Consider the following 57671-nt stretch of genomic DNA (forward strand, 5'->3'; position numbering starts at 1 on the left):
CACCAAAACAAACCAAACACACCACAACCATCGACAACCTATGTGGACCATCTGTTTTTTGGGGACAGACGAGCCCAATATGATGACCCACAAACGGAGTCTTCGCGACGCGAGCCCCCACCCAAGGCTTCAGTGGGCGTGGGGCGGGGGGTTATTGCAAAAATCTCAAGTGATCCAAAAGTCAAAAAATGCAAACACTCCTAGCTAAAATGCGGTTGCTTTACAAGATTTCAGAATCTAGATTTTGTCCAACTTTTATTTTTATGCTAATATTTTTAGATTTTTTACTAAAAGGTTATTTTACTATGGATTTTGCCAGTCTTTTTGTAGCGGTTGCGCCATTTGCCACGCTGTTTTTGGTGGGCTTCATAGGCGCGATAACGCCCGGCCCCGATGTTTTGCTGGTTTTGCGAAACACTTTGCGATTTGGCGTGGCGCGCGGATTTATCGTGTTTGCCGGCATCGCTAGCGGCTGGGTGGTGTATTTGGCGCTCGTGTATTTTGGGCTCGCGCACTTTGCCAGCCATTTTGTCGCGCAAGTGGCGCTTAGCGTGGTAGGGAGCGCGTATCTGTGGTATATAAGCTACAAAATTTTCACAGCGCCCCAAGTGGTGCAAAATATAGCAGAAAAACTAGTGCAGAATCCAGCCAGTAATATATCAAAAAGCGATGCGCTAGAAAATAATATATCAGAAAATAGCGCGCAAGATACGCAACGCATAGAATCCGCCAATATCGCAGAGTCGATAGAGTCCGCCGGCATCATAAAATCCGCAGAATCCACAGACCCAGCCAGCCTCGCAGAATCCGCTAAATCCACCAGTGCCACAAAACTAGCAAAATCCGCTCGCGCCAGCGTCGCCAGCACTACCAGCGCATCAGATTCTACAAAATCCGCCAACGCCACAGACTCCGCTTCCAAAAGCTTCATAGATTCTGCCAAACCAGATTCTTATTGGCGCGCACTTTTTATAAACCTCTCCAACCCCAAAGCCATCCTATTTTTCGCCGTCATCGCCACGCGCTTCATAGGCAGCGGCTTTGGGCTTAGCATAGTCGTGCTTTTCTGCTCGCTCGCAAGCGCGTTTGTCTGCGTGATATTGGTGGGCGCGTTTTTGCGCCAGATGATAAGTGATCGCCTGTTTTGGTGGATAGATCGCGTAAGTGGCTCACTTTTTGCGATATTTGGCTGCCTGCTTCTCTACAATGCCTTCACCACACTAAATGAGAATCTATAGCGCGTTTTGTGTGGTTTTTGATTTAAGATTCGTGGCATGTGGTAGCTAGCGTTGTTTGTTTAAAATCTTTTTGCAATTAGCAATGTAAGAGGGAGGATTCTCACAAGTCATAAGGGATGAGCGCATGCAGATGCCATCAAAAAGCTTTGAGGCGGGATTTGCCAAAGAGTGTGTTTGTGGCGCGTTTGTAGCGGGCAAAATCGGCGGTGTTTGCGCTTGCAATGGCGCTTGAGTTTGTGCTTGCATGTGCGCGTTTGTGGAATCTTGCTTTGGCACAGTTTGCACTAGTGGTGCTTGATGTATTGTTTGTGAGGATTGCGCTTTTTTTGTTGGCCGCGCTTCTTGCGTGCGTTGCGCTTCTTTTGTGTTTGGCTGATTTTGGCTTAGCGCATTGGGATTTGCTAAATTTTGACTAGGCAAAATCCCAGTCGCATCGCATAGCATCGCTAGATTCTGCGCGTTTATGCCGCCGATAGCATAGATATTTGCGCTGGTTTTTTGGCGGATTTGCGCGAGCAGATTTAGCCCTTTTGGCGGGATTCCGGGCTTGCAAGTGCTATCAAAAATATGCCCCGCTATCACATAATCTAGGCTAGAATCTTGCGCGTGATTTGACATAAAACATGATTTAGATTCTACAAAATCCCGCGTGCGCAGTGCAGAATCTGATTTGGCATCTGGTGTGGCGCGTGTGGATTCTAGCGCGCTAGATTCTGCAAAGCCTCCGCCACAATCAGCGCTAGTAGAATCCAAGATTCCACCATCTAATTTTTCTCCCTCCAATTTTTCGCCGCGCAAATATCTCTGCGCCGCCGCCAGCTCCTCTATGCTGTGCACCGATGCGCCAAGCACCTCAAAGCGCGCGCGCAGCTCGCCAAGCTTATGCACCAAGCCAAAAGGGCAGTGAAACGCCTTGCCCCCAAGACTTAGCGCCGCTTCATAAAAATGATGCAGCACGCAAAGCACGCCATGCTTTTGGCAGATTTTCATCACCTCTTTGGCAAGCACCTTGTATTCCGCCTCGCTTAGGTGCTTTTCGCGCAAGATTATCGCATCGACTTTAGCGCGCGCTAGCAAATCTACCCGCGCCAAAAAATCGCCCTCGCACGCGCGCATATCAGTGATTGCTATCAGCTTTTTTTGCAAAGTTTGTCCTTCTTAAAAATTAATTTGCAAATTAGCTTGCATTTCGCGCCAAAATCTGCGCCAAAATCTAAAAATTGCCAGAATCCAAATTTGCCAAAAATCCGCGCAAGAAATCGCATTGCCAAAAATCCAAAAATCACCAAGAATCCACACCGCCAGAATCTAAAAATAAAAGTCAAAAAAGCACCAAAATCCTACACAAAAATAAAAAATATTCACCTACCCCACATACACGCTATCGCTCATCACAGGCTGGAGATGCTGGCTTTTTAGCATGGCTATCATCTCGCCAACCCCCCTAGAATCCGATATTTCAAACTGATCATCGCCCTTTTTATCCTTTTGCTTCTCTTTGGCGCTGCGCTCGCCTATCCCCACCGACACGCCAGCGCTCACCTTCGTCGCGCCAAGTTGCAGCACATGATCGCGAAAGCCCGCCCTCTCGCGACTCGAAATCGTGATATTGGCAAATGGTAAAAACATCCGATACGCACAAAGCACCTGCAGAAGCCTAGATTCGCTCACATCTTTCGGACCTATTTGGCGGTTGTTGATGATGGGGCGCAGGCGCGGGATAGAGATAGAGATCTCGGCATGCGGGTAGCGCTGCTGCAAAAAATGCGCGTGAAGTGCCGTCGCCAGCGCATCTTTGCGAAAATCATCAATGCCAAGCAGCGCGCCAAATCCCACCCCGCGCATGCCCGCCATCAGTGCGCGCTCCTGCCCATCAAAGCGATATGGCATGATGCGCTTTTCGCCCTCGATGTGGATTCTGGCGTATTTTTTGGGCGCATAAGTCTCTTGAAAAATCGTCACAAAATCACAGCCACTCTCATGCAAAACCGCGTATTCATCGACATTCATCGGATATATTTCTACGCCAACGACTTTGAAATATTCTTTAGCGATAGCGCACGCGCGCGCGATATACTCCACGCTCGCATATTCTCTGCCCTCACCTGTAAGCATGATAATCTCTTGCAAACCACTTTTTGCGATAATTTGCATCTCTTCATGAATTTCTTTTTCATCTAGCTTTGCCCTAGCGATTTTATTGCCCTTTTGAAACCCGCAATACACGCATTTACTCTCGCAAAAATTACTAAGATAAAGGGGCGTAAAAATAGAAATACTATTTCCAAAATATCGCTTCGTGATAGCACTAGAAATGCGCGCCATAGATTCTAGATGAGATTCTGCGATTGGGGAGAGCAAGGCTTTTAGATGAGTGATGCTAAGCCTATTTTGCGAAGCTTGTTTTAAAGCTTGTGCCACATCAGCGCTTGTATAGCGCGATTCATCATAGCTATTTGTATGCTCTAGCACACGCGAGAAAATATCAGAATCTATCTTTTGCATATGTGGATAATAATCAAAAATATCTCGATTTTTCATAATTTTTCCTTTTTTATTTTATTTGGCTATATTTTAAATGACTTTTGCTAATTTATCGGCTTATTTTATCGACTAATTTTTAACACTTTTGGCGGCGATTTTTCAAAGTTAGATTCTAGCGCGCCAAACTCACAAAGCACACCAAACACGCGCCAACGCAAACGCGCCAAGCCCCAGAATCTAATCGCGCAAAAACCCAGTCAGCGGCGATGACGCGCTAGCCTGTAGATTTTCACCAAAAGCGCCACTTCTACCAAGCAAGCCCCCTTCGCCAAACGCATTTTCGCAAAACACACTTTCGCCAATTCCCGCCAAAAACGCCGCTCTCCCCGCCTCTATCGCCAAGCCAAACGCGCGCGCCATTTTGGCGATGTCTCTAGCATTGGCGATGGCGGTGTTTGCCATGATGGCGCTCGCGCCCATTTGCATCGCTTCGCAAGCCTGCGCTGGCGAGCCGATGCCCGCATCCACGATGATAGGCAGGTCTATCTCATCGATGAGAATCTGGATGAAATCCCTAGTCCTTAGTCCCCTGTTGCTGCCAATAGGCGCGCCAAGTGGCATGATAGCCGCCGCGCCGGCGTTTCGCATATCGCGCGCGGCGTAGAGATCTGGATACATATAAGGCAGCGGCGTGAAGCCCTCATTTGCCAGCATCTCGACTGCTTTTGCTGTCTCGTAGTTGTCCGGCAGCAGGTATTTGCTATCCCTTATCACCTCGATTTTTATCATATCACTTTTGCAGATTTCGCGCGCTAGGCGTGCTATCCGAAGCGCCTCGGTGGCGTTTCTCGCACCTGAAGTGTTTGGCAAAAGCGTGATATTTGGCGGGATGAAATCTAAGATATTTTCGAGTCTGCCAGAATCCGCGCGCCTAAGTGCAAGCGTGATGATCTGCGCCCCTGCGCCCTGCAAGGCGGCTTGTATAAGCTCTAGGGAGTATTTGCCAGAGCCTAGGATGAATCGAGAATCAAAGGTGTATTTGCCGATTTTTAGCGGGTCTTTGGATTGTGGCGCGGTTTTTAGATTCTGCGCGCTTTGCGTATTCTGCGTATTTGGCGAGATTTTTTTATCCATTTTTTTCCTTTGTGTTGCGCTTGACTTATTGCATAAGCGTTGTTTGCGGCGCAAATATTTATCGAGTCGCTTATTTTATCGTTTTGTTATGAATTTTGCATTAGCAATTCTAGCACAAGGTTTGCCTGATGCGCCGCGCAGATGCTGACTCTTGGCGCCATAAGCCCCATGCCGACTTTTGCGCCGCTTTTCATATCGCCACAGACATAAAAATTTGGGGCGATTTTTTTGGTGATGATGTCATTTGAGTCGCCAAATCCCGCGAGCCCAGAAGCGCAGATTAGCGGCGTGTCTGGGAAAATCGCGTGAAAATGCTGCGCCAGCATCGCTTTGGTAGCCGCCACATCAAACGCCTCGCACACGATATTCGCGCCCGCTAGCGCCTCTGCTAAGTTGTCTTTGGTGATTTTTAGGATAAGCGGCTCGGTGGCGATAAATGGATTTATCCTAGCGATTTGCGCGCTTAGCGCGTCTGCCTTGAAAGCGCCCAAATCATCGATGCTGTAGGCTTGGCGGTTTAGGTTGCTAGGCTCGATGATGTCAAAATCTATGAGCCGAAGCCTTCCCACGCCCACGCGCGCGAGCATGATAGCGATATGCGAGCCAAGCCCGCCAAGCCCGCAAATAGCGACACTCGCGCGCTTCAGCCGCTCATGCACTTTTGGCGTGTGGCGCGCGCTCATCATGGATTCTAGCGCGTCTTGTGGCGGCATCTCGCCTTTTTTGATGAGGAACAGCTCATCGCCCTCTTTCAGCACCACAGCTTCTTTGGTGGCAAAGCCATTGATGATATAGACGAGATTATCGGTGTTTTGGGCGCTGGTGGCGTTTGTGGCGTTTGTCGCGCTGTTTTTGTCGGGGGCGTTTGTCGCGTCGTTGCGACTAGAATCTTTTATCAAAATCTCCAAAAACTCCAAGCTATCTTTCGCGCTTGTTTGCATAGGCTTGCCATTTAGAAAAATATTTATTTGTGGCGCGGATTTAGATTCTGCTTTGGATTTGTTTTTGGATTCTGCGCGAGATTTTACACCAGAATCCACTTCAGAATCCACCCCAAAATCTAGATTAGAATCCACTCTGGAATCCGCCGCGCCACTTTTTAGATTCTGCTTTTTTTGCATCATCCGCCTCCGACAAAGCACACGATTTCCGCACTATCGCCCTCTTTCAATACCAGCCCTTCAAAGCGCTCGCGCGGGATTATCCTGCCATTTAGCTCTAGCGCGATGAGATCTATTAAGTAGCCTCTCTGCGCGATGAGATCAAGCAGTGCGATTTCTTTTATATCCATTTTTTCGCCATTTATGGTAATCATTTTTCTCCTTTATTTTATGTCGCGCCAGCCAAAAGACAGCGCCAAAGCACCAGAATCCACCTATAAAAACCAGCGCCAATACAGCATCGAAAACACCAAAAGAAGCCCCACGCCAATCATACTCAAAAGCGCGCCAAAGCGAAACATATCCCAGATTTTCACCCCGCCTTTGCTAAAGACTATTGCATTTGGCGGCGTGGAGATAGGAAACATAAACGAGAATCCCACGCAAATCGTCGCCACAAGCATCACGAGGCTTTGCATTTGCGGGTCGAGGAAGGATTTCGTCGAGGCGTAAATGATGCTTAGCAAAATCGCTATAAGCGCGGTCGAGCTGATAAACATCGTCAAAAATAGCACCAAAAAGCAAACACAGATGATAAACACCAGCAGCGGCAGCGTCCCAAAATACTCAAAAATCGGCTTAAACGCATCGCCAAGCTGTAGCTCTAAAACAGCCATCGCGATGCAAAATCCAGCGCCAAACAAAAAATTTATCTCATAAGGGATTTCTTTGGAATCCTCCCATTTCAAAAAGCCGATTTTTGGCACAAACATAAGCAAGCCAAATGCTAGCAAAACGACATTTTCATTTAGCCCAAGCCCGCTGTATATGGGCTTTATCGGTGAGTTTAGCAGCAAAAGCACAAGCAGCGCGCCTACCATCACAAGCAGCCTTTTGTGCTCGCTAGATACGCTTATGTCTTTGAAAACTTCTATCTCTAGCGCGCTAGATTCTAGCCCGCGCGAGAGAAGCCACACCATCGCATAAAGCATGCTAAGCGTGAGGGGCAGCATCATCAAAATCCAAGTCACAAAGCCTATGCTTTCAAATCCCGCTGTCTCTAGGAATCCGATGAATATGAGGTTTGGCGGCGTGCCGATAGGCGTGGTGATGCCGCTGATACTCGCGCCAAACGCCACGGCTAGCAAAAAGCGTGTTTTTAGCGTAGAATCTTGCGAGATAGAGAGCGCTACGGGGATGAGGAGCAGGGCTACCGTGGAGTTTGACAGCGCGCTGCCAAGTGCCACGCTGACGACGCCAAGGGCGGTGATGACGCCTTTTGGCGTGGGTGGAAAAAGGCTCAAAAAGCGTTTGGCAATGATTCTGTGAAGTCCGATTTTCTCCACTGCTGTGGCTAGCATAAATCCGCCTAGAAAGAGGAAAATGATGGGATTTGCGTAGTTGCTAGTCGCGCTTTTGACATCGAGAATCCCAAACGCTGGGAAAAGCACGATAGGCAAAAGTGAGACGATGCCAAGCGGCAGGGCTTGGTTGGTCCAAAGCACGATGAGTAAAAACAGCGTGCCCACAAACCCGCCCACCTGCAAGCTCGCATCAAAATAATACATACTCACCGCGCCCGCGATAATCGCGATGATGATAGCAGCGATGAGGCCTAGCAGAAGCTGGAGGCGGCCTTTTAGGCGGATTTTGGCTTGTAGCTCGCCGCGCACGCCTCGCGCGCTCCTATCTGCGGCTCTATCCACGATGCGCTTGCGTCCGAAAAATCGTTTGTGTGGTTTGGCGGGGGCGGATTCTGGTTTAGCTGAAGCGGATTCTGGTTTGGTTGTGGGGTCTGGGGTGGTGGATTCTTGTTTGGATTCTGGGGCAACATCTGGCGCAGAATCTGGTTTGGCTGGGTTTGCAGATTGCGCGGTGGATTCTTGGGATTTTGCGTCGCTGGATTCTATGGATTCTATGGATTCTATGGATTCTAGTTTGGATTCTGATTTGGTGGATTCTTGCGCGATAGATTCTTGCTCGGGTTTGGCGGGCTCGATTGGTTTGATAGGCTTAGCGGATTCTATTTTTGCTAGATTTTTTGGCGATGCACTTTCTTCTTGTGATACATTTTCTTCTTGCGGCGCATTTTCTGGCAAATCTTTCGATAGGGGATTCACTATCTACTCCTAAAGATTTTTGGTTGGTTTTGTTTGGTGGTTTGGCAAATGTAGCGCGTATTATAGCAGGTTTCATAGATTCTGTGGCGATTTATGCTATCATTATGATTTTGGCGCGCTTTTTGCCTAAATCGCGTCAGGCCCCAAATACCAGAATCCAAAAGGAAAAAAGTGACCGCACAAAAATCAGATGCGCTAAGTCCAAGCGCGCCAAGCGCGCCAAACACGCCAAACACGCCAAAACTTTTTATCATCATACCCATTTATAATGTCGAAAAATATCTAGCCGAATGCCTAGATTCTGTAAAGATGCAGACTTATCCAAACTTTGAAGCGGTTTTGGTCGATGATGGCAGCAAAGATAATAGCGCGCAAATCGCGCAAAAATATGTCGATGCTAACCCAAACTTCACGCTACTGCGCCAAGAAAACAAAGGGCTTGGCGGGGCGAGAAACACCGCGCTTGATTATATTTTTTCCAAACACCCCTCGCCCACTGACTGCATAGGCAGCGTAGATTCCGATGATTTGGTGGCTAGAGATTATTTTGCAAATCTCATCTATTGCCTAGAATCTCAAGGCACGCTAGTGGCAAAAGCGCGCGATATGAAGCTTTTTTATGATGATGACTATGACAAAAAAATGTTTGATGTCACTTTGCCAAAACGCAAAGGCATCAAGCGGCGCACAAATGAAAAAAATCTATCTAGCAAAATAGAGTTTTGGCGTAGCGTGTATAGGGCATCACTGCTGGAGCATCTGCGATTTCCGCCGGTGCGCTTTGCTGAAGATGTAGCGCTTGGGATTTGCATAAATGCGCTGGCAAAAGATATTGCCCTTACCAAAAGTGCGCGCTATTTCTATCGCCAGCGAGCAGGTTCGCTTACCAAAACCACCCAGCAACCGCAAGAGTTTTTCAATGTTTTTGGCTTTATCTATAAATTTTTTTTAGAAAATGATCTTTTATATACCTATAAATTGCCTATTGATACTTTAAACCCCAGAGGCACACATTCATATCTAGCCGAGAATGAGGATTATCTGCCAGCTTTGCAAAACTTCATCCGTTCGCTTGATATAGCCCCTGATGTGCTAGAAAAAAAATGTATTTTTAAAACAAGCGCTAGAATCTAGCGATATGCAGGATTTTCTGCGTCGCACAGAGGATTCTAAAAAGCATTTCAAAGATTATTTCAACATAAGAATGGGCAAAAATAAAAAACTAATCCGACTTTTTGGTAAAACTATTTTTGATAATAGTAGAAAAAGTTTGCCTATAGAATCCAGCGCAGAATCTAAAAGCGCAGAATCTGCAAACGAGGATTCCAAAAATATGGATTCTGAAAAAGCAGAATCTAGCAAAATAGATTCTATAAAAGCAAATTCTAGCGCGCACGCGACAAACACAGCCAAAAGCGCTAGCAAAAATAAAAGCCAGATATTTTACATACTGCGCGACATCACCGAAAGTGGCGGGGGCGAGCGCGTCTGTGCCAATCTAGCAAACGCACTCATCGAGCGCGGCAAAAGCGTGCATATCATAAGCCTTTTTTGCCTAAATGAGAAGCCCTGCTATGCGCTTGACCCTCGCATACCTATTACTTATCTGTCCCATACCTCGCCATCTTGCACCTCGCCAAACGCCGCCAAATCGCTAAAAAAGCTTTGGATAAAGCTCGTGTATCGCTGGATTTTATGCCTAAAAGCATGCGGCATCATAAACGCCTACGCGCGCCAAGCACTTGCAGGCACAAGCGCGCACGCAGACACGATAACAGCGCTTGGAAATGATGGCTGGTTCATCCCGCTACGCAAACTCAAAATAAAAGGCAAAAATGCCATAAAATACGCACGCATCTGGCATATACAAGCGCCCAAAAAAGCGCGCAAAGCACTTTCATTTTTTGACTTTATCATCATCCTTTCGCCCCGCCAAATCGCCACTTGGCGCACATTTCACAAACATATAAAAGTCATCCCAAACTTCCTGCCAAACCTTCCTAGCAAGACAACCAATCACGCGCAGCGTAGAATCTTAGCAGTTGGCAGGCTAACAGAGCAGAAGGCGTTTTTGCGATTGCTTGATATATGGGCGATGGTGAGGGCGCGGATAGCGGGCGATGGCGTAGAAAAACTGCGCGCCAAAGCAGAATCTAGCGCAGATTCTAGCGCAAAATCTAGCACAGATTTCAAAGCAGATTCTAGTGCGCTGGATTTGTCATTGCGAGCGCAAAGCGCGAAGCAATCCATAAAATCTTCAGACTCTATAGAATCCGCAGAGCCCACAAACACAAAATCCAGCCAAAACAGCCTAACATATTTGCGCGATTGGCAGCTAGTCATCGTGGGCGATGGCGTGCAAAAAGCGCAGCTAGAGCAAAAAATAATCGATAAGCATTTGCAAGATTCTGTGATGATGAAGCCATTTACCAGCGACATAGAATCCGAGTATTTGAGTGCTAGCATTTATGCGCTAAGCAGCCGCAATGAGGGCTTTCCTATGGTGCTAGTGGAGGCTAGCAGCTATGCGCTTCCTAGCGTGGCGTTTGATGTGGATTCTGGACCTAGCGATATTATCGATGATGGCGTGAATGGCTATTTGGTGAAAGATGGTGATTTGAGCGTGTTTGCGGAGCGGCTTTTGGTGCTTATGAGCAATGAAGCCAAGCGCGAATCTATGGGAAACAAAGCGCGAACTATGATGCAAGAGCGCTTTGGCAAAGAAACAATCATGCGCCTATGGGATGAAGCGCTAGGGTAGTGTAGATATTTTACTTTGGGTTGTTTTATGCTCGAGGTTTATTTTAGGTTGTAATATTTAGAGATTTGGATAATGCGAGGGTGCCATGTTGCCTTTTGCTTCAAGAGGATATAATTTTGTTTTGGCTTAGATGGTTTTGCATTTTAAAATGTATTAGAATTTAAATTAATTTAATGGTTTGGATTATTTTCTGATTCTATTTTTGCGCGGATTGTTTATTTTTTGTGAGGTTTATGCATAATCTTTGGTTTGACCCTTGCATATTTTTATTAAATTTTTGTGTAAAAATATTGTGGATTTTATGAGATTATTTTAGGCTCTACAAGAATCATAGCAATTGTAGTTAGCCCAGTATTATGAGTGTCGAAGTAAAAAATAAAATATATACAAAATTCTACCAAAGCAAAATCTAAACAAAAAGCGAAAAAATTATAATGCGCAAAGTGTGCAAATCGCCTGATTGTTCTTGTAGCGTAAGAAAATAATTTTATAGTCCAAAATTACAACCCTATCACTTCATATTTTTTATCCTAGTTATCTCATCGCGTAGGCGCGCCGCTTCTTCAAACTCTAGATTTTTCGCTGCTTGCAGCATTTTTTGCTTCAGCTCTTTTATGATACTTTCGCGCTCCGCTTTTGGGATTTTGCTAGTTTTTGATTTTTTCTCATAGAGTGCGCCGCTAGATTCTAGCCTTAGCTCCTCCTCCACGCCGCGCTGCACGCTTTTTGGCGTGATATTATGCGCTTTGTTATACGCCTCTTGCCGCCCCCTGCGATAATCCGTGATTTCAAACGCACGCTGCATCGAGCCTATGATCTTTTTGGCATACAAAATCACTTTGCCCTCCACATTGCGCGCCGCGCGCCCCATCGTCTGTATGAGGCTAGTTTCTGAGCGCAAAAAGCCCTCTTTATCCGCATCAAGTATCGCTATGAGGCTGACTTCTGGCAGATCCAGCCCCTCGCGCAAAAGATTTATCCCCACAAGCACATCATACTCGCCAAGCCGCAGCTCGCGGATGAGATGGTTGCGCTCGATAGCATCGATGTCGCTGTGCATATAGCGCACTTTGATGCCAAGGTCAGTGTAGTATTTGGTAAGCTCCTCTGCCATTTTTTTGGTTAGCGTGGTGATGAGCACGCGCTCGCTTTTTGCCACGCGCGCCTTTATCTCATCATAAAGATCAAGCACCTGATTATCAGAATCCCGCACCTCATACAGCGGATCAAGAAGCCCTGTGGGGCGGATGATCTGCTCGGCTGTATGCTCTGCGCTAAGCTCTAGCTCAAGCCGCGCTGGCGTAGCAGAGACAAACAAAAAATGCGGCGGCTTTTTGATAAACTCATCAAATTTCAGCGGGCGATTATCAAGCGCGCTAGGCAAGCGGAATCCATACTCCACAAGCACCTCCTTGCGACTCCTATCACCCTCATACATCCCGCCAAACTGCGGCAAACTCACATGCGACTCATCGACTATCACCAAATAAGGCTTGCTCTTTTGCTCAAAATAATCAAGCAGACAATACGGCGTCTCGCCCGGCGCTTTGCCGGTGAGATGGCGCGCGTAGTTTTCGATGCCTTTGCAGATTCCAGATTCTCTTATCATCTCTAGGTCAAACTCCGTGCGCCCTTTTAGCCTTGAATGCTCTATCATCTTGCCTTCTTTTTCAAACTCCGCTAGCCTAGAATCTAGCTCGGATTCTATCCCGCGCAGTGCCTCTTGCAAGCGCGTCGCACCCACGATAAATTGATTTGCCGCATAAAGCACATAACTATCAAGCCGCTTTAGCTCCACGCGCTCTACCTCATTCCACACGCTTATGCGCTCTATCTCATCGCCAAAAAACTCCACGCGCACAAACTCCACTTCATTATACGCTGGGAAAATATCCACCACCTCGCCATTCACGCGAAAATCCCCGCGCTCAAAGCTCATATTATTCCTCGTATAGCCCATATCTACAAGCTTTGCCAAAAACCCGCGATAATCGCGACTCTCACCCACCTCAAGCTTTTCTATCATCGTAAGATATTCGCTCGGATTTCCTAAACCATAGTTTGCACTCACGCTTGCTACGACGATGACATCATCATATGCTAGCAGCGAAGTAGTCGCCGCTAGTCGCAAGCGCTCAAGCTCATCATTGATACTAGAATCCTTCTCGATAAACAAATCCCTGCGCGGAATGTAAGCCTCTGGCTGATAATAATCAAAGTGGCTGATGAAATACTCCACATGATTTTTGGGGAAAAATCCTTTAAACTCGCTGTAAAGCTGCGCGGCTAGCGTTTTGTTGTGCGTCATTATGAGCGTTGGGATATTTAGCGTGGCGATGATATTTGCCATGGTGAAAGTTTTGCCGCTGCCTGTGACGCCAATAAGCGTGGAGTAGCGCGCGCCAGATTCTATGCTTTTGGTGATATTTGCTATCGCTTTGGGCTGGTCGCCTGCTGGTTTGTAAGAAGAGCACAAAGAAAATGAAGCCACCTAAAATCCTTGAAAATAAGTAATATATGCGCGCACGCGCGAAAATTTGGATACAATTATACTTCAATCTGCGCTTAGAAATACACAAAACACAAAAAGAAAGGCAAAAATGTCGCTTATAAAAAACCTCGAAGAAAAGATAGATTCTCTGCTAAAAGCCTATGAAGAATGCGCCAAAGAGCTAGAAAGCGCGCGCAGCGAGCTAGAATCCATGCGCCAGCAATCCCAGCAAAAAGATCTGCAAATCTCCGCACTCTATGAAGAGATAGGCAATCGCGACAGAGCCGTAGAATCACTCTATGACAAAGTCTCTGGCGCGCTAGCAAGCGCGAATGGCGCAAATAAAGAGCCTTTGGAATCCTAGAATCTAAATTTTGAAAATCTGTAAAATCCTAGAATCTGACAGAATCCAAAATCGCAAAAAGTAAATCACAAAAAGGCGCGCTATGAATGAGCAACTAGAAATAAAAATATGTGGCAGGGAGTTTGGCATATCGCTAAAAGGCTACAACGCGCAAGCTAGCCAAGAAATACGCGATATGTTTGAGCGAAAAAATGTCGATTTGCTCGATATCGTGCGCGCGTATCTGGATGTCGTGCATCAAAAATGCGAGCTAGAATCCAGCCTGCAAAATATCGCTATGAAGCTGGATAATGTCGCGATAAAGCCAAGTGGCGAGGCTTGTGAGGTGGATTCTGATTTGGATTCTGGTGTAGTGAAAGCGGGCGAGGCAGAATCTATGGAGGAGGCGGGCGCGGTGGAATCTAATTTGGATTCTGGCGCGGAGGCGGATTTGGCTAGCGCGGGCTTTGGTGCGGTGAAAGCAGGCAAGGCAGAATCCGCTTTGGAATCAAGTTTAGATTCTGGCGCAGAATCTATTTTAGCAACAAGTGCTGATTTGGAAGCAGAATCTAAAAAGATGGATTCTAGCCTGATAGCAAATACCAGCCAAACAAAATCCGCGCCAGCAGTAGAATCTAAAACGCCAGCAGCTGATTTGCCAAGCCCAAATCTATTAGATTCTGCCCTATTAGATTCTGGCGCGCTAGATTCTGCTTTACTAGATTCTACCTCGCTAGATTCTACCTCGCTAAATTCTTCTTGGCCAAAAGCCGATTTGATAAAAGCTGATTTAGCAAAAACTACTTTGCCAAAACTAGATTCTGCAAAATCTAGCCAAAAAGGCATTATCAAGCCCGCCTCACAAAGCCCAAACCCCATTCCACAAAGCCTTTTTGAGACAGATTTTAGGCTCGCTAGCAACACGCTTTTATAATGCCCTTTTACCACATCGCCCCGCTAGGCATCAAATCGCCGATCCTCACATACCACCACGCAAACGCGCTAAAAAAGGGCGTGCTGGTGCGTATCGAAGTGCGGCGCAAATCGCATTATGGCGTGATTTGTGGCGAGGTTGGCAAGCCTGATTTTGAGTGCAAAGACATCTTAGAGGTTTGTGGTATCTTTGGCGACAAGCAGCGGCTTTTGGCGGATTTTATCGCGAAATACTACCGCGCAAGTTTGCAAGAATCTTATAATCTTTTCACTAGCTTTAAAATACGCTATCAAAACGCCATTTTTGCGCCCAATTTTGCAGAATCTAAAATCATAGCAGAATCTAAAAATCGCGCAGAATCCGCAGAATCCAAAACACAAGCGGAATCTGCAACCCCCACAGAATCTACAGCCCCAAACAACACACTCGCGCATTTTAGATTCTACAGCGAGCCTATCGCGCCTCTAAGCCAAAGCGAGATTATATCCATAGAGTCGCGCCTAAACGCCCTAAACACCGAGCAGCAAAAAGCAAACGCTTTCATAGAATCTAAAAACATCACGCTGCTTTTTGGCGACACGGGAAGCGGCAAAAGCGAGATATATTTCCACCAAATCGCGCGCGCATTAGCGAGAAACCAAACTGCCTTACTGCTAATGCCAGAAATCGCGCTCACACCGCAGATGCACGCTCGGCTAAAGGGCGTTTTTGGCGAGTGTGTGGAGGTGTGGCATAGCAAACTCACCAGCGCGCAAAAAGCAAAAATCGTGCAAAATCTGCACCAAAATCGCATCAAAATCATCGCCGGCGCGCGTAGTGCGCTATTTTTGCCGCTGGCAAATCTTGGGATAATCATCGTCGATGAGGAGCATGATGATGCGTATAAATCGATGAGTAGCCCGCGATACAACGCGCGCGACCTTGCGATGTATCTAGCCACAAAATGCCATATCAAGCTGATTCTAGGCTCTGCCACGCCAAGCCTCACTTCCTACACGCAAGCGCGTGAAAAAGGCTATTTGTATCGGCTTAGGGGCACGCATTTTGGCGCGAGCAAAAACTTCACCCTAGAATCCAGCATCGGCGCGCTCACGCCAAAGCTGCTAGAATCCATCGCGCGCACGATAGATTCTAGCAAGCAAGCTATCATCTTCCTGCCTACGCGTGCTAATTTCAAATCGCTTATATGCATGAATTGTGGTTATGGCTTTGTCTGCCCGTTTTGCAGCGTGAATATGAGTGTGCATGTCAAAAGGCGCGCGCTTTGCTGTCATTATTGCGGCTACACGCAAGCACTGCCAAGCATTTGCCCGGAGTGTCAAAGCGACTCACTTTCTAGCAATAGACTAGGCACGCAACAGCTTGCAAGCGAGCTAGCCGCCGCCCTGCCACACGCAAATATCGGCATCTTTGACAAAGATCACGCCAGCACGCACAAAAAGCTAAAGCAGATTCTGCATGATTTCAACACGCAAAAAACGCAGATACTAATTGGCACGCAAATGCTAAGCAAGGGGCATGACTATCACAATGTCGCGCTGGCGGTGATTATGGGGATTGACTATGTGCTAAATAGCGGGGATTATCGTAGCTTTGAGCGCGGTGTGGTGCTGGTGCATCAGATAGCTGGGCGCGCGGGCAGGAAGGATGCTGGCGCGGTGTTTATCCAGAGCTTGCAGGCGGAGTGGCTGGAGGCGTTTTTGGGCGATTATGAGGCGTTTTTGCGCTATGAGCTGGATTCTCGCTCGCACAATTACCCGCCATTTGCGCGGCTTGCGATGCTGCATTTCTCACACAAAAGCAATGAGCGCGCAAAAGCGCAGATGCTAGAAATCCTGCCAAAACTCCAAGCAAGACTCGCCCAAGAGCCACAAGCCAAAATCATCGGCTATGGCGCAAACGCGATAGAAAAAATCGCTGGAAAATACCGCTACCACATCCTTATCTGCGCGCCAAAAGCCACGCAAATCCTACGCGCACTAGAAACCCTAGGCGACATAGATGTCGATATCGACGCGCTTGATACGCTGTGAATTGCACTATGTATTTAACTCTCGAATCCTTGCGTTGAAATTTTGCCTTAGAATACTGCTAATAATTATGTAAAAAAATTGATAAGATACTAAATAGTCCGCTAAATTACAAAATAAGCTTAATAATTTTATCAAAAATTATTAAGCTTGATATAAGCATTTTTATATTTTAATATTGACTTTTAATTTACCTCAAGGAGTCCCAATGAAGTTTTCTTCTTTCTGCACAAATAGTGGTCGTGCTACTACAAACGCTACTATAAAGCTCGGTGCTAGCGCACTATCCACCCTATTATTAATCGCCCCCCCCCCTACAAGCAAATAACACAAAAGCAGATTCTAACACCAAAAGTGTAAAAACAAAAACTGCAACAGCCTCTACTAAATCCCTTTTTGGCGATAATCTCACACCAGAAAAAAGCGCTTGGTTTGCTGGCGCACAAGTTGGCTACTCTCTACTTACATTAAAATCCGAATATCACAGACCAGACAACTACTATTACGACAATAATCGGACATACACCTACACATACAGCTCCATTTTATATGGTTTGCTCGGCGGTTATACGCATTGGTTCAAAGATACTCTTGGCGTGCGTGGATACATCCTTGCCAATGGCGCTAGCTGGAATGTGCTACAGCTAGGTGTGGGCTCCGATGTGATTTGGAATATCGGAAATCTAGGCGGCGGCAATATCGGCATATTTGGCGGCTTGCAACTAGGCATGGCGTATTGGGTGGCAAGCTGGAGCTATGGCAATACGGATGAGTCGCGGCTTGGTTTTGATGCTGCGTTGAATATTGGCGGGCGATATACGATTATGGATATGCATCGCGTGGAGTTGGGTCTCAAAATACCATTTACCACAACAACTACCGGCAGGTATAACTATAACAGATACTGGTATGGAGACAATTACTATGATATCTACAAATCGCGAGAAACCATGTCCCTATCAGTGCGCTATATATGGGAATTTCACTAGTTAGATTCTAGTGTGGCGCTTGGATTTTGTGGCGTAGTATCTAAATGCTAGAATCCAAACGCTTTGGAATCCGGAATATCCTAGAATCTATATGCCCCAGAATCTAAATTACTAAAATCTAAATTTTCATGATTTAAATATTTTAGCGGTGCGATGGGTTTAGATTTTGGATTTCTTGGATTCTAAGTTGAAGTGGGTTGGATGTAGTAGTTTGCGTAAAATACGCATTTTGTCAAGAGGCACAAAATATCCTAAAAGTCGTTTTTTCAAGGATTTTGTCACTTTTTTTGACACACTTAGCCAAAGCAAGCTCCAAAGCGCGAACGCAAATCTGCATCAAAAGCACCTTATCGCTTGCTTGACAATGATAAAGAAAATAACACTCTGGCGCTAAGCACTAAGCTACACGCAAAAACGCCAGCCAACGCTAGCAAGCCCAGCCGCAAGCGCCAGCCCAGCCAAAGCACTTGCAAAGCACCTACAAAGCCCAAAGCCACAAGCGCCCGCAAAGCCCAAAGGCTCGCAAACGCCAGCCACTCGCCAGCTCACCAATCTCTTGCATTTTTTGCATTTGCACTCCCGCGCATTTTTTATTTCCTGCTGCAATTTTGTCATCAAAAACGCCAAACAAATTTATTTAAAAGCTTTGTGAAATCTCGCCAAACATGCCACGCAAGCACCTCGCGAAGTGTGGGGCGGTGCAAAAATCGCCAAAGCAACGGAGTGTTTCTTAGGTGGTGGCGCACTGCTGCACCTTGTATTTTTTCATTTAGTCCGCGCAAAAATGGGATTTGAGGCATAAGCCGCACGACTTGCTCAAATAGCATTTTCACTGCTTGAAACTTCACAGCGCCCTCGATTGTAGTAGCGATGCTTGAGCCTATTTTATCAGGGCTTGCAGGGGCTAGCAGGCGCGCTAAGCGCACATCGTTTGAAAACAAAGAATCAAAGCCTTGGCATTACTAAGGAATACAAATCTGCTCCCTGTCAAATCCGTTTGTAACCTCGCAAAAAAGGGATCAAAAAACTTTGCGTCTTAAAAACTATATACTTTAGTTAAATGACATCTCCCAATGTCGTTATTTTAATCTTATGCTTTCAAAGGAGACACAAATGACACCAGCACCACAATCCGAAAATCAGACGCAAGAAGGCAATATTGAGATTCAAGAAATGCGAAATAAAATGGCGCAGTTAGAGGCAAGAGAACAAGAGGAGCTGCAGATTTCAAAGCTAGACAAAAACACAAATGCCAACAAGCAGATGCTGATGCAAAAAGACACGACAAACACCTACAAACAAATGCGAGATGCACCAAAAAATACAAAAGAGATATGTAAAATATCAATAAAAATACCAAACCGCCATAACTTTATACTTAATAAAATAAGGAATGTTCTGCTTAAAGAATTTTTGTTGAAGGAGCTAGATTGGGATTTTATACTAAACATAATCACGTTTTTTCAATAAGATGGTCGCTAGTTATACAGCGCAACGCTGTCTATGTGATTTATCTTTATAATATTTTAAACAAAATAACAAGGCCGTATTAATAAAACTTAGAGCTTCCAATAATCGCTAAGCCCGAATTATCCGCCAAAGCGTTGAATGGCGAGGGAATAAAAAAGCGCTAAGGGCAGTGAAGTTGCTGGCGCGTGTGATACTATAAAAAGGGCGGGGAAGTCTCTAAGCCCTCACACTTGCAGATTAAATACGCCGCTAACCGAGACTTCGGCATAACGCTACTGGGATTATAGCTTGCTTTGTTTGAGAAAGGTTTAATGTTTGCACGCCAAAGCCCACAAAAACTCAAAAAATAATTTAAGACAAGATTGGAGATTTGCTTTATTTTAAAGAGGTGACAATACCAAAGTATAAAGAAAGTGGCAAAGAGGAATTTGGTATAATGCCAAAAAATACACAAGGCAATGCAATGCGCGATATTTTTATAAAAGAGTTTGAAAATGGTGATTTAGAATTTTTGGATAAAAAAGGAAAACCGCATATACTTACTAAACAAACACAAAATGACTGGATAAATACTTTTGGATTAGACAATATAGAGCAAAATTATATCCCAGCGCACACCCAAGAAATAAAGCAAGCCTTAAAGGGGCGCGAAGTGCATTTAAGCATGGGTAGTTTATTAAAAATTGTGGAAAGGCAAAGAGAGGCGTATATACCAAATGTTAAACAAACTATTGACAATCCAGATTTGATTATACAAGATGCTAGGGATGGGATATTGTTTGTGAAAAAATTCAATGATAATTTGATTTTTACGAGCGTAGGAGCTGATTTTGAAACGCATATAACTATTATTAGCAATGCACCAAAAAATCAAAGAAGTATAAAATCAAAAATAGCAAATAGCGGAAAAGTATTGTATCAATCCCCAAACTTGCAAAGCCTCGTTAATCCAAGTTTTTACAGACACACGAATTGAGTATCAACAGGATCGACACGCAAATTTTATCACAAAAATACAAAGTTTTGCTAAATTTTAACAAAATCCTTTTGGGCTCTATATTTTGCTTGCTTTTAGCTTTTTTACCATATTTGCAAGACGCTAGCTTTTAACCATAAGATGACTCAACAAATTTGCCTAGTCATCCTCGTCGTCATCGTATTTGGCGGGCTTTTTGTAGGCGTATTTGGGGTCGTTGGCGAGCTCTTGCATTTCTTTTTGCGCGCGCTTGTATGCTTTGTGGATGTTTAGCATCGCAGCGCCCACGCCCCACGCGATCCCAAGCCATAAAAGCCAAACGCTTCCGCTAAGCTTTTGCATCAAAAATCCAAGCCCAAGCCCTAGCAAAATCGCCACGACGATAGAGATCCCTAGGCTTAAATCATATGCACCATGTATGATTTTTTGCGCGCGTTTTTGGCGGGCAGTGGGCTCGGAGGCGGATTTTACGACAGATTCAGAAGGGGGTTCGGAATGGGGCTTGGAGGCGGGTTTTGTGGCGGATTTTGCGGTTTTAGATTCTGCGTTTTGCGCGCTAGAATCCACTTTTGCACTCGCGCTAGATTCTGATACGCTAGAATCTATTTTTTTACTAGAATCTACTTTCACGCCAGAATCCGCCGCGCCAAAATCTAAGCTAGATTTCGCGCCAGATTCCAAAGCAGATCCCACCTCGTGCGCCACTTTAGCCATTATTTCCCTCGCATTATATAGGCAAAGCTATCTTTTGCCGCGTTTAGCGCCTCATCGATTACGCCCTCATCCATGGGCGCGCAGATAAATCCACTCTCAAACTGCGAGCACGCCAAATACACACCATGCCTAAGCATCGCTTGGTGAAAGCGCGCAAAAAGCGCGGTGTCTGCCTTTTTGGCATCATCGAAGTTTTTTACCTCATTTTCGCAGAAGAAAAACCCAAACATACTCCCGCGCACCGCTGTTTGCATCGCCACGCCATAATCTTTGGCGATAGATTCTAACCCCTTGGTAAAGCGCAGCGCTAGGCTCTCTAGCCGCTCATATATCCCGCGATCGCGCCTAAGCTTTGCAATAGCCGCAAGCCCCGCACTCGTGGCTATCGGATTCCCACTTAGCGTGCCTGCTTGATACACACTGCCCTCCGGTGAAAGCAGATTCATAATCTCCGCGCGCCCGCCAAACGCCGCCATCGGCATGCCCCCGCCAATCACCTTGCCAAAAGTCACCAAATCCGGCTCTATATGGTGGAATCTCTGCGAGCCATTCAGCCCCGCGCGGAATCCGCTCATCACCTCATCAAAAATAAGCACGATGCCATGCACCTCACAAAGCGCCTTTAGCTCGCGTAAAAACTCTTCATCGCCCGGCACAAGCCCCATATTTCCAGCAATTGGCTCGATTATCACGCAGCCTACATTTTTGCTAGTCTCAATGCATTGGCGCACAGAATCTATGTCATTATACCTAGCCACTAGCGTGTGTTTGCTGGTGTCTTTTGGCACGCCCGGCGAGCTAGGCGCGCCAAATGTCGCGCATCCGCTTCCTGCACTCACTAGCAGCGAGTCGCTATGCCCATGATAGCAGCCATCAAACTTGATGATATCATCTTTGCCGCTATACGCCCTAGCTAGGCGGATGGCGCTCATCGTGGCTTCGGTGCCAGAGCTTACGAGGCGGATTTTTTCAATACCTTCATAGCAAGAGATTATCTCTTTTGCAAGCATCGTTTCTTTCATCGTGGGCGCGCCAAAGCTTAGGCCCTCGCTTACCGCTTGCATCACGGCTTGCTGAATGTCTGCGTCGGTGTGTCCTAGGATGAGCGGCCCCCAGCTTTGCACGAAGTCGATGTATGCGTTATTATCCACATCAAAGATTCTGCACCCTTCGCCTTTGTATATGAAAAGCGGCGTGCCACCCACGCTTTTAAACGCGCGCACAGGGGAATTTACACCGCCCGGTATTACTTGCTTTGCTTCGTTGAAATCATTGATGCTATTGTAAATAGCGCGCTCGAAATCCATTTTATCCATTGTTTGCTCCTTTGGTTTGGCTTGATGAGTTTTGCAGAATCTGCTTTTAGATTCTGCTTTTTAGATTCTACTTTCGGAATCCATTTTTTAGATTCTGCCTTTTTTTGTTCGGTTTTGTCTGGCGCGGTTTTGCGCCTGCTGTTTTGCGCGGCTTTGGCGCAGCGCGCGCCTAGATATAGTCTATCTCTTGGGGTTTTTTCTGCTTCATGATGATGCGCTTCACATCGCGGATAGCGCTAGTCGTGCCAATCATCAGCAGCTTGCACTCGCTAGAAATCACCACATCATCATCAGGCATTGAAAAATATTTGCCATCTTTTTGCGTGATACCCACGATAAACACCTTCGCAAACTCGCGGAAATGCCCTTCTTTGAGCTTTTTTAGCACAAGCCAGCTGTATTTTGGCACAAGCACTTCTTCCAAATCAAGCCCGGTGTTGTTTTTGTAAGCAAAGCGCTCAAGCAGATTTTGCATATCTGGGCGCAAAGCTAGCGCGCTAATGCGCTGTGCCATGAGTTTGGGCGCGGAGATCACCATATCAGAGCCTAGTTTTTGCAGCTTTTGGACTTCTTCTTCAGAATCCGCACTTGAGATGATGTAGAGGGGCTTGCGGTTTAGCTCTTTGGCAAAAAGCTTGGCGGATACGATGAGCGCGATATTATCGGAGAGGTTTTTGGAAAATGTCACCACGCCCCGCGCGGCAGAAAGCCTAGCTTTTAGCATGCTGATGTTGGTGTGCGGGTCGCCTAGGATGTAGTAAGGGTATTTGTGTAAAATCGCCTCTTGCTCGAAGTTTGGCGCATTATCCACCACGACAAAAGGGATTTGCGCCTCGCAAAACTGCTTGCTAAGCTCGATGGTGTATTCATTGTGATAGCATATCACATAGTGGTTGCGCAGTCTTGCTATGTTGTTTATCATTTTTTTCTCCTTCAAAAGGCGCGTGAGTGTGCCGGTATTGACGATGCTAACGATAAATGCCACGCTAAAAGTGATGATACCAGCCCCGCTTAGCATCAAAAATGTGGTAAAAAGTATCGCCAATGCGCCAAACTCTTTTTCTTTGAGTGCGCCAAAGCCGGTGTTGGTAAAGGTGTAGGAAGACTGGAAGAACGCCTGCACGATAGTGTAATCTTCTAGCAGAAAATACCCAAGCGTGCCGACTAGAATAAAAACCTGAATAAGAACAAGCGGTAATCGAAAAGCCTTAAACTGCTCATAAAGCTGGGGGGATAAATCAATATCAGGCTTTGAAGAATTCCCCCAATGTAGCGTGTTTTTCAGCTTTTTGAGTAGTGGCATTTCGCATGCGTCTATGAGTTTTTCTTCATAGTCCTTAGCGTAGATGCTGCGACTTTTAGACGCACAGAAGTGCCATCTTCAAGCTTGATGCGCACGCTTCGTAGGTTTGGAAGCGAGCGGCGTTTTGTTTTGTTGTTTGCGTGGCTTACATTGTTGCCAACCATAGGACCTTTGCCGGTGAAAAAACATTTTCTTGCCATTTTATATCCTTAGCAGTTTGATTTTTTGATTTGAAGTCAAGCTGTGATTCTACAATATTTTTGATAGAATCTAGCTTAAGCGATAAAATCTAGAGTTTGGATTCTGCAAATCGTTTAGATTCTATGAAGTCGCTTAGGTTCTCTGAAAATCGCGCGGGATTCTATGAAATTACCTAGAATCTATAAGTCGTTTTAGATTCTTGTGAGATTTTAGATTCTGAAGTTTTGGCTTGGCGCCTGCAATAAAACAAGCGCCACAAAAGCCAGCCCAAAAGCTAAAACCCGCTAGCCCCCATTAAAACGAAGGCTTAGGCGTTTTGGCAGTGCTTGTAGGAAGGATTGGGTAAGTGATGTTTGGATATTTTCCAGTGAGTGCGCCGAAAAATGTCTCGATGCTCTTTGCTTCTTCATCGCTTATCTCGATGCCAAGCTGTATAGCGCCCATTTCTTTGATAGCATCTTTTACATCCCAGTATTGTCCATTGTGGAAATATGGCGCAGTATCCATTACATTACGCAAAGTGGCGGCTTTTATCATGCCATTTTCATCGCCTTTAAACCCGCCGACTTTTTCGTATTTATAAGGTCTTGTCACCGCAAATGCCTGCATAGACCCGCCTAGGTTGATTCCGCTGTGGCAAGTCGCACAGCCTTTGTCTATGAAGATGTTTAGCCCTTCTTGTTCTTGCTTGCTTAGCGCTTTTAGATTCCCATTGAGGAAGTCATCATAGCGGCTAGGCGTGTTTAGCGTCATCTCAAAAAGCGCTATCGTATCAGCCACGAGTTTGAAGTCGATTTTGACATTGTTGCCATACGCTGCTTTAAACTCATCAACATAAGCCGGGATAGAAGTGATGCGCTCAAGGACTTCTTTGGAAGTGTTTGCCATCTCGACAGGATTCTCGATAGGACCTTGTGCTTGCAAGCCTAGATCGCCCGCGCGCCCATCCCAAAACTGCACATCATTAAACATCGAGTTATACACAGTTGGCGAGTTTAGATGATTGCCATTTGGCTGCCATTTGTGCCCGATCGCTGCTGGCACGACATCTGCGCCACTTAGCCCGATATTGTGGCAAGTGTTGCAAGAGATGAGGTTTGATTTAGAAAGGCGTGGATCAAAGTATAGCTTTTTGCCAAGCTCTACTTGCGCTGGTGTCAAAAGCGGCTTGTAGCCTTGCGCGATTTTTTGGCTTTTGATTTTTTCTTGCTGATAGGCACTTAGCGCTTTGCCGCTTGGCATTGGCAATAGCCCAGAATCTTTAGCCTTTTTTAGCACTTCATCTGGCTTTGGCGCAGAATCTTTGGCATCCGCGCTTAGTGATACGCTTAGTATGCTGCTTATGGTGATTGCGCTTAGTAGTTTAAGCGAAGTTGTGGTGATGCTCATCGTCTCTCCTTGATGTTTGGGTGCGTTTAGATTCTGCGCTGGCAGAATCCTTTAGCTGTTGTGATTTGTTGCAAGTTGTTGTTGCGTGCGAATTATAGCTTATTTTTCTAAATATAAATAATATTTTTTATCAATTAGCAAAAATTTGCGCGCAAAATCCAAGCTAGAATCCAAAACAGAATCCGCGCGAGAATCCAAATGCATTTAAGCAAAAACTAAGCAGATTCTATTAGATTTTAATCATAAAAAATATAGAATCTGCTTTGTAAATTTATGAGGCAACGCCCGCCAGCGCGCCGCGAAGCATCAGCAAAGCCAAACGCAAACCAAAACACCAAAAACACTTTAAGGAAACAATATGAGCTACACACATCTACATCTTCACACCGAATACTCCTTGCTAGATGGCGCAAACAAGCTAGAAGTGCTGGCAAAAAGACTCAAAGAGCTTGGTATGACAAGCGTGGCGATGACAGATCATGGCAATATGTTTGGCGCGATAGATTTCTATACCAAAATGAAAAAAAGCGGGATAAACCCAATCATCGGCATCGAAGCGTATTTGCATAATAACGACGACTTGGGCGACAAATCCACCAAACAGCGCTACCACCTATGCCTATATGCCAAAAACGAGCAAGGCTACAAAAACCTTATGATTCTAAGCTCCAAGGCTTTTATACATGGATTCTACTATTATCCGCGTATCAACAAGCAGCTTTTGCGCGAATGCAGAGAGGGGCTTATCTGCTCATCTGCTTGCCTTGCGGGCGAGGTTAGCTGGAATCTAAACCAAAGCGAGCGCAATGTGCGCTATGGCGCGGCGGGCTATGAGGGGGCGAAAAAAGCAGCGCTTGAGTATAAAGAAATCTTTGGCGATGATTTTTATATAGAGCTTATGCGGCATGGAATCCCCGAGCAAGAAAATATAGATTCTCAAATCATCCAGCTTGCCAAAGAATGCGACATCAAGCTAATCGCCACAAATGACGCGCACTATCCCACACGAGATGATGCGGATTTTCAAGAAATAGCGATGTGTGTGGGTATGGGGCGGACTATGGGCGAGAAAAACCGCCTGCGCCATAGCGTCAAAGAGTTTTATGTAAAATCCGCTGAAGAGATGGCGATGCTATTTGCCGATGTGCCACAAGCGCTTGAGAACACGCAAGAGATAGCGCGCAAATGCGCGGATTTTTCTATCGATTTGAAAGATGAGAAAAACAACCCGCCAACACCGCCGACTTTTAAATTTACCAAAGAATACGCGCAAAAAGATGGGCTAGATATAGAAAGCGATGAAGAATACTTCAAATACAAATCGCGCGAGGGCTTGCAAAAAAGGCTAGAAAAGATTCCAGCAGAACTGCACCAAACCTATAAAGACAGGCTAGAGTATGAGATAGATGTCATCTCCAAGATGAAATTCCCCGGATATATGCTTATCGTGTGGGATTTTATAAACCATGCCAAAGAAGTAGGCATACCAGTAGGACCCGGGCGCGGAAGTGCGGCGGGAAGCCTAGTAGCGTTTTGTCTAAAAATCACTAATATCGATCCTATCAAATACGATTTGCTCTTTGAGCGGTTTTTGAATCCAGAGCGCGTATCGATGCCCGATATTGATACGGATTTTTGCCAGCGCAGGCGCGGTGAAATCATCGAATATATGATTAACAAATATGGCAAATACAATGTAGCCCAAGTCATCACCTTTGGTAAAATGCTAGCAAAAGGCGTGATACGCGATGTCGCGCGCGTGCTAGATATGCCATATAATGATGCCAATGAGTTTGCAAAGCTAATCCCAGATAAGCTAGGCATCACGCTGCAAGGCTATGAGAAAAATGGCGAGTTTATAAATGGCGCGTGGGAAACAGAGCCAAAGATACAAGAACTCGTAGCGAGCAATCCGACTGCCAAAAAGGTGTGGGAATATGCTCTGAAACTAGAAGGATTTAACCGCAATGCTGGCAAGCATGCCGCAGCACTTGTGCTAGATAGCGAAAAAGAGCTTTGGCACAAAACGCCGCTTTATGCGAGTGATAAAACTGATGGGATGATCGTCACGCAATATGGTATGAAATACCTTGAGCCGGTGGATTTGATAAAGTTTGACTTCCTCGGGCTAAAGACGCTAACCGTCATCGATGATGTGCTAAAAATCATCAAAGAGCGCTATGGCAAAGAGATAGACTTCGTCACTGAAGATGTGAATGACCCAGAAGTTTATAAAATCTTGCAAAGAGGCGATACACTTGGTGTATTCCAGGTAGAATCTGGTATGTTTCAGACGCTCAACCGCCGCTTGAAGCCTACGAACTTTGAAGACATCATCGCTATCATCGCACTTGGACGCCCCGGACCTATGGAATCTGGCATGGTAGATGAGTTTGTCAATCGCAAGCATGGCAAAGAGCCTATTGTATATATGTTTGATGCGCTAGAGCCGATACTAAAGCCCACTTATGGCACTATCGTCTATCAAGAGCAGATTATGCAAATCGTGCAAGTCATAGGCGGATTCTCGCTTGGTGAGGCGGATCTCATACGCCGCGCTATGGGTAAAAAAGATGAGCAAATCATGGCGGATAATAAAAATAAATTCGCCAAAGGCGCGGTGGCAAATGGCTTTGATGAAAACAAGGCAAGAGAGCTTTGGGAGCTTATCGTAAAGTTTGCTGGCTATGGGTTTAATAAATCTCACTCCGCCGCCTATGCGATGATAACCTTTCAAACCGCGTATCTAAAGACTTATTATGAGCATGAGTTTATGGCAGCGCTCCTCACTAGCGAATCCAACAAAATAGAAAAAGTCGCCGAGTATATCGAAGAAGCCAAAAATATGGGAATCGACACGATGCCCCCGCATGTGAATGTCTCGGATCAGTTTTTCAGCGTCGCTGATGTGGATACCAAAAAAGGCACGCAAAAGAAAATCGTCTTTGGGCTAAACGCGATAAAAGGCGCTGGTGCGGAAGCATTGCATAATATCATCGAGTGTCGCAAAAGGGATGGGAAGTTTGAAAGTCTAGAAAAATTTGTAGAGCGCGTGGATTTCTCCAAAATCTCCAAACGCGTGCTAGAGCCGCTTATCAAATCCGGAAGCCTCGATGATCTAGGCTACACGCGCGCAGCGATGCTAAAAAATATCGATGAGATTTGCGAAATCGGGCGCAGCAAGCAAAAAATGGATAACAATATCGAAAACTCACTCTTCCGCGACTCCAAAGAAGAGCTAACAAGCGTGAATTTTAACTTCCAAAATATCGAGGAGTTTGATAAAAAAACGCTGCTAGAGTATGAGTATGAATGCCTTGGAATCTACATCTCTGGGCATCCCATAGCAGAATACAGCCAAGAGATAAAATCCATAAAAGGCGTGGCGCGCATCAACGCGCTAGACACGCTAGAGGATGGCTCATATCTCTTACTAATCGTGAAAGTCATGGATTTGCAGAAAAAAGTCTCCAAAAGCGGCAAGCTTTATGGCGTCATAAATGTCATGGATTTGTCCGGAAATACGAGCATCACGATATTTGAAAGGACGATACAAGCGCTTGATATCATGGATCTAAGCAAGCCTATCGCGCTAAAAGGCAAGATAGAGCTAAAAGAGGGCAGAGTAGAGCTTCGCGTGATGGAAGTGTTTAGCATGGAGCAGGCAAAAGAGGAAAAAATCCGCCTAAAACGCAAGAAAAACGCAGAATCTGAATTTGATGTCGGGGCGGATTCTGTGGATTCTGGCGCGCAAGGTGGCTCTTATAGTGGCGGCTCTTATGCAAACTCTTATGGTGATAGCTCGCAAAGCAGCTCTTATGCTGATTCTTATGGCGGTGCGGATTCTAGCGCAGGCGCGGCGTTTGGGCGGTTTGATGATGCGATACCCGGAGGCGAGATCATCCCGCTTGATATGCGCCCTAGTGATTTGGAGCATTCTAGCTGTCCGCTGGGGCTCATCCTGCATAGAAGCGTGCGCGAAGAGGAGCTATCGCGCATCTCTGAATGCGCCAAAACGCACAGCGGCGGGCGCGAGCTTAGAATCATCATCAAAGAAAATGGGCGCGATTATGTGTTTGTGAGCCAGTTTAAAGTAAATAGCAAAATCCGCGAAGAGCTAAGCAGCTTTGAGTGGCTAGACCTCGCCGAAGCGTAAGGCGCAGGCACACAAGCGCACAGGCACATAGGCGCAACAACGCAACGATGCACAGACACGCAGACGCAACGACGCAATGATACAAGAGCACAATGACACAATGATGCGCAGGCGCAATGATGCGATGACGCAATGATACAAGAGCGCCCCAAATTTTTATTATTAATGATGCAATGATGCAAGGGCACCCCCACACCCCAAGTTTTATTATTTTCGCCCGACAATTTTTACTATTTTACCCGAACAATTTTTGCTATTCTGTCCGATTCGTGATTTTGCTTGTGATTTATTTGTGATTTTGCTTCGCGATACTTGCGCCATCACCTTTTATGCATTGCAAGCCACATTTGTGTAGCAACTCAATAATCCATAAAAATCCTTGGTTTATATTTGAAAAACTTTGCAATATATTGCTAAAATACAGAATCTAAACTAGGCGATGAGAAATATTGCCAAGGAAAACATTGCAAGAGGCAAAAACATCGCAAGAGTAGAAAACATTGCAAGAGGAAAAACGCCGCGCAAAAAAACACCGCAAGGAGGAAACATTGGAAATATATGAAAAACTGCGCCCGCTGCTTTTTAAGATTGACGCGGAGAAAGCGCACAACCTAGCGCAAAAAGTGCTTAGATACACTAGAATGCTGCCCTTTGGCGATGATATTTTGCTAAAAACGGGCGGCTTTGAAAGCGAGCGGCTGGCGCAAAAGGTGTGTGGTATGGAGTTTTATAACCCAATAGGGCTTGCCGCTGGCTTTGACAAAGACGCGCAAAATGTCAAATCGCTTTGCGCGCTTGGATTTGGCTTTTTGGAGCTTGGCACGGTTACCAAAATCCCACAAAGCGGGAATCCAAAGCCTAGACTTTTTCGCCACACAGAGGAGCAGAGCCTGCAAAACGCCATGGGGTTTAACAACCTAGGAAGTGCTGCGCTAAACGCCAAGCTAAAGCCACAATACCCATTTTGCATCCCGCTTGGCGTAAATATCGGCAAAAACAAGGAAATCACCGAGGATGACGCGCTTTTGAACTACCAAAAAACGCTGGAGGATGTGCTTGAAGTGGGCGATTATTATACTTTCAATGTCTCTTCGCCAAACACGCCAAAACTGCGCGATTTGCAAAACGAAAAATTTGTAGAGTCGCTTTGCAAAATGGCGCGCAAGCTCACCAAAAAGCCCATTTTCCTAAAAATCTCTCCAGATATGCATACTGATGATATGCTCTCTGTCTGCGAGAAGGCGATAGATTCTGGGATAAGCGGCATCATCGCGACTAATACGACGATAGATTATTCCATGATAGCGCATCCCAAAGATGGCGGTATCAGCGGTGCTGGCTTGCGAGAAAAAAGCAAAGAGGTGTTTGGCGAGCTTGCCAAAGCATTTTTCAAAAAAACCACGCTAATCTCGGTGGGCGGGATATTTGACGCCAATGACGCCTATAGCAGAATCAAAATGGGCGCTAGCCTCATCCAGCTATACACCGGGCTTGTGTATAAAGGACCCGGAATCTGCGCGCAAATCTCGCGGGAGCTAGATGCGATGCTAAAAAATGATGGCTTTGAGCATATCTCTGAAGCCATCGGCGCGGATTTGAAGAAGTAGATTCTGGAGATTCTAGCGGCTTGATTTGGGGATTTAAACTTTTTGTTTTAGATTCTGTCGCGCCACTATAATACTAGAATGCTATAATGCCAGAATCTAAAACAAGCATACACAAGCTTACAAGCTTACGCAAGTTTGCAAAGAGCTTACAAAGGATATTTGTGCGATTTTTATTGATATTAGGAGTGCTGATGAGTGCGATGTTTGCCAAAAGTGTGCTGCCAAAATACGAGCAAAAAGTGCTTGATAATGGCTTGCAAATAGTAGTCATACCGCTAAAAAACGGCAGCGGCGTGATAGAGACCAATGTATTTTACAAAGTCGGCTCGCGCGATGAGGTGATGGGCAAAAGCGGGCTGGCGCACATGCTAGAGCATTTGAGCTTCAAATCCACGCAGAATCTAAAAGCGGGCGAGTTTGATGAGGTGGTAAAAGGGCTTGGCGGCGTGGATAATGCCTCTACGAGCTTTGATTATACGCGCTATTTCATCAAGTCAAGCAGCGAGCATATCGACACTTCGTTGAAGCTTTTTGCCGAGCTTATGGGGAATCTAAAGCTACTAGATTCTGAGTTTCAAAGCGAGCGCAAAGTCGTGGCTGAAGAGCGGCGCTGGCGCACGGATAATTCGCCCATTGGCTATCTTTATTTTCGCTTTTTCAACACCGCGTATATCTATCACCCATATCACTGGACGCCTATAGGTTTCATGGAAGATATTCTAAGCTGGAAAATAGAGGATATCAGGGAGTTTTATAAGCGCTTTTATCAGCCAAGCAATGCTATAGTGCTGGTGGCTGGGGATATCGAGCCAAAGGTGGTGTTTGAAAGTGCGAAAAAACACTTCGGCAAAATCGCAGAATCTAAAGCGTCAAAAGCCCCCAAAGATTCTGGCGCAAAAGCATCAAGTACATCGATGAGCCCCGCCCCAGAGCCCGCACAAGATGGCTACCGCGAAGTCATCATCAACAAAGACACGCAAATCGAATGGCTTATGATGGGATACAAAATCCCAAATTTCGAGCACAAAGACCAAATCGCCCTAAGCGCGCTAGCAGATGTGCTAAGCGGGGGCAAATCCTCCATACTAGAATCCGAGCTAGTCGATAAAAAACAGCTCGCCAGCGAAGTGTCTGCGTATCCTATGGCGATGAAAGATAGCGGGGTGTTTGTGTTTATCGCTGGGGGCAATGAAGGCGTGCAGGCCAAAACGCTCCAAAAAGAGATAGGCGAGGTTATCGAGCGGCTGCGCGCCAAACCCATAGCCCAAAGCGAGCTAGATAAAATCAAGCTAAATATACGCGCTGGCTTCCTATCTGCGCTTGAGAAATCAAGCTCGGTGGCTGGGCTTTTTGGCTCATATCTGGTGCGTGGCAACATAGAGCCGCTGCTGCGCTATGAAGAGGAGCTTGAAAAGCTCACGCCAAAAGACATCCAAGAAGTAGCGCAAAAATATTTCAATGAAAACACCCTAAGTGTCGCGATACTAAAAGATGAGCCAAAAGCCAAAACAGCAGCCAAAACAGCAGCCAAAGTAAAATAAATAAAACAAATAAAAGTGGATTTTGTGTAGATTCTGCTAGAATTTAAAATCATAGATTCTGCGCTAGAATCTAAAATCGATAGAATCCAAAATCGCCAGAATCTAGATTCTGGATTCTACTAAGCGGCTTCCTAGCCAAAGCACAAGTCAAAATCTAAGAAGTAAAACCCAAGGAGCAAATATGCGTGGAGCGATGAGTGCGCTAATCACACCATTCAAAAACAACAAAATCGACACAGCGACATTTGATGCGCTGATACGCCGCCAGATTCGGCATGGCATGGATGCGTGCGTGCCGGTGGGGACGACTGGCGAGAGCGCGACACTCACGCACAAAGAGCACATGGAGTGCATAGAGATCGCTGTAAATGCGTGCAAAGAGATAAACAAAGAGCTAGGCGTGAGCGCCAAAGTGCTAGCGGGTGCTGGGAGCAACGCCACAGCAGAGGCTATCGAGCTAGCAAAGTTCGCGCAAAAATGCGGCGCGGATGCGATACTTTGCGTGAGCCCTTATTACAACAAACCAACCCAAGAAGGCTTGTATCAACACTACAAAGCAGTGGCAAACTCCGTAGAAATCCCGCTTATGCTTTATAATGTCCCCGGGCGCACGGGCGTAAATATCGAGCCAGCGACAGCTATACGGCTTTTTTCTGATGTCAAAAATATCAATGCTATAAAAGAAGCGAGCGGCTCGATGGAGCGCATCATCGAGCTAAATACGCAGGCTAGCGAGCTTGCGATTTTTAGCGGCGAAGATGCGATAAACTATCCAATCCTTGCAAATGGCGGGCAGGGCGTCATCTCTGTGACAGGCAACCTCCTGCCTGATAAAATCGCATCACTCACGCATCTAGCGCTTGAAGGAAAAATGCTAGAATCTAAAGCTATAAATAATGAACTTTATGATATAAATACCATTTTGTTTTGCGAGAGCAACCCGATCCCAATCAAAGCTGCGATGTATATAGCAGGGCTCATCCCAAGCCTAGAGTATCGCCTGCCGCTGGTTGCTCCAAGCGCGCAAAACCTAAAACTTATAGAGCAAACACTACAACATTATGAGGTGAGACAATGACACAGCAAGCAGACTATATGAAAGGCAAGACGCTCGTCATCAGCGGCGCTACAAGGGGGATAGGCAAGGCGATTTTGTATAAATTCGCGCAAAATGGGGTAAATGTCGCTTTCACTTACAACAAAAACGTCGAGGAAGCAGAGAAAATCGCCAAAGATGTAGAATCTACCTATGGCATCAAAGCGCGCTACTATCCGCTAAATGTGCTAGAGCCAGAGCAGTATGTCGAGCTTTTTGCAAAGATTGATGAGGATTTTGGCAGGGTGGATTTTTTCGTCTCAAATGCTATCATCTATGGCAAAAGCGTGGCGGGCGGCTTTGGGCCATTTATGCGACTTCGCCCAAAAGGGCTAAACAACATCTACACCGCGACTGTGCTTGCATTTGTCGTGGGCGCGCAGGAGGCGGCAAAGCGCATGAAAGAAGTGGGTGGGGGCTCTATCGTGTCGCTTAGCTCGACAGGAAATCTCGTGTATATGCCAAACTACGCCGGACATGGCAACTCCAAAAACGCGGTAGAAACAATGGTAAAATACGCTGCAGCAGAGCTTGGCGAGTGGGGCATACGCGTAAATGCGGTGAGTGGCGGACCTATCGACACAGACGCATTGCGCGCATTCCCAGACTACAATGAAGTGCGCGCCAAAGTCGAGGAGCAATCCCCGCTAAATCGCATGGGGACGCCGGAAGATTTGGCAGGCGCTGCGTTTTTCCTATGCGATCCAAAGCAAAGTGGCTGGCTGACAGGGCAAACTATAGTCATCGATGGCGGCACGACTTTTAAATAATTTGTGACATTGCGGTTGGTTGCATTGGGATTGGTTGTGATGAATAGCGACTAATCGTGGCGTTTTGTATTTTGGATTTTGTGTTTTAGATTCTGTGCCAAAGTAGCTTTTGGTAGCTTGCGCGCTTTTTAGATTCTGCGCCAAGTCGCATTAAATTGGTGCGCTTGGCTTTAAATTTTGCTAGGCGCGTTGCTGGGTGATTTGTAATTTTAGATTCTGCTTTGTTTTTTGGAGGCTTGCGTTTATGGCGGATTCTGCGCGCTTTTATCTGCGTCAAAATCACATTGTTTTGGATGGCGTGTGGGATTTTCGCGTGCCAAAATCCAAGCTAAAAGCACTTCAGCAAGCACTCCAAAAATCGCAAAAATCTTTCAAATGGCAAAGCCTAAGCGCGCGCAACGCGGACAATGCAGAATCTAGCACGCCAAATTTAGATTTAGATATGGATTTGGCTTTAGACACAAGCGAAACGCGCGCAAATAGCACACATAAAATAAGCGCATATGATGCAAACGACGCACGCGCAAATAACGCCAACGCGCACGCTACCGGCGACAAAAGCACCGCCGCCGCGCAAAACACAAGCCACGCCACAAGCCACCAAAACACCGCCACTCAAAACACCATAGAATACATAGAATTCACCCCAAACGCCAAAATCGACCTAGCCTTTGGCATATTTTTGAAGCAGAATCTAAACGCCAGCAAATCCCGCGCGCCGCGCATCATCGCGCATAGGCAGATAGAAGAGATCTTAGAGCGCTGTATCATCACAGAGATCCCCCCTACACCTAGGCGCAATTGGCTTGCAAGCTTTTTTGAAAGCCTAGGCAAGGGCGTTTGGAAGTTTTTTGAGAGTTTTTTGGATTTTGTAAATTTCGTGGGGATGAGCTTTTATTTTTTGTTTTTTTCTATCATTCGGCGCGATGTGAAGCTCGCCCCGCTTTTGTTTCATATCAATGAATCCGGATTCCGCGCCCTCCCGGTTAGCCTGCTAACCTCGCTCATCGTGGGCTTTGCGGTGGCATTGCAGGGGGCGGTGCAGCTAGAGCTTATGGGTGCGCCGCTGCTTAGTGTCGAGACGACAGCGAAGCTCTCACTACGCGAGATGGGGCCTTTTATCCTAGCACTTGTTATCGCGGGGCGCTCGGCTTCTAGCTTCACCGCGCAAATTGGCGTGATGCAAATCACTGATGAAATCGATGCGATGAAGACAATGAACCTGCATCCTATAAGCTTTCTTGTGATTCCTAGGCTGTTTGCGCTTATTTTGGTGATGCCACTACTTGTGTTTTTGGCGGATGCATCAAGCCTTGTTGGCGGGATGATAGCGGTTTATATCCAGCTAGGGATTGATGCTAGCACTTATGTCGAGCGGCTTTATGAGACGGTGGATTGGTCGCATTTTTGGATAGGGATTGTCAAAGCGCCGTTTTTTGGCGCGGCTATCGCGCTGGTGGGCTGTTTTCGCGGATTTTGCATCAAAGAAAACACGCAAGAGCTAGGGCGCGTCACCACCATAAGCGTGGTAAATGCGCTATTTTGGATCATCGTCATTGATGCGGTGTTTTCTTTTATCACTTCAAGGCTTGGTATATGATGAATGAGATAAATGCAGGCATTTTAGATTCTGGTGCAAATCGCGCAAATAACCAAAATAGCGCGAGTCGCGCGCCAGAATCTAAAACCTTATCAAAAATTTCAGGCAAAACCCCCACGCCCATAATCCAAGTGCGCGATTTATGCACGGCGTATGGCGATACTTTGATACATGATAATATAAGCTTTGATATCTATCAAGGCGAGATTTTTGGGATTTTGGGCGGTAGCGGCAGTGGCAAATCCACGCTTTTACGCACGATGATATTGCTAAACCGCCCCAAAAGCGGCAGCGTAAAGATATTTGGCAAAGATATTTGGCAGCTGCAAGACAAGCGCGATTTGCTTACGCGCTGTGGCGTTTTGTTTCAGTTTGGCGCGCTTTTTAGCTCGCTAAATGTGCTTGAAAATGTCGGAATCATGCTAGAAGAGTATAGCAACTATCCAAAATCCTCCATCATAGAAGTGGCAAAATATTTAATCGAGCGCGTGGGGCTCACGCCTAGCGCGTATGAGCTGTATCCACATGAGCTAAGCGGGGGGATGAAAAAGCGCGTGGGGCTAGCGCGCGCACTAGCCCTTAATCCAGAAGTGCTATTTTTGGATGAGCCAAGTAGCGGGCTAGACCCAGCCAGCGCGCAAAAGCTAGATGAACTGATATGCGAGCTGCAGGCGGATATGAATATGACGATAGTGATGATTACGCATGATTTGGATTCTATCCGCGATGCGACCAATCGCTTTTTGATGCTAAAAAATGGTAAAATAGAGTTTCTAGGCAACCTAAAAGAGCTAAAAGAGCAAATCAGCAATCTATCAAAAGACAATCTATTTTTCAGCAAACGAGGAGAGCGCTTATGGAAAGACGCGTAAATTATCTAGTCATAGGTGGGCTATTTTTCGTCATCCTTGTGGGGCTTGTGGTGTTTATCATGTGGTTTGGTAAAATCGGCGTGGATGAGGGCAAATACAGAATCTACAAAATTTTCACAAACTATGACATATCTGGTATCGCACCCAAAACGCCCATAAAATACAAAGGCATCACCATAGGAAGCGTCAAAAGCATAGGCTTTGACAAAGAGCAGCTAGGCATCGTGCAAATCACACTCTCCATCCAAAAAGCCATCCCCATCGCCAAAGGCTCAAGCGTGCTTATCGACTCTCAAGGCTTAGCAGGGCTAAACTACCTCTCACTCCGCCAAAACACAAGCGGCGAGATAATACAAGATGACAAAGACGCGATATTGACACTTGAGCAAAGCTTTCTAGGCAAGCTTAGTGACAAAGCGGATTCTGCATTAGCAGAAGTCATGGGCGTGCTAGCAAGCGCAGATAAACTGCTAAGCGAGCAAAATATCGCGCATATAAGCCACACGCTTGCAGAGCTAGAGACATTTAGCAAAACCCTGCCAGCGCTTAGCAATAACCTAAATCGCCTAGTAAATAAGCTAAACGCGCAAATCGATAGTGGCGAATACAGCGTAAAAACCATGCTAACACCTACGCTTGATCAAACCCAAAAAACCATGCAAAACCTCGATATAACACTGCAAAAAACGCAAAATCTTATAAATAAGTTTAACGAGAATCCATATAGCACACTTTTTGGAGAGCAAAAATGAAAAAGATAAATGAGGCAAAAAATATGAGGGATAAAATGCGGGATTTTGGCGCGGCGCGCGCTTGTGCGCGTGGCGGGGCGCTTGCTTTTGGCAGGCTGGATTCTGGCAAACTAGATTCTGGCGGGATTTTTAGCGTGGCGTTTGGCGGGGCGTTTTGCAGGTTGTTTAGTGTAGTGTTTGGCAGGTTGTTTGGCGCGGCGCGTGCGTTGTTTTATGTGTTGTTTTATGTTTTATTTTGTGTGCTGTTTAGCGCGATGTTTGCAGGATGTATTGATATAAACCTCAAATCCAGCGCGCCAAAAACTACCTACTACACACTACCAAATATTAGTTCTGGCGGCGCTAGTCAAAACGCCAATCAAGGCGACTCCAGCCAAAACGCTAGCCAAAGCGATTCCAGCCAAAACATCTGCGTCAAAGACATAAAAACCATAAAGCTAAACCTAGACATCACCTCCTACCTAAACACGCAAAATATCTACATCTCACACGATGACAACGCCATCCAAAGGCTCTCAAATGCGCAGTGGATAGACCTCCCCACCACCCTCATCCAAAACGCACTAGAATCTAAAATGCTTGATTCTTGTATCAAGCTTAGCACCATAGGCACGCACGCCTACACGCTCTCTATCAAAATAAAAGATATGACGATATACGCCGCGCAAAACTCTTCAAGCGCGCAGAATCTTTCAGGCGCACGCCCTTACGCGCGCGCAAGCCTAGACTACACTATCACGCAAGGCAGCAAACACCTACAAACGCGCACCATAAACAAACAAATAAACGCTAGCTCCATAGATTCTAGCGCAAGTGACAAATCCGCGCCAGAATCCACTCAAGCCACCATGATAAAAGCCCTGCAAAGCGCGCTAGATTCTGTACTAGATGAAGTGAGGGTGCAGATTTGCAATGATATACAAGGCGTGTGTCAATGATAAGCCAGCCGCTCGCAAATATAAGACTCGTTGCAAACAAGAGACTTTGCTGCAAGCCAGAATCCACCACAAAACCACACAAAAGGCACATACCATGACTAGCCTACAGACAAAGCCCCAGCTCACCGCAAACCCACACAAAAAAAGGCACGCACCATGACAAAACCCCGACTCACCGCAAATCTCCTCCGCAAAATCTTCGTCGCCGCATCCATCCGCCGCTGGAACGATCAAGCCTGCCCGGTGGAGTTTGTCGAGCTTGATAAACAAGCGCACAAAATGGTGATAACCTATCTTTTCGCCAAATACGAGGAGATGGAGGGCAAAAGCATCGATTGGGAGAAGCTGATTTTGTATTTTTGCTTTGATTTTTTCGCGCGCGTGGTGCTTACAGACATCAAGCCGCCGGTGTTTCACGAGCTACAGCGCTACCACAAAAAAGAGCTTGCCAAATTCGTCAAAACCGAGCTAGAATCCGATCTAAGCGCGTATGGATTCTACGATGATTTCGCGCATTATCTAAGCCACCCCATACACACCATAGAGACGCAGATTCTGCGCGCGGCGCATTATTACGCGTCAAAATGGGAGTTTGACATCATCTATCATTTCAACCCCTACATGTTTGATGTCGCGCATATCAAGAGCATCATCGATGATGAGGTCGAGCAGCATTATAATCTAAATGGTATGAAGCAGGTGATTTTGCGTAAAAAATTGCGCGAAATTATCACGATGTTTGGACAGCTTAGGTTTCAAAAGCGCTGGAGTCAGACGCCGCGCGTGCCGGCTACTTCGGTGCTCGGGCATACGCTTGTGGTGGCGATTTGTGGGTATCTTTTGAGTCTTGATTTTGGCGCGTGCAAGCAAATGCGGATAAACCACTTCCTAGGCGGGCTTTTCCACGATCTGCCAGAGATACTTACGCGCGATATCATCTCGCCTATCAAAAGCTCGGTAGCTGGGCTTGATGAGCAGATAAAAATCATCGAAGAGCGCGCGGTGCGAGAGAAAATCATCGCGCATCTGCCAGAATCTATCGGCGCGGATATCGTGTATTTCACGCAAAATGAGTTTGCCAATCGCTACAGAATCGAGGGCTTTACGCATTATTCCAAAAACGCCGATGAGCTGTTTGAGAAGCATAATAGCGATGAGTTTAACCCGGTGTGCGGGGAGTTTCTAAAGGTATGCGATCATCTAAGCGCGTTTTTGGAAGCCAAAATCTCTATCGCGCATGGAATCTCTAGCCAAGATTTAGTGCAAGGCGCGCAAGGCATACTCGAGCGCCGCAAAGACAGCAGCATAAATGGCATCGATCTCGGCGCGCTTTTCAGGGAGTTTGAATAGTCTTTTTGCCCGCATTTTATGTTATTGTGAGGATTTAGCCAAGATTCTAATTTGACAAAACCAGAATCTAAAATCCATAATAATGCAAAATCTCAATTCGTCATTGCGAACCGATTTATCGGTGAAGCAATCTATAAAATCTCGCAGTCAATAATCTTTTTTAGTAACCTAAAAATCCACAAGGATTTTTCCATAAATTTTAGAATAATGTGGCGCTGGCGCACCCATTCTATATAATTTTACGCTTTTTAAGGCAAGTGGCATTTTGTGTGTCAAAGTGTGTTTGCCTTAAATTCTCATAGGTGGATCGCTTCGGATTCTGCGAATCCTTGCGATGGCACAAAATACATACTTTGCGAATAATTGCAATCTCGCGAAGAGTGGGGCGAACATTACTAAAGCAAGCGGTGCCTAGCTTGGCATTATATTGTATTCATCGCTGTTTAGCCACTCTATGCGCTTCGCATCTTGCGGGTCGAAAAAGAGGCTTTTGCCTTTGTTAAGTTTGGCAATTTGCGCTTTGTCATCAGAATCTAGCGCGAAGTCAAAAATGCTGATATTTTCCACCATACGCTCTTTTTTGGTCGTTTTTGGTAGCACGATGATGTCTTGTTCTATCAGCCATCGTAGCACGATTTGCGCTATGCTTTTGTTATGCTTTTTGGCGATTTTGGCAAGCGTTGGATTATCAAGCACGCCACCAGCCAAACCAGTGCGCCCGCGCCCAAAACTCGACCAAGAAACAAGCTTTACGCCATATTCTTGCATCACTTTTTGCAAATCCGAGCGCTGATAAAGCGGGCTAAACTCGACTTGATTTATCGCTGGCTTTATTTCATTATTTAGACAAAAATCCACAAGCCTATCGGCGCTAAAATTACAAACGCCAAGCGCTCTTGTTTTGCCCTCCTTATGCAGCCTACTCATCGCGCGCCACGCACCATAAGTATCATTCACATCCCAATGCAGTAAAAACAAATCCACGAAATCACTCTGCAATCTTTTTAGAGAATCTTCGAAAGCCTTTGGCGCGTCTTTTTCATTTGCAAAGCGCGGAAGTAGCTTTGTGGTGATAAAAACCTCCTCCCTCTTTATCCCGCTAGCCTTTAAAGCCGCGCCTATGCCCTCCTCGCTCCCGTAGCGCTGTGCTGTGTCGATGTGGCGATAGCCCACTTCTAGCGCGGATTCTATCGCGCTTTGCACTTCTTTCGTGCTTCCTATGTTAAATGTGCCGATGCCTACCATTGGGATTTTTCACGCCGTTATTGAGGGTGGCAAGAGGTGTGGTGCTTGCTGGATTCTGCGCGCCTATTAGATTCTGCGTGCTTGCTAGATTCTGCGCGCCTGACAGATTCTGGGCGTTTGTCGCGCCTGCGCCAAAAAGCGGGCTTGTGCCTAGCGCATTTACTCCCAATGCTCCAAAAGTGGCTATGCCAAGCTTTGCAGAAGTTTTGAGAAACTCTCTGCGCTTAGCTAGATTCTGCTTTTGCGGCAAATTTTCTTGTGGCAAATTTTTATACTGCGAGTCCATAATTTTCCTTTGCAAAAAGTTTTTTAGAATTGCAAAAAGTTTTGCAGAATCTAATTATAAACCATTAGAGCCGCTCTCAGTCAAGGGGTAAATTTCAAAATAAATTTCAAAATCGAGCCGAGATAAAATCAAGCCAAACAAAATCAAACACGAATTACAAATCAAGCAAAGATTTAGATTCTGGTTTGGGAACTGCTTTTGCTTAAACACTCACCAAATAGCACAATCACAAAGGATACGCCCATGATGCGCTCACTCTACACCGCTACGACGGGTATGCTAGGACAGCAACTACAAATCGACACCACATCAAACAACATCGCCAATGTCAATACCACCGGCTACAAAAAGCAGCGCGCGGAGTTTAACGATCTTTTCTATCAGACGCTTCAATACGCAGGCACAGCGACAAGCGAGACGACACTTTCACCCACTGGCATAGAAGTAGGACTTGGCGTGCGCCCGGGCTCTATACAAAAGCTTTTCTCGCAAGGCAGCCCCAAAGAGACAGAAAACAACCTTGACATCGCGATTGAAGGCAAAGGATTTTTCCAGATCCAGCTGCCAGATGGCACGGTGGCTTACACGCGCGATGGCGGGTTTAAGCTAGATGACGCGGGGAATATCGTAACCTCTCAAGGCTACCTCCTCCAGCCACAAATCACCCTCCCACAAGACACCACCGAGATAAATATCGGCACAGATGGCACGGTGAGCGTCGTGCAGGCAAATAATGGCGTAAGTAATGTGATAGGGCAAATCGAGCTAGCAAACTTCATAAACCCAGCCGGGCTTCACTCACTAGGCGATAATCTTTTCCTAAACACCAACGCTTCTGGCGATGCGATCGTGGGCGTGGCTAGCACGGAGGGATTTGGCGCGCTTAGGCAGGGATTTTTGGAGCTTAGCAATGTAAAGCTTGTCGAGGAGATGACCGATCTTATCACCGGACAGCGCGCATATGAGGCCAACTCCAAAACCATACAAACCGCCGATGCGATGCTTCAGACGGTAAATTCACTCAAACGCTAGAATCTAGATTCTAGAATCTAGCAACACCCAGCCAATATAGGCTTATAAGGGCTTTTATGCAGCAATTAATCATCGTCGATACTTTTGGATTTTTTTTCCGCAGTTTTTATGCACTCCCGCCATTACACAACTCTCAAGGCTTCCCCACAGGGCTTTTGATGGGGTTTGCCAACCTCATAATGAAGCTTCACAAAAATCATCCGCATGATTTTATCGTGTTTGCGCTGGAGGGCAGAGGCGAAAACAAGCGCAAAGAAATCTACAAAGACTACAAAGCAAACCGCCAAGAAGCGCCACAAGATCTGCTCCTCCAGCTACCAATCGCAATGGAGTGGATAGAAAAAATGGGGCTAGTCAATATCTCTTATGATGGCTATGAAGCCGATGATGCGATAGCCTCGCTAGCCCATCTTGCCAAATCGCAGAATCTAAAGACAAAAATCATAAGCCATGATAAAGATTTGTATCAATTGATAGATGAGGATACATTTTTGCTAGATCCCATCAAAAACACCGAGATCCACGAGAGAGAATGCCAAGATAAATTTGGCGTGCTGCCGCAGAGTTTTGTGGATTATCAAAGCTTGGTGGGGGATTCTAGCGATAATATCCCGGGTGTGAAAGGCGTGGGTGCAAAGACGGCGTGCAAGCTTTTGGAGCATTTTGGCACGCTGGATAATATCTATGCAAAAAGCGATGAGCTAGGCGAAGTTGTGAGTGCGCGCATCGCAAATCTTATCATAGAAAATAAGCAAAGCGCGTATATCAGCCGCGATTTGGCTACTTTGAAAAAAGATTTGATAGCGGATTTTGACTTCAAAAGGCTAGCGATGCCTGCCAAAAATCCGCTACATAAAATAATCGATGAAATGGCAAAATATGAGTTTGTCAAAATCGTGCAGCGCCTAAATGGCGAGCCGATGAATGTCAAGCACACTTCGTATCTGAAAAATAGCAAGCTAGCACCAGAATCTAGCGGGGATTCTCGTTTGGATTCTGGCGCGGGCGCAGAATCTAATGCAAAATCTAGCACCGGCGCGGGCGCAGAATCTAGCCTAGATTCTAGCAGCGCGCCAAACACTTCAAACACACCAAACACAAACACCGCGCCAGCTAGCATCACCGCCAGCTCCATATCACGCTTTAGCTTTGAAGCACGCACGCTTTTCACTCTAAAAGAAGTGCAAGACATCATCGCGCCTTTGCCAAAAGATACGACGATAGCCTATGACTGCGAGACGACAGACCTAGACACGAGCCGCGCGAAAATCGTGGGCTTTAGCTTTTGCATAGATGGCAAAAATGCCTATTATGTCCCTATCGCGCACAGCTATCTAGGCGCGCCAGAGCAGATGAGCCTAGCTGATGCCAAAATCGCGCTAGAGATGATTTTCGCCCACCCACTCATCGGGCACAACCTAAAATACGATCTCAAAATCGCGCAAGCTTTGGGTATCAAACCAGCGCGCGAGATTTATGACTCTATGGTGCTCGCGTGGCTTTATGATAGCGCTAGCAAAGTGGGGCTTGATGAGCAGATGCGGCGGTGGTTTAGTCATGAGATGATAACTTTTAGCGAGGTGGTAGGGAGCAATCAAAACTTCTCTGAAGTCATCATAGAATCCGCCACCAAATACGCCGCCGAGGATGCCGCAGCTAGCATGGCGCTATTTTTCACCCTCCAAAAAGCACTAGAATCTAGAGAACTACACCATCTCATCACACTTGCCAATGAGCTAGAATATCCCTTCATCTATGTGCTTATGGAGATGGAGCAAAATGGCATAAAAGTGGATATCGAGCATTTCAAAGCACTAAGCGAGCGCTTTGGCAAAGAGCTATCACAAATCGAGCAAGAGATTTTCGCGCTTAGTGGCGCGGTGTTTAATGTAAATTCCACCAAACAGCTTGGCAGTGTGCTGTTTGAAAATCTCAAGCTAAAAGCGCAGCGCCAGATAAAAGGCGGCTACTCTACCGATGAAAAAACACTCCTAGCACTCATAGACGCACACCCAGTGATAGCAAAAATCATCGATTATCGCGAGGTGGCAAAGCTTAGAAATACCTATGTCGAACCGATTTTGAAGCTAAACAAACAAGGCAGAATCCACAGCTCATTTTTACAAACCGGCACCGCCACCGGGCGCCTAAGCTCAAAAGCGCCCAATATCCAAAACATCCCCGTGCGCACCGAGCAGGGCAAGCTCATCCGCGCGGGCTTTAAAGCAAGCGATGAAAATAGCACGCTGCTATCTATCGACTACTCGCAGATTGAGCTAAGGCTGCTCGCGCATTTTTCGCAAGACAAGGCACTTGTAGAGGCGTTTGAAAATCGCTTGGATATTCATTTGCAGACGGCTAGAATCATATTTGGCGATGCGCTCGCACAGCAAAAGCGCAATGTTGCCAAATCCATAAACTTCGGGCTAATCTATGGCATGGGCGCACAAAAGCTAGGGCAAACGCTAAAAATCCCGCAAAAAGAAGCCAAAGAATACATACAAAGCTATTTTCGCTCTTTCCCCACCGTCAAAGATTTCCTAAAATCTAAAGAAGAAGAGATCCTTTCACTCGGCTACGCGCAGACGCTTTTGGGGCATCGCAGGTATTTTGACTTCTCGCGCGCCACGGAGTTTATGAAGGCAAACTTTTTGCGCGAGGGCATAAACTCGATATTTCAAGGAAGCGCGGCAGACCTCATAAAAATGGCGATGCTAAAGATTTATCACCACATCAAAGGCACGCCGACAAAAATGCTGCTGCAAATCCATGATGAGCTGATTTTCGAGCTGCCAAAAGAGGGGGCGCAGGCGCGCGCGCAGGAGATATCAAGCATCATGGATACGATATACACGCTAAATGTCCCGCTAGAATCCAGCATCACACTTGGCAACACCTGGGCAGAACTGAAATAGCACACTTAGCGCGCGTTTGGCATCTTTGATGCGCTTGATTGAATGCGCGTTTGATGTATTAAATACGCGTGTTTCTATTGTCATTGCGAGCAACGCAGTTGCGAAGCAATCCATTAAAACTGCAAAGATTTAGATTCTGTCATAAATCGAGAATTTATATTTCTTTTTTAGATAGATTGCTAAAGAAGTTATGCTTTGCTAGGACTTGAAAAGCCCTCACAATGACTATTTTGTCACTGCACACTTTTTAAATAAAACGAACGAAGTGAGTTTCTTTGGTAATCTACAAATGCGCCAAGGCACATAAATAAATTAAAGTTGCGCCCAGATTTTATAGATTGTTTCACCGGTGCTGCCTCCTTGTAATGACTGGCAGAATCTATTGGAATCCGGATAGTAGGACAAATTCACAAAATAAAACCATAAAAACAAATCCGCAAAATAAACAAAAACAAACCGCAGGATAAAATAATAAAATTTTACTTTGGCTTATTTTACTTTATTGATAAAATAAGCTTATAAAATAAAGAAACATAAAAAATAAAAATGAAATTTTAACTAGAAAAGCAGGAGAACCAACAGCATACGCTCTAGCTATAGAAGCAAGGTTTTCTTAGGATAAAGAGATAAAAATTGCGATAAAATAATAAAATCAATTTATAAAGGGAGTATAAATGAAAATAATTCATAGTGTGTTGATGGTATTTGTCCTAATAACTTTTAGTGCTTGCGCTAAGGATGCTTTTGATTGTTCTGTGAAAAAAAGAGAGTATAGTGGCTTGAGTGAGAAAAAATTTAGAGCTTTGTTAGATAAATATGGAGGCACATATGTCTTTGATGAGAAGCTAAAAGATGAAATCAGACAGCGTAAAGAGGATAAAAGTGAATTTTTCACACAATATATAGGTAAGGATATAGAAGTGGATGGAAAAATTCAAAAAGTAACTCTTGGATACATAGAAAAACGCTTCCCCGAAACTCTTTCAAATGGTCATAAATACTTTGAAGTTACCTTTGGTATAAGCTCAAAAGACTATGATATTTATCTTGAAAAAATAAGAGAACACATAGGAGATGATGAAGCATTTGAAAAACTTAAACCTTATTTCAAAATCACTCAATATCACGAAGACGATAAAGGTAATAGATTTCCTATCACTATGGAAACTATAGCCTTTATGCCTACAGTTAAAATAGGACTTTTTGGAGATGAGGGATCAGGAATGAAATTTTGCAGAAAAGATTTTCAAGAAATTCCAGAGGGAAATGGTTTTTATTACTTAATCAATGACAAATTCATAAAAGGAGAAAGGAGATGACTCCAAAAGAATTTATAAGTGAATTAAGAGACTATGCTGATATAGCTGATGCAAGCTATGCAATGCTTCATTATGTTTATGAGAATGAGGAGCATAAAGCATGAAAATCTTTATTATAGCGCTTATAGCATTTGCAATTTTTATGGTTTCTGCTTGCACTTTTACTATGCCATTAAGCGCTGGAGATAGAGAGCTTGAAAGAATTACAAATGAATATGGCGGCTCTTTTGTTACCAATAAAGAATATGCAGAACAACTTAAGAAAAGGGAAGATGAGAGAGATAAGGCCGGCATAAGATTTAAAATAGAAGGAAGTGAAAAAAAGCTTAAAAATGGTTCGGTCTATTTTATCGATAGTGAAGCTTTAGACAAGGAATTCCCTCCAGCCCTTCCAAATGGCTATAAATATGGAACAAAAAATGATCTATGTATAGTTCCTAAAGATGTGTATGAATTTTATAAAAGCAAAATAAAAGAATACATGGGCGATGAGGCATTTAAAAGACTTGAACCTTATCTTATTATAACAAGCACTTATACGGATAATGATGGCAATTGCTTCCCCTTAACCATATATACACGAGTACGGACAGTAGTGACTATTTATGGGCTTTCTGGAGATGAGGGAGCTGGAATACGTCTTAAAAGTGGTAGAATAGTAAGTCTTGGAGGAGATGAACATTTTCACTATTTAATCAATGATAAATTTGTTAAGGGTGAAAAGATGAGAGAAAATAACACGATAATAAGGTATTAAAATGACACCAAAAGAATTTATAAGTGAATTAAGAGATTATGCTGATATAGCTGATGCAAGTTATGCAATGCTTCATTAATATATTTTGCATTTTTTAGGGCTTCACAAAGGGCAAAGCTGCAAAGGCAAAAGTCTCAATAAGCACTAAAGCTGAAAGGACAACATTGAAAATCCTGATATACTCAAGATTCAAAAACTACCTTGAAAGCAAAGGTTTAGATTCTGTTACAAGCGGGCAAATTGTTTGGTTTGTGTTTAGTGTAGTGATATCTTATATCATCTTTACCATGATGTCATTGGGATCTAAATTATCAGGAACTGCGGATGTTTCTTTTTTGTATTGCATCTCTCTAGCCTATCTTTATAATAACTTTACAAAATTATTCTTTTTTTTATTTATCTTTTGTTTGAATATATTTTATAAATACAATTTCATGCCAATGTCAATACTCATCTTGTCTGCATTAACAGCACGCATTCATATCGTAGCTCCTTTTATATTTCTTGTTTTATCTATCATAATAAGTTATGCTTTTTTTAAAAAACCTATATAAAAACTTATTTATTTTGGATTCTCTATTTTTGTATTTTTGCTCTATTATGCGAATATGCGGGGTATGATGGAAAATGAAATATTATGCGACTATTTTTAAAGACTTTGCATAAACTCACAACAAAAGCGCACCGAGCGCAAAGCTAGACAAAGCTAGCAAAAACGCAAAACTAGCCAAAGCTACAAAATTAGACAAAACAGAGCGCAAAACTAACCAAAACTACACATCCTTGAAATGCCCTGCTTGCTTAAAGATTTTGCTCTTTAGCCTCACGCTTTCATTGGATAAAGCGTTTTATTGGATTAAAGCACTTTTATTAGACAAGACGCTTTTAGCGCCTTTTTGGATAGCGCCCTTTTTGGATAAGATTTGCACCTTTTTGGATAAACCTCGCGCCCTTATCACTTCGCGGATTCTTGCAGCTCGAAAACCAGCTGGTTATAGGATTTGCCAGAATCCGCGACAAAGTCATCGAGCGCTTTTGTGCTCTGCTCCATACCTCCACCATGTGTATGCTCTATCTCACAAAGCTTGCTATATAGATTCTCGATAGCTGGGATTGCCGCGAGATTTGGCGTGCGGCGCACAGAATAATAGCCGATGATTTTGCCATTTTCATCAAAAGAAGGCGTGATATTGGTAAAAACCCAGTAGAAATTTTTGCTTTTGGAGAGGTTTTTGACAAACGCAAAAATCTCTTTGCCATCCTCTATATACTCCCAAAGCTTCTTAAACACGCATCTTGGCATATCTTTGTGGCGTATGATGTTGTGAGGTTTGCCTAGAATCTCATCCTCTTGATACCCGCTATACGCCAAAAAATCGCGATTGCAATAAGTGAGCACGCCTTTTAGATCGGTTTTGGAAGTGATGAGTGTTTGTGGCGTCACCACAAGCCCAAATCGCGGATCTTTTTGCAGTTTTTCATGTGCTGGATTAGACATTTGACACCTTTCTATTTAGATGAGCTAGAATCTAGCATATCGCGGATGCGAAGCTCAATTGTCTCTTTTGGTGTTAGCCCCACATAATCGATGATTTTCTCCCCATTGGCATCAAAAAGCGCGATATAGCCTTCAGAAATATCTTTTTGTAAAAACTTATCCAAGCGCCTTGTGCTACTAAAACTATAATACACACCGAACGGCTCTTTTGTGTTGCGCAGATTGATGGCTTCAAAGGAATAATCGTAGTAGTGGTGGTCATCCGCAGCAAGGATAAAAAGATTTATTTTAGGAGCGTATTTTTGCGCGAGATTGATGATGCGCGGGGCTTGATTGAGGCAGTTTTTGCAATCTTTGGCGACAAAAAGTAGTATCGTTGGCTTATTTGTAGCAACAATATTTTTCTCATCTATTATAAGGCTAAAGCTAAGCTTTTCACTTTGAGGATCTAGCACCTCGATAGTAAGCTCTTCATCTGAAGGTATATGAACTGGTCCGGGATTGCAACATATTGTATCCGGAGGACAACGCATTGGCTTAGTGGTATTTGGCTCAAAAGTCATATAGGTGAAAATATCGCGTTTAAATTCTGGGCTTTTTGATTGTCCCCTCTCATCACTCACGCCAAAAGCGCACGCAATACAAACGCCACAAAAAAGCACCAAAAGGGGCTTGCCAAAGGTTTTTGCAAAAAATGTTTTTTTAAGTCTTATCATGAGTCAAAGTCTCCAAAAGGGTTTAAGAATCTGTGCGCTATAGATTATACAGAAATTTGGAGAATATTTTGCCCGGAATATTTTATCTAAGGGATATTTTGCCAAGAATATTTTGCCTTAAGAAGAAAAATCCTCCAAAATCCACAAAAATCCACAAAAGTTTTGCCACAAAGCCACGCAAATCGGCTAATGCGCGCAGCCGCAAGCGCCTTTGCAAGCCTTTTGCTCCGCGCTAGATTTATACGCATATACTATCCTAAAATAAGCCATTATATACAAAAATAATGAAGCAAAAATCGATACATTGATACCAATAGCCACGATGCAATACAAAACAAACACCGCCGGATTGTCCTGCACGAAAAGGCTCAATCCATCAGCGGTATTCATCATCGTCAAAACCGCTTGCAAATCTAAGCCAATAGCGATGCCAAGTGCCAAAAAAGCGCATATCATCACCAGCGCCACATACGCAAAAACGCGGAATCTAAACGCTAGGCGGAAGTATCTAATGCCAGTTTTTCGCGTAAGCTCGATAGCCACTCTGCGCTCGATGATGGCAAAAAACACGCCAAAAGCGCCACACGCCACCATGATGAGAAACGCGCCAAAAATATTGCCCATCGTGCCAAAAGCGCCCACAAACGCGCTAAATGCGATGATAGCGCAAAAGCGGATGATATTTAGCCAAAATAGCCTAGAGGCGCAAAGCTTGGAGAAAAGATAAGAGCCAAACATATAGCAAAACACGCCCACCAAATACCACGCAAACACCGCAAAAAGCAGCGCTTGCGAGATAGCCATAGACACAAAAATCCCCGCCGCACAAATAGGCATAATAGCAGCGCCCCATCTCATGAGCTTCACTGCTTTGGCAAAGGCTGGGTTGGTGGTGTCGATGATGTCTAGCGCGCCCATAGAATCCATAGTCGCCATAGAATTTATGGGCACTCTAGATTTTATAGAAACTCTGGAATCTGTGGAATCTACAGATTCTGCATGGTATATAATATTATTTTGGCTTGTGGATTGCGAGTGGTGCGGGTTTTGTGGCTGGCTCGAGCTCTGCGAATTTTTTGGGTGACGCGGATTCTGCGCTTGGCGCTGGCTTAGATTCTTTTGGTTTTGCGGATTCTGTGGCTGGCGCAAATTCTGCGGTTTTTGTTGATTCTGCGGATTCTGCGCGGGATTTGCTGCTGTGTTTTGCATATATCTCCTTAGAGTTTGTGCGACTTTGTTGCGCCTATTGTATCTATTTTGTCATGCTTTGCGCTAGATTTTTGGATTTCAAAAGTCAGAATCTAAATATATCCAAAATCTAATCAAAAGACATAAAAATGCAATCTTAAAAAGCAAAAATTTAGATTCTGCTTTGGATTCCATTTCGGATTCTGCTTTGAATGCCACTTTAGATTCTACTTCGGATTTGCTTTAGATTTCACTTTAGATTTTTGCGCGTTTTGCTTTGCAGGACAGATTCTACCTAGAATCCATTTTCACTATTATTTTTCGCTATTTCTCCGCGCCAGTCCAGAATCTATCTAGCCAAAAATCATTTTAGTCAGAATCTATTTCGCTAAAATCCATTTTAATCAGAATCTATTTTTTCACGCCAGCAAAATCTAAGCAAATTCATCTCACACCAGCTCGCCATAGAGGCTGCCGCCTTCATTATGTGTGACTTTGGCGCGGACAAATGCGCCGACTTTTAGATTCTCATTTTCTAGGTGGATGAGTTTATTATTATCGCTGCGCCCCTCGCTGAAGCACTTTTCCCCATCATCAAAGACATTTTCCACCAGCACCACATATTCTTTGCCGATCTCTTCTTTTGCCTTTTCTTTGAGTATTTCTCGGTGGCGGGATTGCAGTTTGGCTAGCCTAGCAGATGCCACCTCGCTAGGCACGCGCGCCTCATCACCCCAAGAATACGCAAGCGTATGCGGGCGCGGCGAGTAGATGAAGCTATATAGCGTATCAAATCGCACCGCCTCTAGCACATCTAGCGTATGCGCGAAGTCCTCCTCCTCCTCGCCCGGGAATCCCACGATGATATCAGTGCTTATGCTAAGCTCTGGTATGAGCGCTCTAAGCTTTTGCGCTCTATCCAAAAACCACTCTTTGCTGTATCCTCGCCGCATTTTTTTGAGGATCTTGCTGCTGCCGCTTTGCAGAGGCATATGGATGCTTTTGCATACCTTTTTGTTGCGCGCAAATTCTGCGATAAACTCATCATCCATATGCAAAGGATGCGGTGAAGTGAAGCGTATGCGCTCTATGCCCTCCACCTTTTCTAGCTCGGCTAGAAGCCCTGCGAAGTTGATAGGCGCATGCTCGCTGGAGAATCGCACGCCATAGTTATTGACATTTTGCCCTAGCAGGAGAATCTCTTTTATGCCATTTTTGGCTAGCTTTTTGGCTTCGGTGATTATCATATCAGAGGGGATTGAGATCTCTTTGCCGCGCGTGTGTGGCACGATGCAATACGCGCAGGATTTATCACAGCCTATGGAGATGTTTAGCAGTGCTTTGACGCCACTTGCGCGCACGCCTTCGAAGGCATAGAGGCTGTCATCATAGTCGATATCGACTTCTACAGCTTTTGGCTTGTGGATGATTTGCGTGATTTTGGAGATATTGCGCGCGCCTAGCACAAAATCCACGCTCGAAGATTTACGCAAAATCTCCGCGCCCATGTGGCTTGCGGTGCAGCCACAGATTCCGATTTTTGCTCCGGGCTTTTTGATTTGCGCGTATTGCCCTATCTCTGAAAACAGCCTGCGCTCTGGCTTCTCGCGCACCGAGCAGGTGTTTATAAGGATGAGGTCTGCTTCATTTGCTTTGTCGGTTAGCTCATAGCCCTCTTTGTGCTCTAGCTCAGATATCATATGCTCGCTGTCGCGCTCATTCATCGCGCAGCCAAGGGTTTGTATAAATAGTTTCATTTGGCGTCTTACAGATTGATGTTCTGCAAATTGATGTCTTGCAAATCTCTATCAGCCCAGAATCTAGATAATGCGAAACTCATAGATGAAATCTTTGGCATCAAGCCCATAGCGCACTTCATTCATATACACGACTTTGCCTTTAGATTCTAGCAGGGCTTTTGCTTTTTGCAAGTCTTTGTTGCTGTTTGTCTTGTCGAAATACACGATTTGTATGGATGAGGGCGCTTTGGATTTGGTATCTGGCTTTTCTAGTAGGCTTTCTACTTTTATGGTTTGTTTTTGCGCGGTTTGTCCTAGATCCATAGGTGCAAGCTTTAGTTCCATGAGAATCTCCAAAATAATTTTGCGCGCATTGTAGCTAGAATTGGCTTAAAATTTTGCTATAATTCCACACTTCAAGAAATTCTCCTAGATGAATCCCCTAGATTACGATTTCGGAATAAGGAAGCTTAAAGGGCAAATTTAGGCGTAAATTTAAACTTTAAACAAAAGGGCAGAGTATGGAAAAAATATTGGATATTATTGAGCTTATCGCTTGCGAAAACGGTTTGGAGCCTAGCATCGTATCTCAAGTCGTCAAAGACACTATCATAAAAATCGCCAAAAAGCAGTTTGGCGAGAATCTAAACTACATCGTCGAAGAAGACGCCAAAAACCGCACCTTTAGGCTAATCCACCTAGTCGTGGTGTGCGCGGATGATGATGAGCGCGCCAAAAGCGAGCCGCAAAACTTCATCACACTATCAGAAGCGCAAAAAACCTCCGATGATGTGGCGGTAAATGATGAGATACACTATGAAATAAGCCTAGAAAATATGAGTCGAAATGCGGTAAATATGCTGTTTTCTGACCTTGAGTTTCACATACAGCGCACTATAGAAAACCAGCTTTTCACCACGCTAAAAGCCATGACAGGCAAGCTTGTGAGCGGGCAAGTGGTCGCTATCGATGAGCGCGAAAACACCTATGTCGAGATGCAAGACATACGCGCGATATTGCCGCTCAAAAACCGCATAAAAGGCGAGAAGTTTAAAGTAAATGACACGATAAACTGCATACTAAAACATGTCAGATTCCAAAAAGATGGCATCTATGTCGAGCTCTCGCGCACCACGCCAAGGATGCTAGAAGCGCTGCTAGAACAAGAAGTCCCAGAAATAAAAGATGGCGAAGTCATCATACAAAAAAGCGCTAGAATCCCCGGCGATCGCGCCAAAGTCGCGCTCTACTCCACAAACCCAAGGATCGATCCCATAGGCTCGAGTGTGGGCACCAAAGGCGTGCGGATAAATGCTGTGAGCCGCGAGCTAAATGGCGAGAATATCGACTGCATAGAGTATTCTGAAATACCAGAAGTTTTTATCGCAAAAGCTCTCTCGCCCGCGCAAATCACCGCGGTAAAAATCCTATCAAACACCGATGAAGAGAAAAAGGCGCAAGTAAGCATCATGAGCGATCAAAAAAGCAAGGCTATCGGTAGAAGCGGCGTAAATATCCGCCTAGCGTGCATGCTGACAGGATTTGACATAGAGTTAGCAGAGATAGTCAAAGAATCAAGTGCGGAATCTAAAGGGGTGGATTCTGGGGTGATTGGTGGTGCTGGGCTTGGCATTAGCGGTGCTAGTGGCGCTGGCTTTGGTGTTGGTGGCGCTGGCTTGGGCGCTGATGTAGCAAAGGCGGGCGGTTTAGAATCTGCAAGCTTAGAATCCGCAAGCTTGGATTCTAGTGGGCTAGATTCTAGTGAGTCAAATTCTAGCGAGTTAGATTCTGGCAAGTCAAATTCTAGTGTAGCAAGCGCGAAAAGTGCGAGTGCCGATGATTTGAACGCGACTTCTAGCGGAGCTAAAAATGATTCTAGTGCTTCCAAGGCTGACGCCTCTAACTCCACCAGCACAGAATCAACCCCAAAAGTCGGCATCGACGCCCTAGAGTTGCTGTTTAAAGAGTAGCGATAAAAATTGCCTTAACATTTGCAATATTGTTAAATCTTGCGAAAAATAAGACAATTATCTATATCCGCCTTCCTCACCTGCGAGGATTGCACGCACTTGTGGGTCAAGATAGGCTTTTTCTAGCATATTTACTTTATAACTCGCATATTCATTCCAAGTAAGCAGAGGCATATCTTCGCAAATCCGACCTTTGCAGACTTTGAGATCTAAGGATTTGATAAATTCATACAAATAGTAAGGAAAACTTAGATAATCCACACTTTGGCTTTTGATGATATTTTGCAATTGAGCCTCTATCTCCTCTTTTTTAGAATCCAAACTTTGCTTGTCATAATAAGGCACATAATAGCTTGTCTTAAAGCCTGCCTTGCGGAAAGATGCGAGATTTTTAAAATTTCCACTTTCTACAATGATATTAGAATATGGAAATCTTAGTTCATCGCAAAGCCTTTGAAGCTCTTTTAGTGCCTCTGTTTCATTAGAATCTGAAAGATTCTTAAAATCAAGCCAAACTTTTGCAAAAATTAGATTCTCTTTGTTTTGCATATCATGCTTATCGCGCGCGATGATAGTTTGTAGCATTTGCGCTAAGTTGAGATTGATAGAATACTCCTTGCCATCATGTCCTACATCAAAATATCCTACACCAGAATCATTTTCCAAAAAATGTGCATCGATTTCAAAATTGCGATATTTGTGCAAAAACTTATTAAGTTTTTCTAGGTCATCCACATGATGAAGCCAAATCTTATCCGGGGCTTCAAAACTTGATTTTAAGTCCCTTTCATAATCCCTACCGTGCACGATGCGCGCTCGGGATTTGTCAAACTTTTTATTAAATAGACTTCTTTGTGGTTGCAAATCCGCCACTTGAATCTCAAGCAAATCGAAAAAAGCATGCAAAAAATCATCGCTCATAAAAGGTAGATTCTGCGCTTGTGTGATGCGCCCCACCAACTGTGGGTATGATTTTTTCAAGCTATCACTTACATAGATCATAAAAGGTACTTCCACCATATAGCGGCTAACCATGTTAAAGCTATGCCCTACAGAATTTCTAAAATCGTATATCTCTTCACCATGATCGCTTAAATAAAAAATGATTGTTTCTTTGTCCGCAAAACGCTTGATAATCTCGCTCACCACAAAATCATTATAAAGCACAGCGTTTAAATACTGCGATTTTATAGTGCTTTGAGAATTTGTAAGCGGCGTAGGATTCACATTTGCAGGGATTAAGGCGTTTGTTGGGTTTTGGGTATTTGTAGGTGTTTGCTCCCAAAATGGCGCGAGATAATTCAGCTGAGACTGCTTTAAAGATTCAGCACTAAACTGTGCAAATTTGCTCGTATAGCGCCCATTATAGTCAAAATGTGTCCCCATAAGATGAAAAACAAAAAAATTATTTTTGCCCATTGCTTTGACAATATCCCGAGATTCTAAAAGCTCTAAAATCTTTTCATCTTTGAGTACGCCCGCAGCATAAGAATCCGCTAAAGTTGTGTAAGCGAGATGATCTGCGCGCTTAGCGATTGCCTGCGGGGAGTTTCCATAAATTGAGACAGGCTCTTGATTGCTAAGCCAAAATGTCTTATAGCCAGCAATTTTCATGGTATCGACAATGTTCATTTGCTGATGCCATGGAGTTTGTTCGTTTTCATAGTTGCCAAAAGTCAATACCTGACGCAAAGATTCATCGGTGTGTACGGCAGGTGAAATAACATCATTAAATATAAAAAGATTTTGGGAGTCGCGTAAGGCTTTAAGTTTTGGTGTGGTGGGAAGTGGATAGCCGTAAAGATTGAGATAATTGCGCTGGGTAGATTCTCCAATGATTAGAATTACCAATGGAATGGTCTTTGAATTATTTTGTACGTATGCATATTTTTGCCCCCCCCCCCCCAATATTTTCGGTTTTATTAATAGCTAGCACACTGATATTTTTGTTTAGATTTTTAAAATCTTTAAGAATTTGAACTTGGTACAATGTGCCATCAAGGAAGGCACTTAAAATTCTTGGTATCTGCATACGATATTGCATAATAGACCACGGATTGCTATCTGCTCTAATGCAAACAAGAGTTGTCCAACCTATGCTAAACAATGCGCATATTGCATAAAATATGTGTGGCAATTGCAGTTTGGTACTTCTAAGCAGGCATATGATGCCAATAGCAATAAGAATGGCTATATATGTAAAAATTTTTATATCGAAATAGAATGATAAAAACTCTTTGCTTTCATTCAAATTTGTCCCTAAAACCACACCCGCAAAAACTTGATTAAAAAGCGTGTGAAAATGATAGAGTGTAAATATCTCTACGCATCCGAAAATTAGCGCAAGAATAAAACAAAGATTGCTGATTATGCAAAAAAATTTTTTACCAAAAAAACCTGCAAAATACCACAGAATATATAAAAGCGAAAAGTTTAGAACAAATATTTTTGTGAATTGTATAGATATATTTAATGTTCCTGTTAAGTCGCTATACATGTAAAAATAATAACAGCATGTGCTTGAACATACAATAAAGAAAAACTTTGCGCTAAAAATAGGCAATTCCGCCGGGCGCGTTAAAAATTTCCAGATTTTATTTAAGTAGGTAGAATTCATTTAACGCCCCTTTTTTAAAATTATTTCGTATTCAAAATATGTACTTTGCACAGCGTACTTAAATTTGGTGTGCCAAAACACCAAAATAAGCCAAGGCTTAAACGCCAAAGATTAAAAAAATAAAAAACGCCGAGAATAAGTCACCCTATCTTTACTTCCTCGGCACAAACATCCACACGACAAAGCGTCCTTCTGCTTTTGGTTCGCCATCAGCTTGCGCTATGTCTTCCATCATCGCGCCTATGCGCTTTAGCACCACCACGCCAAGCTGCGGGTCATTGCTCTCGCGCCCTTTTAGCACGACTTTAAATCGCACATGCTTGCCATCCTCGATAAACTCGCGCGCATGTTTTACTTTGTAGTTTATGTCATTTTGCGCGATTTGCGTGGAGAGTTTTATCTCTTTGATTTCGATTTGTTTTTGCTTCTTTTTTGCTTCTTTTTGCTTCTTTTCTAGCTGGTAGCGGTATTTGCCATAGTCCATTACCTTGCATACCGGCGGCTTCGCGCTAGGGCTTATGCACACTAGGTCTAGCCCGCGCTCGCGCGCTATGCTTTGGGCTTCTTTGGCGGAGATGATGCCATACACCTCGCCGCTATCATCGACGCATCTTACTTCTGGGAATCTGATTTCCTCGTTTAGCAAAACTTCTTTGCTCAAAATTTAACCTCTCTCATTTTGGATTCTATCATCTGCATAAACTCTCCTTCACT

51 protein-coding genes (1 of these 51 running past the window's edge) are annotated in these 57671 nt (G+C 44.8%); 26 read left to right on the forward strand and 25 right to left on the reverse strand.

Translation table 11 applies throughout. The annotated features are described in order from the left end of the window. Positions 1-305: 305 nt before the first annotated feature. The gene (locus BKN38_RS02965) at positions 306-1238 is read left to right on the forward strand and encodes a LysE family transporter (protein ID WP_158655960.1); all 933 of its coding nucleotides are present in this window, start codon (positions 306-308) and stop codon (positions 1236-1238) included. 45 nt (positions 1239-1283) lie between these two features. Here BKN38_RS02965 and BKN38_RS02970 read toward each other — a convergent pair whose 3' ends face one another. The 6 genes from BKN38_RS02970 to BKN38_RS02995 all read right to left on the reverse strand — a co-directional run bounded on the left by BKN38_RS02970 (position 1284) and on the right by BKN38_RS02995 (position 8076). Then, on the reverse strand, positions 1284-2384 hold the full coding sequence (locus BKN38_RS02970; RefSeq protein WP_066453268.1) for a thiamine phosphate synthase: 1101 nt from the start codon (positions 2382-2384) through the stop codon (positions 1284-1286). A gap of 219 nt (positions 2385-2603) precedes the next feature. Further along, positions 2604-3779, reverse strand: coding sequence for a 2-iminoacetate synthase ThiH (gene thiH / locus BKN38_RS02975; protein WP_066453266.1), 1176 nt, complete (start codon positions 3777-3779; stop codon positions 2604-2606). 180 nt (positions 3780-3959) lie between these two features. After that, entirely contained in the window at positions 3960-4856 is an 897-nt protein-coding gene (locus tag BKN38_RS02980; RefSeq protein ID WP_082942396.1) for a thiazole synthase, read from the reverse strand. Between the two features lie 86 nt (positions 4857-4942). After that, a complete protein-coding gene (gene thiF / locus BKN38_RS02985) occupies positions 4943-5824 on the reverse strand; it encodes a thiamine biosynthesis protein ThiF (RefSeq protein ID WP_371113548.1) in 882 nt (293 codons plus the stop codon). A 152-nt stretch (positions 5825-5976) separates the two neighbouring features. Further along, a complete protein-coding gene (thiS, locus tag BKN38_RS02990) occupies positions 5977-6171 on the reverse strand; it encodes a sulfur carrier protein ThiS (RefSeq protein WP_066453263.1) in 195 nt (64 codons plus the stop codon). Between the two features lie 60 nt (positions 6172-6231). Beyond that, positions 6232-8076: an SLC13 family permease gene (locus BKN38_RS02995; protein WP_233712983.1), complete on the reverse strand. Its 1845-nt coding sequence runs from the start codon at positions 8074-8076 to the stop codon at positions 6232-6234. Positions 8077-8247: 171 nt separating this feature from the next. Here BKN38_RS02995 and BKN38_RS03000 point away from each other — a divergent pair, with 171 nt between their 5' ends. Together BKN38_RS03000 and BKN38_RS03005 are read left to right on the forward strand one after the other, a co-directional pair. Then, positions 8248-9210 (forward strand): glycosyltransferase family 2 protein, encoded by a 963-nt coding sequence (locus tag BKN38_RS03000; protein WP_066453258.1) that lies wholly within the window; start codon positions 8248-8250, stop codon positions 9208-9210. Positions 9211-9214: 4 nt separating this feature from the next. Continuing rightward, complete coding sequence (locus tag BKN38_RS03005) at positions 9215-10837, forward strand: glycosyltransferase family 4 protein (RefSeq protein ID WP_233712981.1); 1623 nt, start codon at positions 9215-9217, stop codon at positions 10835-10837. Between the two features lie 511 nt (positions 10838-11348). On the opposite strand, the gene uvrB is transcribed toward BKN38_RS03005, so the two are convergent. Continuing rightward, a complete protein-coding gene (gene uvrB / locus BKN38_RS03010; RefSeq protein ID WP_066453256.1) occupies positions 11349-13328 on the reverse strand; it encodes an excinuclease ABC subunit UvrB in 1980 nt (659 codons plus the stop codon). 109 nt (positions 13329-13437) lie between these two features. Here uvrB and BKN38_RS03015 point away from each other — a divergent pair, with 109 nt between their 5' ends. From BKN38_RS03015 to BKN38_RS03030, 4 genes are all read left to right on the forward strand, one after another. After that, positions 13438-13692, forward strand: a complete 255-nt coding sequence (locus BKN38_RS03015) for a hypothetical protein (protein ID WP_066453253.1) — start codon at positions 13438-13440, stop codon at positions 13690-13692. Between the two features lie 82 nt (positions 13693-13774). Further along, positions 13775-14605, forward strand: coding sequence for a hypothetical protein (locus BKN38_RS03020; RefSeq protein ID WP_066453250.1), 831 nt, complete (start codon positions 13775-13777; stop codon positions 14603-14605). After that, entirely contained in the window at positions 14605-16638 is a 2034-nt protein-coding gene (gene priA, locus BKN38_RS03025; protein WP_066453246.1) for a primosomal protein N', read from the forward strand. The genes BKN38_RS03020 and priA overlap by 1 nt, the downstream gene beginning before the upstream one ends. A gap of 593 nt (positions 16639-17231) precedes the next feature. Further along, positions 17232-17624, forward strand: coding sequence for an outer membrane beta-barrel protein (locus BKN38_RS03030; protein ID WP_066458101.1), 393 nt, complete (start codon positions 17232-17234; stop codon positions 17622-17624). Positions 17625-18026: 402 nt separating this feature from the next. On the opposite strand, the gene BKN38_RS10975 is transcribed toward BKN38_RS03030, so the two are convergent. Beyond that, positions 18027-18173, reverse strand: a complete 147-nt coding sequence (locus tag BKN38_RS10975; protein ID WP_156528312.1) for a hypothetical protein — start codon at positions 18171-18173, stop codon at positions 18027-18029. Between the two features lie 65 nt (positions 18174-18238). Next, positions 18239-18565, reverse strand: a complete 327-nt coding sequence (locus BKN38_RS03040) for a hypothetical protein (RefSeq protein ID WP_070957681.1) — start codon at positions 18563-18565, stop codon at positions 18239-18241. Positions 18566-18737: 172 nt separating this feature from the next. On the opposite strand from BKN38_RS03040, the gene BKN38_RS03045 reads away from it, so the two are divergent. Further along, positions 18738-19094 (forward strand): hypothetical protein, encoded by a 357-nt coding sequence (locus BKN38_RS03045; RefSeq protein WP_066458082.1) that lies wholly within the window; start codon positions 18738-18740, stop codon positions 19092-19094. A gap of 388 nt (positions 19095-19482) precedes the next feature. Continuing rightward, positions 19483-20070, forward strand: coding sequence for a PBECR2 nuclease fold domain-containing protein (locus BKN38_RS03050; protein WP_143000188.1), 588 nt, complete (start codon positions 19483-19485; stop codon positions 20068-20070). Positions 20071-20229: 159 nt separating this feature from the next. Here the strand turns inward: BKN38_RS03050 and BKN38_RS12240 are convergent, their stop codons facing one another. From BKN38_RS12240 to BKN38_RS03075, 5 genes are all read right to left on the reverse strand, one after another. Then, entirely contained in the window at positions 20230-20784 is a 555-nt protein-coding gene (locus BKN38_RS12240) for an AtpZ/AtpI family protein (RefSeq protein ID WP_324737553.1), read from the reverse strand. Continuing rightward, a complete protein-coding gene (gene hemL / locus BKN38_RS03060; protein ID WP_066458104.1) occupies positions 20784-22091 on the reverse strand; it encodes a glutamate-1-semialdehyde 2,1-aminomutase in 1308 nt (435 codons plus the stop codon). Before hemL ends, BKN38_RS12240 begins: the two co-directional genes overlap by 1 nt. Positions 22092-22269: 178 nt before the next feature. Further along, the gene (locus BKN38_RS03065; RefSeq protein WP_066458080.1) at positions 22270-23403 is read right to left on the reverse strand and encodes a TrkA family potassium uptake protein; all 1134 of its coding nucleotides are present in this window, start codon (positions 23401-23403) and stop codon (positions 22270-22272) included. An 11-nt stretch (positions 23404-23414) separates the two neighbouring features. Then, the gene (rpmB, locus tag BKN38_RS03070; protein ID WP_066458079.1) at positions 23415-23603 is read right to left on the reverse strand and encodes a 50S ribosomal protein L28; all 189 of its coding nucleotides are present in this window, start codon (positions 23601-23603) and stop codon (positions 23415-23417) included. Between the two features lie 295 nt (positions 23604-23898). After that, positions 23899-24954 carry a cytochrome-c peroxidase gene (locus BKN38_RS03075; RefSeq protein ID WP_233713000.1) on the reverse strand — a complete coding sequence of 352 codons (1056 nt, stop codon included), beginning with the start codon at positions 24952-24954 and terminating at the stop codon, positions 23899-23901. Between the two features lie 397 nt (positions 24955-25351). Here BKN38_RS03075 and dnaE point away from each other — a divergent pair, with 397 nt between their 5' ends. The 12 genes from dnaE (at position 25352) to BKN38_RS03130 (ending at position 39675) form a co-directional block, all read left to right on the forward strand. After that, positions 25352-29149 (forward strand): DNA polymerase III subunit alpha, encoded by a 3798-nt coding sequence (dnaE, locus tag BKN38_RS03080; RefSeq protein WP_070957682.1) that lies wholly within the window; start codon positions 25352-25354, stop codon positions 29147-29149. 439 nt (positions 29150-29588) lie between these two features. Beyond that, positions 29589-29711, forward strand: a complete 123-nt coding sequence (locus BKN38_RS11680) for a hypothetical protein (RefSeq protein WP_256325522.1) — start codon at positions 29589-29591, stop codon at positions 29709-29711. Next, a complete protein-coding gene (gene pyrD / locus BKN38_RS03085; protein ID WP_082942551.1) occupies positions 29698-30756 on the forward strand; it encodes a dihydroorotate dehydrogenase (quinone) in 1059 nt (352 codons plus the stop codon). Before BKN38_RS11680 ends, pyrD begins: the two co-directional genes overlap by 14 nt. 191 nt (positions 30757-30947) lie before the next feature. Further along, entirely contained in the window at positions 30948-32297 is a 1350-nt protein-coding gene (locus BKN38_RS03090) for a pitrilysin family protein (protein WP_066455913.1), read from the forward strand. A gap of 181 nt (positions 32298-32478) precedes the next feature. Next, complete coding sequence (gene dapA, locus BKN38_RS03095) at positions 32479-33375, forward strand: 4-hydroxy-tetrahydrodipicolinate synthase (RefSeq protein ID WP_066455911.1); 897 nt, start codon at positions 32479-32481, stop codon at positions 33373-33375. Beyond that, positions 33372-34163 carry an enoyl-ACP reductase gene (locus tag BKN38_RS03100; protein WP_066455909.1) on the forward strand — a complete coding sequence of 264 codons (792 nt, stop codon included), beginning with the start codon at positions 33372-33374 and terminating at the stop codon, positions 34161-34163. Before dapA ends, BKN38_RS03100 begins: the two co-directional genes overlap by 4 nt. Positions 34164-34359: 196 nt before the next feature. Further along, positions 34360-35763: an ABC transporter permease gene (locus BKN38_RS03110; protein WP_233712979.1), complete on the forward strand. Its 1404-nt coding sequence runs from the start codon at positions 34360-34362 to the stop codon at positions 35761-35763. Positions 35764-35861: 98 nt separating this feature from the next. Continuing rightward, complete coding sequence (locus BKN38_RS03115) at positions 35862-36635, forward strand: ABC transporter ATP-binding protein (protein ID WP_066455916.1); 774 nt, start codon at positions 35862-35864, stop codon at positions 36633-36635. Beyond that, positions 36620-37387, forward strand: coding sequence for an MlaD family protein (locus tag BKN38_RS03120; RefSeq protein WP_066455903.1), 768 nt, complete (start codon positions 36620-36622; stop codon positions 37385-37387). The genes BKN38_RS03115 and BKN38_RS03120 overlap by 16 nt, the downstream gene beginning before the upstream one ends. Beyond that, on the forward strand, positions 37384-38325 hold the full coding sequence (locus BKN38_RS03125) for an ABC-type transport auxiliary lipoprotein family protein (protein ID WP_066455901.1): 942 nt from the start codon (positions 37384-37386) through the stop codon (positions 38323-38325). The genes BKN38_RS03120 and BKN38_RS03125 overlap by 4 nt, the downstream gene beginning before the upstream one ends. Next, entirely contained in the window at positions 38300-38485 is a 186-nt protein-coding gene (locus tag BKN38_RS10535) for a hypothetical protein (RefSeq protein WP_143000189.1), read from the forward strand. The genes BKN38_RS03125 and BKN38_RS10535 overlap by 26 nt, the downstream gene beginning before the upstream one ends. Then, on the forward strand, positions 38482-39675 hold the full coding sequence (locus BKN38_RS03130) for an HD domain-containing protein (RefSeq protein WP_066455900.1): 1194 nt from the start codon (positions 38482-38484) through the stop codon (positions 39673-39675). Before BKN38_RS10535 ends, BKN38_RS03130 begins: the two co-directional genes overlap by 4 nt. A 411-nt stretch (positions 39676-40086) precedes the next feature. Here BKN38_RS03130 and BKN38_RS03135 read toward each other — a convergent pair whose 3' ends face one another. After that, complete coding sequence (locus tag BKN38_RS03135) at positions 40087-40920, reverse strand: aldo/keto reductase (RefSeq protein ID WP_066455898.1); 834 nt, start codon at positions 40918-40920, stop codon at positions 40087-40089. Next, a complete protein-coding gene (locus BKN38_RS03140) occupies positions 40898-41206 on the reverse strand; it encodes a hypothetical protein (protein ID WP_066455895.1) in 309 nt (102 codons plus the stop codon). The genes BKN38_RS03135 and BKN38_RS03140 overlap by 23 nt, the downstream gene beginning before the upstream one ends. A gap of 243 nt (positions 41207-41449) precedes the next feature. On the opposite strand from BKN38_RS03140, the gene flgG reads away from it, so the two are divergent. The 4 genes from flgG to BKN38_RS03160 all read left to right on the forward strand — a co-directional run bounded on the left by flgG (position 41450) and on the right by BKN38_RS03160 (position 47229). Next, positions 41450-42238, forward strand: coding sequence for a flagellar basal-body rod protein FlgG (gene flgG / locus BKN38_RS03145; protein WP_066455892.1), 789 nt, complete (start codon positions 41450-41452; stop codon positions 42236-42238). A gap of 56 nt (positions 42239-42294) precedes the next feature. Beyond that, positions 42295-45153 carry a DNA polymerase I gene (gene polA, locus BKN38_RS03150; RefSeq protein ID WP_066455889.1) on the forward strand — a complete coding sequence of 953 codons (2859 nt, stop codon included), beginning with the start codon at positions 42295-42297 and terminating at the stop codon, positions 45151-45153. A gap of 674 nt (positions 45154-45827) precedes the next feature. Next, a complete protein-coding gene (locus tag BKN38_RS03155; protein WP_066455679.1) occupies positions 45828-46472 on the forward strand; it encodes a hypothetical protein in 645 nt (214 codons plus the stop codon). A gap of 100 nt (positions 46473-46572) precedes the next feature. Next, complete coding sequence (locus BKN38_RS03160; RefSeq protein WP_066455681.1) at positions 46573-47229, forward strand: hypothetical protein; 657 nt, start codon at positions 46573-46575, stop codon at positions 47227-47229. A 955-nt stretch (positions 47230-48184) separates the two neighbouring features. Here the strand turns inward: BKN38_RS03160 and BKN38_RS03170 are convergent. From BKN38_RS03170 to BKN38_RS03190, 5 genes are all read right to left on the reverse strand, one after another. Then, a complete protein-coding gene (locus tag BKN38_RS03170; RefSeq protein ID WP_082942537.1) occupies positions 48185-48727 on the reverse strand; it encodes a PAS domain-containing protein in 543 nt (180 codons plus the stop codon). A gap of 11 nt (positions 48728-48738) precedes the next feature. Then, a complete protein-coding gene (locus BKN38_RS03175) occupies positions 48739-49443 on the reverse strand; it encodes a hypothetical protein (protein ID WP_066455696.1) in 705 nt (234 codons plus the stop codon). 186 nt (positions 49444-49629) lie between these two features. Further along, positions 49630-50652 carry a hypothetical protein gene (locus BKN38_RS03180; RefSeq protein WP_066455704.1) on the reverse strand — a complete coding sequence of 341 codons (1023 nt, stop codon included), beginning with the start codon at positions 50650-50652 and terminating at the stop codon, positions 49630-49632. A gap of 428 nt (positions 50653-51080) precedes the next feature. After that, on the reverse strand, positions 51081-52388 hold the full coding sequence (miaB, locus tag BKN38_RS03185) for a tRNA (N6-isopentenyl adenosine(37)-C2)-methylthiotransferase MiaB (RefSeq protein WP_082942538.1): 1308 nt from the start codon (positions 52386-52388) through the stop codon (positions 51081-51083). 63 nt (positions 52389-52451) lie between these two features. After that, entirely contained in the window at positions 52452-52715 is a 264-nt protein-coding gene (locus tag BKN38_RS03190; protein ID WP_066455707.1) for an HP0268 family nuclease, read from the reverse strand. 176 nt (positions 52716-52891) lie between these two features. Between BKN38_RS03190 and nusA the strand changes: the two genes are divergently transcribed. Then, positions 52892-54340, forward strand: a complete 1449-nt coding sequence (gene nusA, locus BKN38_RS03195; RefSeq protein ID WP_066455710.1) for a transcription termination factor NusA — start codon at positions 52892-52894, stop codon at positions 54338-54340. A 57-nt stretch (positions 54341-54397) separates the two neighbouring features. On the opposite strand, the gene BKN38_RS03200 is transcribed toward nusA, so the two are convergent. The 4 genes from BKN38_RS03200 to thrS form a co-directional block, all read right to left on the reverse strand. Continuing rightward, positions 54398-56191, reverse strand: a complete 1794-nt coding sequence (locus tag BKN38_RS03200; RefSeq protein ID WP_158655959.1) for a phosphoethanolamine transferase — start codon at positions 56189-56191, stop codon at positions 54398-54400. Between the two features lie 16 nt (positions 56192-56207). Beyond that, complete coding sequence (locus tag BKN38_RS03205; RefSeq protein WP_070957683.1) at positions 56208-56957, reverse strand: hypothetical protein; 750 nt, start codon at positions 56955-56957, stop codon at positions 56208-56210. A 151-nt stretch (positions 56958-57108) separates the two neighbouring features. Next, positions 57109-57621, reverse strand: a complete 513-nt coding sequence (gene infC / locus BKN38_RS03210; RefSeq protein WP_066455724.1) for a translation initiation factor IF-3 — start codon at positions 57619-57621, stop codon at positions 57109-57111. Next, a protein-coding gene (gene thrS / locus BKN38_RS03215; RefSeq protein WP_066455726.1) for a threonine--tRNA ligase crosses the window boundary here: on the reverse strand, positions 57615-57671 show its 3' portion. The gene runs 1764 nt beyond the window's last position; 57 of the gene's 1821 nt are visible here — the last part of the coding sequence; its start codon lies beyond the right edge, outside the window — the gene reads right to left on this strand; its stop codon occupies positions 57615-57617. Before thrS ends, infC begins: the two co-directional genes overlap by 7 nt.

The organism is Helicobacter sp. CLO-3 (assembly GCF_001854545.1).
Classification (GTDB): domain Bacteria; phylum Campylobacterota; class Campylobacteria; order Campylobacterales; family Helicobacteraceae; genus Helicobacter_B.

What these genes read in the sequence shown, in the direction of transcription:
- BKN38_RS02965 (WP_158655960.1), top strand. Translation starts at nt 306, where the DNA reads ATGGATTTTGCCAGTCTTTTTGTAGCGGTTGCGCCATTTGCCACGCTG.
- thiH (WP_066453266.1), bottom strand. Translation starts at nt 3,779, where the DNA reads ATGAAAAATCGAGATATTTTTGATTATTATCCACATATGCAAAAGATA.
- BKN38_RS02980 (WP_082942396.1), bottom strand. Translation starts at nt 4,856, where the DNA reads ATGGATAAAAAAATCTCGCCAAATACGCAGAATACGCAAAGCGCGCAG.
- thiS (WP_066453263.1), bottom strand. Translation starts at nt 6,171, where the DNA reads ATGATTACCATAAATGGCGAAAAAATGGATATAAAAGAAATCGCACTG.
- BKN38_RS03005 (WP_233712981.1), top strand. Translation starts at nt 9,215, where the DNA reads ATGCAGGATTTTCTGCGTCGCACAGAGGATTCTAAAAAGCATTTCAAA.
- BKN38_RS03015 (WP_066453253.1), top strand. Translation starts at nt 13,438, where the DNA reads ATGTCGCTTATAAAAAACCTCGAAGAAAAGATAGATTCTCTGCTAAAA.
- BKN38_RS03020 (WP_066453250.1), top strand. Translation starts at nt 13,775, where the DNA reads ATGAATGAGCAACTAGAAATAAAAATATGTGGCAGGGAGTTTGGCATA.
- priA (WP_066453246.1), top strand. Translation starts at nt 14,605, where the DNA reads ATGCCCTTTTACCACATCGCCCCGCTAGGCATCAAATCGCCGATCCTC.
- BKN38_RS03045 (WP_066458082.1), top strand. Translation starts at nt 18,738, where the DNA reads ATGACACCAGCACCACAATCCGAAAATCAGACGCAAGAAGGCAATATT.
- BKN38_RS12240 (WP_324737553.1), bottom strand. Translation starts at nt 20,784, where the DNA reads ATGGCTAAAGTGGCGCACGAGGTGGGATCTGCTTTGGAATCTGGCGCG.
- hemL (WP_066458104.1), bottom strand. Translation starts at nt 22,091, where the DNA reads ATGGATTTCGAGCGCGCTATTTACAATAGCATCAATGATTTCAACGAA.
- BKN38_RS03065 (WP_066458080.1), bottom strand. Translation starts at nt 23,403, where the DNA reads ATGCCACTACTCAAAAAGCTGAAAAACACGCTACATTGGGGGAATTCT.
- rpmB (WP_066458079.1), bottom strand. Translation starts at nt 23,603, where the DNA reads ATGGCAAGAAAATGTTTTTTCACCGGCAAAGGTCCTATGGTTGGCAAC.
- dnaE (WP_070957682.1), top strand. Translation starts at nt 25,352, where the DNA reads ATGAGCTACACACATCTACATCTTCACACCGAATACTCCTTGCTAGAT.
- BKN38_RS11680 (WP_256325522.1), top strand. Translation starts at nt 29,589, where the DNA reads ATGAGAAATATTGCCAAGGAAAACATTGCAAGAGGCAAAAACATCGCA.
- BKN38_RS03090 (WP_066455913.1), top strand. Translation starts at nt 30,948, where the DNA reads ATGAGTGCGATGTTTGCCAAAAGTGTGCTGCCAAAATACGAGCAAAAA.
- dapA (WP_066455911.1), top strand. Translation starts at nt 32,479, where the DNA reads ATGCGTGGAGCGATGAGTGCGCTAATCACACCATTCAAAAACAACAAA.
- BKN38_RS03100 (WP_066455909.1), top strand. Translation starts at nt 33,372, where the DNA reads ATGACACAGCAAGCAGACTATATGAAAGGCAAGACGCTCGTCATCAGC.
- BKN38_RS03120 (WP_066455903.1), top strand. Translation starts at nt 36,620, where the DNA reads ATGGAAAGACGCGTAAATTATCTAGTCATAGGTGGGCTATTTTTCGTC.
- BKN38_RS03125 (WP_066455901.1), top strand. Translation starts at nt 37,384, where the DNA reads ATGAAAAAGATAAATGAGGCAAAAAATATGAGGGATAAAATGCGGGAT.
- BKN38_RS10535 (WP_143000189.1), top strand. Translation starts at nt 38,300, where the DNA reads ATGATATACAAGGCGTGTGTCAATGATAAGCCAGCCGCTCGCAAATAT.
- BKN38_RS03130 (WP_066455900.1), top strand. Translation starts at nt 38,482, where the DNA reads ATGACAAAACCCCGACTCACCGCAAATCTCCTCCGCAAAATCTTCGTC.
- BKN38_RS03135 (WP_066455898.1), bottom strand. Translation starts at nt 40,920, where the DNA reads ATGGTAGGCATCGGCACATTTAACATAGGAAGCACGAAAGAAGTGCAA.
- BKN38_RS03140 (WP_066455895.1), bottom strand. Translation starts at nt 41,206, where the DNA reads ATGGACTCGCAGTATAAAAATTTGCCACAAGAAAATTTGCCGCAAAAG.
- flgG (WP_066455892.1), top strand. Translation starts at nt 41,450, where the DNA reads ATGATGCGCTCACTCTACACCGCTACGACGGGTATGCTAGGACAGCAA.
- polA (WP_066455889.1), top strand. Translation starts at nt 42,295, where the DNA reads ATGCAGCAATTAATCATCGTCGATACTTTTGGATTTTTTTTCCGCAGT.
- BKN38_RS03155 (WP_066455679.1), top strand. Translation starts at nt 45,828, where the DNA reads ATGAAAATAATTCATAGTGTGTTGATGGTATTTGTCCTAATAACTTTT.
- BKN38_RS03160 (WP_066455681.1), top strand. Translation starts at nt 46,573, where the DNA reads ATGAAAATCTTTATTATAGCGCTTATAGCATTTGCAATTTTTATGGTT.
- BKN38_RS03170 (WP_082942537.1), bottom strand. Translation starts at nt 48,727, where the DNA reads ATGTCTAATCCAGCACATGAAAAACTGCAAAAAGATCCGCGATTTGGG.
- BKN38_RS03175 (WP_066455696.1), bottom strand. Translation starts at nt 49,443, where the DNA reads ATGATAAGACTTAAAAAAACATTTTTTGCAAAAACCTTTGGCAAGCCC.
- BKN38_RS03180 (WP_066455704.1), bottom strand. Translation starts at nt 50,652, where the DNA reads ATGCAAAACACAGCAGCAAATCCCGCGCAGAATCCGCAGAATCAACAA.
- miaB (WP_082942538.1), bottom strand. Translation starts at nt 52,388, where the DNA reads ATGAAACTATTTATACAAACCCTTGGCTGCGCGATGAATGAGCGCGAC.
- BKN38_RS03190 (WP_066455707.1), bottom strand. Translation starts at nt 52,715, where the DNA reads ATGGAACTAAAGCTTGCACCTATGGATCTAGGACAAACCGCGCAAAAA.
- nusA (WP_066455710.1), top strand. Translation starts at nt 52,892, where the DNA reads ATGGAAAAAATATTGGATATTATTGAGCTTATCGCTTGCGAAAACGGT.
- BKN38_RS03205 (WP_070957683.1), bottom strand. Translation starts at nt 56,957, where the DNA reads ATGAATTCTACCTACTTAAATAAAATCTGGAAATTTTTAACGCGCCCG.